Annotated in this window: 50 protein-coding genes (1 of these 50 cut by a window edge); 22 read left to right on the top strand and 28 right to left on the bottom strand. The window is 72.0% G+C overall.

Going from position 1 to position 56938, the window contains the following annotated elements; genetic code table 11:
- Positions 1–451 carry the 3' portion of a flavodoxin family protein gene (locus BMY74_RS42745; RefSeq protein WP_245786716.1) on the top strand. 161 nt of this gene lie to the left of the window's left edge, so only the last 451 of its 612 coding nucleotides appear in the window; its start codon lies beyond the left edge, outside the window; it ends in the stop codon at positions 449–451.
- Here the strand turns inward: BMY74_RS42745 and BMY74_RS42740 are convergent.
- Genes BMY74_RS42740 through BMY74_RS42695 form a run of 10 tightly spaced genes read right to left on the bottom strand, consistent with a single transcriptional unit; the run spans position 361 to position 8484 of the window.
- Positions 361–948: a phosphatase PAP2 family protein gene (locus BMY74_RS42740; RefSeq protein WP_089927822.1), complete on the bottom strand. Its 588-nt coding sequence runs from the start codon at positions 946–948 to the stop codon at positions 361–363. The two genes, BMY74_RS42745 and BMY74_RS42740, sit on opposite strands and share 91 nt — an antisense overlap.
- 34 nt (positions 949–982) lie before the next feature.
- Positions 983–1654, bottom strand: a complete 672-nt coding sequence (locus BMY74_RS42735) for an SDR family oxidoreductase (RefSeq protein ID WP_089927818.1) — start codon at positions 1652–1654, stop codon at positions 983–985.
- The gene (rfaE2, locus tag BMY74_RS42730) at positions 1655–2929 is read right to left on the bottom strand and encodes a D-glycero-beta-D-manno-heptose 1-phosphate adenylyltransferase (RefSeq protein WP_089927815.1); all 1275 of its coding nucleotides are present in this window, start codon (positions 2927–2929) and stop codon (positions 1655–1657) included.
- On the bottom strand, positions 2926–3501 hold the full coding sequence (locus BMY74_RS42725) for a D-sedoheptulose-7-phosphate isomerase (protein WP_089927812.1): 576 nt from the start codon (positions 3499–3501) through the stop codon (positions 2926–2928). Before BMY74_RS42725 ends, rfaE2 begins: the two co-directional genes overlap by 4 nt.
- Positions 3498–4697, bottom strand: coding sequence for a glycosyltransferase (locus tag BMY74_RS42720; protein ID WP_089927810.1), 1200 nt, complete (start codon positions 4695–4697; stop codon positions 3498–3500). Before BMY74_RS42720 ends, BMY74_RS42725 begins: the two co-directional genes overlap by 4 nt.
- Positions 4694–5554: a glycosyltransferase gene (locus BMY74_RS42715; protein WP_089927807.1), complete on the bottom strand. Its 861-nt coding sequence runs from the start codon at positions 5552–5554 to the stop codon at positions 4694–4696. Before BMY74_RS42715 ends, BMY74_RS42720 begins: the two co-directional genes overlap by 4 nt.
- Complete coding sequence (locus BMY74_RS42710) at positions 5551–6534, bottom strand: glycosyltransferase family 9 protein (RefSeq protein WP_089927804.1); 984 nt, start codon at positions 6532–6534, stop codon at positions 5551–5553. The genes BMY74_RS42715 and BMY74_RS42710 overlap by 4 nt, the downstream gene beginning before the upstream one ends.
- Positions 6531–7046 carry a D-glycero-alpha-D-manno-heptose-1,7-bisphosphate 7-phosphatase gene (locus BMY74_RS42705; RefSeq protein ID WP_089927801.1) on the bottom strand — a complete coding sequence of 172 codons (516 nt, stop codon included), beginning with the start codon at positions 7044–7046 and terminating at the stop codon, positions 6531–6533. The genes BMY74_RS42710 and BMY74_RS42705 overlap by 4 nt, the downstream gene beginning before the upstream one ends.
- A gap of 53 nt (positions 7047–7099) precedes the next feature.
- Positions 7100–8092 (bottom strand): NAD-dependent epimerase/dehydratase family protein, encoded by a 993-nt coding sequence (locus BMY74_RS42700; protein WP_089927798.1) that lies wholly within the window; start codon positions 8090–8092, stop codon positions 7100–7102.
- Positions 8089–8484 carry a ChaB family protein gene (locus tag BMY74_RS42695; RefSeq protein ID WP_089927795.1) on the bottom strand — a complete coding sequence of 132 codons (396 nt, stop codon included), beginning with the start codon at positions 8482–8484 and terminating at the stop codon, positions 8089–8091. The genes BMY74_RS42700 and BMY74_RS42695 overlap by 4 nt, the downstream gene beginning before the upstream one ends.
- A 47-nt stretch (positions 8485–8531) precedes the next feature.
- On the opposite strand from BMY74_RS42695, the gene BMY74_RS42690 reads away from it, so the two are divergent.
- Positions 8532–9884: an aldehyde dehydrogenase family protein gene (locus BMY74_RS42690; protein WP_089927792.1), complete on the top strand. Its 1353-nt coding sequence runs from the start codon at positions 8532–8534 to the stop codon at positions 9882–9884.
- Here BMY74_RS42690 and BMY74_RS42685 read toward each other — a convergent pair.
- The 6 genes from BMY74_RS42685 to BMY74_RS42660 are packed head-to-tail and all read right to left on the bottom strand — an operon-like array spanning position 9868 to position 16579.
- Positions 9868–11082: a UDP-glucose dehydrogenase family protein gene (locus BMY74_RS42685; protein WP_089927789.1), complete on the bottom strand. Its 1215-nt coding sequence runs from the start codon at positions 11080–11082 to the stop codon at positions 9868–9870. The genes BMY74_RS42690 and BMY74_RS42685 overlap by 17 nt on opposite strands.
- Positions 11043–12041, bottom strand: a complete 999-nt coding sequence (locus BMY74_RS42680) for a glycosyltransferase family 9 protein (protein WP_218159956.1) — start codon at positions 12039–12041, stop codon at positions 11043–11045. Before BMY74_RS42680 ends, BMY74_RS42685 begins: the two co-directional genes overlap by 40 nt.
- Complete coding sequence (locus tag BMY74_RS42675) at positions 12038–12937, bottom strand: glycosyltransferase family 2 protein (protein WP_089927786.1); 900 nt, start codon at positions 12935–12937, stop codon at positions 12038–12040. The genes BMY74_RS42680 and BMY74_RS42675 overlap by 4 nt, the downstream gene beginning before the upstream one ends.
- A complete protein-coding gene (locus BMY74_RS42670; protein ID WP_089927783.1) occupies positions 12934–14529 on the bottom strand; it encodes a carbamoyltransferase family protein in 1596 nt (531 codons plus the stop codon). Before BMY74_RS42670 ends, BMY74_RS42675 begins: the two co-directional genes overlap by 4 nt.
- A gap of 9 nt (positions 14530–14538) precedes the next feature.
- Complete coding sequence (locus BMY74_RS42665; protein ID WP_089927780.1) at positions 14539–15456, bottom strand: UDP-glucuronic acid decarboxylase family protein; 918 nt, start codon at positions 15454–15456, stop codon at positions 14539–14541.
- Positions 15446–16579: a zinc-dependent alcohol dehydrogenase gene (locus BMY74_RS42660; protein WP_089927778.1), complete on the bottom strand. Its 1134-nt coding sequence runs from the start codon at positions 16577–16579 to the stop codon at positions 15446–15448. The genes BMY74_RS42665 and BMY74_RS42660 overlap by 11 nt, the downstream gene beginning before the upstream one ends.
- Before the next feature lie 140 nt (positions 16580–16719).
- Here BMY74_RS42660 and BMY74_RS42655 point away from each other — a divergent pair, with 140 nt between their 5' ends.
- Genes BMY74_RS42655 through BMY74_RS42645 form a run of 3 tightly spaced genes read left to right on the top strand, consistent with a single transcriptional unit; the run spans position 16720 to position 20886 of the window.
- Positions 16720–18975, top strand: a complete 2256-nt coding sequence (locus BMY74_RS42655) for a molybdopterin oxidoreductase family protein (protein ID WP_089927775.1) — start codon at positions 16720–16722, stop codon at positions 18973–18975.
- Between the two features lie 2 nt (positions 18976–18977).
- Positions 18978–19391, top strand: a complete 414-nt coding sequence (locus BMY74_RS42650) for a hypothetical protein (protein WP_089927847.1) — start codon at positions 18978–18980, stop codon at positions 19389–19391.
- 1 nt (position 19392) lies between these two features.
- The gene (locus tag BMY74_RS42645) at positions 19393–20886 is read left to right on the top strand and encodes an MFS transporter (protein ID WP_089927772.1); all 1494 of its coding nucleotides are present in this window, start codon (positions 19393–19395) and stop codon (positions 20884–20886) included.
- Here the strand turns inward: BMY74_RS42645 and BMY74_RS42640 are convergent.
- A complete protein-coding gene (locus tag BMY74_RS42640; RefSeq protein ID WP_089927769.1) occupies positions 20869–23106 on the bottom strand; it encodes a GH92 family glycosyl hydrolase in 2238 nt (745 codons plus the stop codon). The genes BMY74_RS42645 and BMY74_RS42640 overlap by 18 nt on opposite strands.
- Before the next feature lie 22 nt (positions 23107–23128).
- Positions 23129–23737 carry a hypothetical protein gene (locus BMY74_RS42635; protein WP_089927766.1) on the bottom strand — a complete coding sequence of 203 codons (609 nt, stop codon included), beginning with the start codon at positions 23735–23737 and terminating at the stop codon, positions 23129–23131.
- 118 nt (positions 23738–23855) lie between these two features.
- Between BMY74_RS42635 and BMY74_RS42630 the strand changes: the two genes are divergently transcribed.
- The gene (locus BMY74_RS42630; RefSeq protein WP_143091964.1) at positions 23856–25313 is read left to right on the top strand and encodes a PA domain-containing protein; all 1458 of its coding nucleotides are present in this window, start codon (positions 23856–23858) and stop codon (positions 25311–25313) included.
- On the opposite strand, the gene BMY74_RS42625 is transcribed toward BMY74_RS42630, so the two are convergent.
- Both BMY74_RS42625 and fusA read right to left on the bottom strand, forming a co-directional pair.
- Entirely contained in the window at positions 25303–26046 is a 744-nt protein-coding gene (locus tag BMY74_RS42625; protein ID WP_245786715.1) for an endonuclease/exonuclease/phosphatase family protein, read from the bottom strand. The genes BMY74_RS42630 and BMY74_RS42625 overlap by 11 nt on opposite strands.
- Before the next feature lie 141 nt (positions 26047–26187).
- Positions 26188–28173: an elongation factor G gene (gene fusA / locus BMY74_RS42620; RefSeq protein WP_089927757.1), complete on the bottom strand. Its 1986-nt coding sequence runs from the start codon at positions 28171–28173 to the stop codon at positions 26188–26190.
- Positions 28174–28454: 281 nt separating this feature from the next.
- Between fusA and BMY74_RS42615 the strand changes: the two genes are divergently transcribed.
- The 4 genes from BMY74_RS42615 to BMY74_RS42600 all read left to right on the top strand — a co-directional run bounded on the left by BMY74_RS42615 (position 28455) and on the right by BMY74_RS42600 (position 33131).
- Positions 28455–29045 carry an SGNH/GDSL hydrolase family protein gene (locus BMY74_RS42615; RefSeq protein WP_089927755.1) on the top strand — a complete coding sequence of 197 codons (591 nt, stop codon included), beginning with the start codon at positions 28455–28457 and terminating at the stop codon, positions 29043–29045.
- A 411-nt stretch (positions 29046–29456) separates the two neighbouring features.
- Positions 29457–30611, top strand: coding sequence for a xylose isomerase (xylA, locus tag BMY74_RS42610; protein WP_089927752.1), 1155 nt, complete (start codon positions 29457–29459; stop codon positions 30609–30611).
- Position 30612: 1 nt separating this feature from the next.
- Positions 30613–31995, top strand: a complete 1383-nt coding sequence (gene xylB / locus BMY74_RS42605) for a xylulokinase (protein WP_089927747.1) — start codon at positions 30613–30615, stop codon at positions 31993–31995.
- Positions 31992–33131, top strand: a complete 1140-nt coding sequence (locus tag BMY74_RS42600) for an ROK family protein (RefSeq protein WP_089927745.1) — start codon at positions 31992–31994, stop codon at positions 33129–33131. Before xylB ends, BMY74_RS42600 begins: the two co-directional genes overlap by 4 nt.
- Here BMY74_RS42600 and BMY74_RS42595 read toward each other — a convergent pair.
- Positions 33088–33390, bottom strand: a complete 303-nt coding sequence (locus tag BMY74_RS42595) for a DUF6223 family protein (RefSeq protein WP_089927844.1) — start codon at positions 33388–33390, stop codon at positions 33088–33090. The two genes, BMY74_RS42600 and BMY74_RS42595, sit on opposite strands and share 44 nt — an antisense overlap.
- A 133-nt stretch (positions 33391–33523) precedes the next feature.
- Here BMY74_RS42595 and BMY74_RS42590 point away from each other — a divergent pair, with 133 nt between their 5' ends.
- Together BMY74_RS42590 and BMY74_RS42585 are read left to right on the top strand one after the other, a co-directional pair.
- Entirely contained in the window at positions 33524–34606 is a 1083-nt protein-coding gene (locus tag BMY74_RS42590) for a sensor histidine kinase (RefSeq protein ID WP_089927742.1), read from the top strand.
- Entirely contained in the window at positions 34603–35268 is a 666-nt protein-coding gene (locus BMY74_RS42585; RefSeq protein ID WP_089927739.1) for a response regulator, read from the top strand. The genes BMY74_RS42590 and BMY74_RS42585 overlap by 4 nt, the downstream gene beginning before the upstream one ends.
- On the opposite strand, the gene BMY74_RS42580 is transcribed toward BMY74_RS42585, so the two are convergent.
- Positions 35223–39716 carry an nSTAND1 domain-containing NTPase gene (locus tag BMY74_RS42580; protein ID WP_177230216.1) on the bottom strand — a complete coding sequence of 1498 codons (4494 nt, stop codon included), beginning with the start codon at positions 39714–39716 and terminating at the stop codon, positions 35223–35225. The genes BMY74_RS42585 and BMY74_RS42580 overlap by 46 nt on opposite strands.
- Positions 39717–39813: 97 nt before the next feature.
- Between BMY74_RS42580 and BMY74_RS44655 the strand changes: the two genes are divergently transcribed.
- Positions 39814–40338 carry a response regulator transcription factor gene (locus tag BMY74_RS44655; protein WP_143091962.1) on the top strand — a complete coding sequence of 175 codons (525 nt, stop codon included), beginning with the start codon at positions 39814–39816 and terminating at the stop codon, positions 40336–40338.
- A gap of 10 nt (positions 40339–40348) precedes the next feature.
- Positions 40349–41272 (top strand): peptidoglycan-binding protein, encoded by a 924-nt coding sequence (locus tag BMY74_RS42575; RefSeq protein WP_089927841.1) that lies wholly within the window; start codon positions 40349–40351, stop codon positions 41270–41272.
- Here the strand turns inward: BMY74_RS42575 and BMY74_RS42570 are convergent.
- The gene (locus tag BMY74_RS42570) at positions 41266–42141 is read right to left on the bottom strand and encodes a patatin-like phospholipase family protein (RefSeq protein WP_089927733.1); all 876 of its coding nucleotides are present in this window, start codon (positions 42139–42141) and stop codon (positions 41266–41268) included. The genes BMY74_RS42575 and BMY74_RS42570 overlap by 7 nt on opposite strands.
- 155 nt (positions 42142–42296) lie before the next feature.
- Here BMY74_RS42570 and BMY74_RS42565 point away from each other — a divergent pair, with 155 nt between their 5' ends.
- Together BMY74_RS42565 and BMY74_RS42560 are read left to right on the top strand one after the other, a co-directional pair.
- On the top strand, positions 42297–44843 hold the full coding sequence (locus BMY74_RS42565; RefSeq protein ID WP_245786714.1) for an MGH1-like glycoside hydrolase domain-containing protein: 2547 nt from the start codon (positions 42297–42299) through the stop codon (positions 44841–44843).
- Complete coding sequence (locus BMY74_RS42560; protein WP_089927729.1) at positions 44840–46207, top strand: alpha-amylase family protein; 1368 nt, start codon at positions 44840–44842, stop codon at positions 46205–46207. The genes BMY74_RS42565 and BMY74_RS42560 overlap by 4 nt, the downstream gene beginning before the upstream one ends.
- Here the strand turns inward: BMY74_RS42560 and BMY74_RS42555 are convergent.
- Complete coding sequence (locus BMY74_RS42555) at positions 46149–47159, bottom strand: AI-2E family transporter (protein WP_089927727.1); 1011 nt, start codon at positions 47157–47159, stop codon at positions 46149–46151. The genes BMY74_RS42560 and BMY74_RS42555 overlap by 59 nt on opposite strands.
- Positions 47159–47578 (bottom strand): DUF7144 family membrane protein, encoded by a 420-nt coding sequence (locus BMY74_RS42550; RefSeq protein ID WP_089927724.1) that lies wholly within the window; start codon positions 47576–47578, stop codon positions 47159–47161. The genes BMY74_RS42555 and BMY74_RS42550 overlap by 1 nt, the downstream gene beginning before the upstream one ends.
- 148 nt (positions 47579–47726) lie before the next feature.
- On the opposite strand from BMY74_RS42550, the gene BMY74_RS42545 reads away from it, so the two are divergent.
- Genes BMY74_RS42545 through BMY74_RS42535 form a run of 3 tightly spaced genes read left to right on the top strand, consistent with a single transcriptional unit; the run spans position 47727 to position 50557 of the window.
- On the top strand, positions 47727–49553 hold the full coding sequence (locus BMY74_RS42545; RefSeq protein ID WP_089927838.1) for a glycoside hydrolase family 15 protein: 1827 nt from the start codon (positions 47727–47729) through the stop codon (positions 49551–49553).
- Between the two features lie 36 nt (positions 49554–49589).
- A complete protein-coding gene (locus BMY74_RS42540) occupies positions 49590–50075 on the top strand; it encodes a DUF1269 domain-containing protein (protein WP_089927722.1) in 486 nt (161 codons plus the stop codon).
- A gap of 35 nt (positions 50076–50110) precedes the next feature.
- Positions 50111–50557 (top strand): potassium channel family protein, encoded by a 447-nt coding sequence (locus BMY74_RS42535; RefSeq protein WP_143091961.1) that lies wholly within the window; start codon positions 50111–50113, stop codon positions 50555–50557.
- On the opposite strand, the gene BMY74_RS42530 is transcribed toward BMY74_RS42535, so the two are convergent.
- From BMY74_RS42530 to BMY74_RS42520, 3 genes are read right to left on the bottom strand one after another with little or no spacing between them, the layout of a single operon-like run.
- Positions 50523–51812 (bottom strand): MFS transporter, encoded by a 1290-nt coding sequence (locus BMY74_RS42530; protein WP_089927717.1) that lies wholly within the window; start codon positions 51810–51812, stop codon positions 50523–50525. The two genes, BMY74_RS42535 and BMY74_RS42530, sit on opposite strands and share 35 nt — an antisense overlap.
- Positions 51813–51864: 52 nt before the next feature.
- On the bottom strand, positions 51865–52569 hold the full coding sequence (locus BMY74_RS42525) for a hypothetical protein (RefSeq protein ID WP_089927714.1): 705 nt from the start codon (positions 52567–52569) through the stop codon (positions 51865–51867).
- Positions 52566–53567 carry a hypothetical protein gene (locus BMY74_RS42520; RefSeq protein ID WP_143091960.1) on the bottom strand — a complete coding sequence of 334 codons (1002 nt, stop codon included), beginning with the start codon at positions 53565–53567 and terminating at the stop codon, positions 52566–52568. Before BMY74_RS42520 ends, BMY74_RS42525 begins: the two co-directional genes overlap by 4 nt.
- A 145-nt stretch (positions 53568–53712) precedes the next feature.
- On the opposite strand from BMY74_RS42520, the gene BMY74_RS42515 reads away from it, so the two are divergent.
- The 3 genes from BMY74_RS42515 to BMY74_RS42505 form a co-directional block, all read left to right on the top strand.
- A complete protein-coding gene (locus tag BMY74_RS42515; RefSeq protein WP_143091959.1) occupies positions 53713–53943 on the top strand; it encodes a hypothetical protein in 231 nt (76 codons plus the stop codon).
- A 175-nt stretch (positions 53944–54118) separates the two neighbouring features.
- On the top strand, positions 54119–56590 hold the full coding sequence (locus BMY74_RS42510) for a winged helix-turn-helix domain-containing protein (protein WP_089927706.1): 2472 nt from the start codon (positions 54119–54121) through the stop codon (positions 56588–56590).
- Between the two features lie 121 nt (positions 56591–56711).
- Positions 56712–56938: leucine zipper domain-containing protein (locus BMY74_RS42505; RefSeq protein ID WP_143091456.1), on the top strand; the 227-nt coding region annotated here is incomplete at its 3' end.

The raw sequence follows: 56938 nt of genomic DNA, 5'->3' as shown, positions 1-56938 counted from the left end.
CGGTGTCGCGACCGACCTGGGCGGGGGCGACGAGTGGCCGAACATCCACACGCTGCTGCTCCGGTCCGAGATCCTGGTGTTCGCGACGCCGACGTGGGTCGGCCGCCCGTCCTCGTTCGCGCAGCGGGCGCTGGAGCGGATGGACGCCATGATCTCCGAGACCGACGACCAGGAGCGGCCGGTGGCCTACAACCGGGTCGCGGGCGTCGTGGTGACCGGCAACGAGGACGGCGCGCACCACGTGATCAGCGAGATCTGCGGCGGGCTCGTCGACATCGGCTACACGATCCCCGGCCAGGCCTGGACGTACTGGAACCGCGGCCCCGGACCGGGTCCGAGCTACTCCGAGACCGACGAGGGTCACGAGTGGTCGGAGAAGACCGGCCGCACCATGGCCGCCAACCTGCACGCCGTCGCCCTGGCACTCGCGGAACGCCCGATCCCGGCCTGAGCCAGCGCCACGAGAGCGCCGATCGCCAAGCCGCCCAGGACGTCCGTGGGCCAGTGCACACGGGTCCTGAGGCGGCTGTAGGCGACCAGCAACACCAGTGGCGTCACGAAGACGGCGGCCCCGCGGTCCGCCAGCGCGGTGGCGGTGCCGAACGCGGCGGCCGTCACCGCGTGCTTGGAGGGGAACGACGACGAGTCGGGGTGCTCCGGCAAGGCCTGCCGCGCGGGGATGCCGGCGGCCTGCGGTCTCCTGCGGTGCACGACGAGGCTGATCAGGTGGCCGATGGGCATGGCGATCACCGCCGCCGTCAGGGCCTTCTTCGCCGCCTTCGGCTTGCCGGCCACCGCGAGCAGGCCGGCGACGGGTAACCAGAGCAGCCCTCCCCGCGCCGTGAGGCCGGCGGCGATGATGACCGGGTGAGGACGTCTCGTGGGCAACGCCTCGCTGTTGTGCAGCGAGTCCGCGTCGAGCTCCGCCAGTTCGTCCTCACCGGTCATGCGGGTCTACTACCCGCTGCGCCACCTGGCGAACCTACGGGTAGGACGGTTCCTCGCCGTGCGCGATCACCAGTTCGCGGATCTCGCAGCCCTCCGGCTGGCTCAGCGCGAACACGATCGCCGCCGCCACCCGGTCCGGCGGGTTGAGCTTGTCCAGGTCCTGCGGCCGGTACTGCTCGGTGCGGTCGTCGAAGAAGTTCGTGCGCATGCCGCCCGGCACCACCAGCGTGACGCCGATCCGGCCCGCCGTCTCGGCGGCGAGCGCGCGGGTGAAGCCGACGACCCCGAACTTCGAGGCGCAGTACGCCGTCGCGTCGCTGACCGCGCGCAGCCCGAGCGTGGACGCGACCGTGACGACGCGCCCGTTCCCGAGGTGCGGCAACGCGGCCCTGACCACCGCCGCGGTGCCGAGCAGGTTGACCCGCACGACCTGTTCCCACTCGTCGGGCGGCACCTCCTCGAGCGTGCCGCACCGGTCGATGCCGGCGGCGGTGACCACACCGCCGAACCCGCCGTGCCGCTCGGCGAGCGCGCGCACCGCGGCTTCGGCGGCACGTCCGTCCGCCAGGTCGACCAGTTCGAACTCGTGCCTGTCCGGCGCGGACTTGTCGAGCACCAGCGGTGTCCCGCCGGCCGCGTGCACCGCGTCGGCCACCGCCGCCCCCAGTCCGGCCGCTCCCCCGGTCACCAGCACGTTTCCCAGCATCTAAGCCCTCCTCGACAGGATCTCGGTCGTCGAACGGCCCCGGTGGTACGGGACCACGACGCTGCGGCCGCCCCAGCGCCGCACGACGGCGGCCTCCGGCAGCTGGTCCGCGGTGTAGTCGCCGCCCTTCACCCACACGTCCGGGCGCAGGCGGCCGAGCACGTTCTCCGGCGTGTCCTCACCGAACACGACCACGTCGTCCACGGACTCCAGCGCCCGCAGCACCTCGACGCGTTCGGACTCGCGGTTGACGGGCCTGTTCTCGCCCTTGAGCCGCCGCACGGACAGGTCGGAGTTGAGGCACACGACCAGGCAGTCGCCCAGCGCGCGGGCGGCGGCGAGCATCCGCACGTGGCCGGTGTGCAGGACGTCGAAGCACCCTCCGGTGGCCACCACGGTCCCGCCGCGCCGCCGCACCGAGTCCACAGTGGACGGCAGCGGCGCGCGCATGCCCGAGACACCGCCGTCGCGCAGGAACTCCGCCGCGGCCGCCACGGCGTCGGCCACCGCGTCGTCCGGCGCGGCACCGCCTGCCAGCCGCACGGCCGCCGTTACGGCGAACCGGTCCCCGGCACCGCACGGGTCGGCGATCTGCACGGCGGGCGCGGGAACGGCCACCGGTGTCCCTCCACAGTGGAGCAAAGCCCCTTGCCCGCCGAGCGTCACCACCACGGCCCTGGCACGCCAGCGCGACACCAGCTCCGCCGCGGCCGCGTCCGGGTCGGTCAGCTCGCTGAACGCCTTGGCCTCGGCCAGGTTCGGGGTCGCGAGCCGCACACCGGGAACCGGAGCGGGCCCGCGCGGATGCGGGTCCCAGACCACCGGGACGCGCGTGAGCACCGACCGCAGCCGTTCGTCGCGCAGCAGTCCCCGGCCGTAGTCCGACGCCAGCACGAAGTCGGCGGACAGCACCGCGTCGAGCATGTCGTCGGTGACCTGAGGCGTCCCGGAACCGCCGTGGTCCATGCGGGCCAACGAGGTTCCCCCGCACCGCAGCCGCGTCTTCACCGGAACGGCCTCGGTGCGCCCGTACAGGCCGGGGACCTCGACCAGCGACCGCAGCCGCTCCCCCGCCGCGTCGCAGGACAGCGCGCTGACCAGCGTCACGTCCACGCCGTCGCGCGCGGCCATCGTCGCGGCGAGCGCGGCGCCACCGGCGCGGGCGTGCTCGCCGACGACGTCGAGGACCGGCGCCGGAGCGTCCGGGCAGACGCGTTCGACGGTGCCTTCCACGTCGACGTCGAGCAGGGAGTCGCCCACCACGACGAGTTTCACGAGGCCCTCCTCATCGACAGGGGCAGCGCGGCCTCGAAGGCCTCGCACAACGCGTGCACGACCACCAGCTGCGCCTCCTGCACGTTGCAGGCGTGGCCCGGCAACGCGAGCGCGTCGTCGGCAAGCGACGCCAGCGGGTTCGGCAGCGGTCCGGTCAGCGCCCACGAGATCGCCCCGGCGACCCGGGCCGCGCGCGCCGCTTCCAGGAGGTTCGGGCTGTTCCCGCTGGTGGACAACAGGACCACGACGTCACCGGGCCGGGCGTGCGCCGTCACCTGACGGGAGAACACCTGGTCGTAGCCGTAGTCGTTGGCGATCGCGGTGACGCTGGAGGTCTCGGAGCACAGCGCCAACGCGGAGAACGGCGCGCGGTCGTCGCGGTAGCGGCCGACCAGCTCGGCGGTGAGGTGCTGGGCCTCGGCGGCCGATCCGCCGTTGCCGGCCGCGAGCACCCTGCCGCCGTCGACGAGCCGGCGTGCCAGCACGGAGCCCCAGCGGTGGATGCGGGAGGACTGGGCGCGCACACCCGCCAGGGTGTCCGCCAGGCCGTCCAGGTGGCTTTCGACCGTCACTGCGCCACCGCCATGTCGTCGTTCGCCCGCACCCGCTGGTGGACGAGTTCGGTGCGTGCGGCGATCTCGTCCCACTGGTACATGACGTCCACCCTGTCCTGGCCGGCCATGCCGTACGCCATGCCGCGGGACGGGTCCGCGAGCAGCTTGCGCAGCGCGCGGCCGAGGGCACGGGGATCGCGGGGCGGTGTCAGCACACCGGTGACGCCGTCGACGACCGTGTCGCGAAGACCGCCCACCGCCGACGCGACGACCGGGACACCGCAGGCCATGGCCTCCAGGGGAACGATGCCGAACGGCTCGTACCACGGCACGCACGCCACCACGTCCGCTGAACGCAGCAGTGCGGGCATCTTCACCCGCGCCACCTGCCCCACCAGTCGCACGCGGTCCGACACACCACAGGCTTCCGCACGGGCGAGCAACCGCTGCGCCTCGGGGTCGGACTTGAGGTCGTGCGGTCCCCCGGCGATCACGAGCTCGGTCTCCGGCACCAGGGGCAGCGCCGCGATCAGGTCGTCGAACCCCTTGCGCCGCACGAACCTGCCGACCGACACGATCCGGTGCGGTGCCCCGCGCCGCGCCACCGGCCCGGACGGGGTGAACAGGTCCGTGTCCACGCCGCACGGCACGACCGTGATCTTGGTCCGCCGCAGGCCCATGGCGAGCAGCTCGTCGACCTCGTCGTCGCAGGTGGCGGCGACGGCGTCGGCCTCGTGACCGACCAGCCGCTCCACCGCGATCCGCTCCACCGGGCTCGTGTCCTGCGCACCCTGGTGGCGGCGCTTCACCGTGCCCAGGGCGTGGTAGGTGTGCACGACGGGGACGCGGGTGCGCCGCACCGCCAGCACCGAGGCCAGCCCGGACATCCAGAAGTGGCTGTGCACGACGTCGGGCGGCCTGTCCTGCCAGTCCTGCGCGAGGAAGCGGGAGAACGCGGTCATGTGCGGCAGGAGCTCGTCCTTGGGCACGTGCTTGGCCGGTCCGGCGGGCACGTGCACGACCTCGTAGCCGTCGGGGGTGCCGACGCGCCGCGGCAGTCCACGGGCGTCGCGCCGGGTGTAGACCGCGACCTCGTGGCCCCGCCGCACGAGCGCGGCCGCCAGCGCGGCCACGTGGACGTTCTGACCTCCCGCGTCGGCACCTCCCAGAGCCGCGAGCGGACTGGCGTGCTCCGACACCATCGCGATCCTCATCCGATCACCTCCTTCAGCGTCACGTCCCAGTTGCGCAGGAACGCATCGAGTCCGTAGTGGGCCAGCGCGAACTCGCGGGCCCTCCTGCCCTTCTCCCGCGCGAGGTCCGGATCGGCGACCAGGTCCCGCGTCGCGCTCACCAGCTCCCCCACGTTCGTCGAGATCGCGCCCACCTCCGCGGTGACGGCGCGGATCGCCTCCGTGCTCGCGAGGGCGACGACCGGCATGCCGATGTGCATGGCCTCCAGCAGCGACAGCCCCAGCGACGTCCAGCGCGGGGTGTGCACGTACACGCGGCGGCGGGCGAGTTCCCGGTGCAGCGCGTCCAGTCCGTGGTCCCCCATGCCGCCGATCTGTTCAGTGCCCATGCCGAACACGTCGATCGGGTCGAACCTCGGCAGCAGGTCCGTGCCGACGATCCGGCCCCGGCGCACCGGCTCGTTGATCACGGCCGCCGCCCGCGGGAGCTCGCCCGTGTAGAGCGGTCCCGGGTCGACGACGCCGTGCTCGATCACGACGGTGCGGGTCGTCCCGCAGTCCCACATCAGGTCGTTGAAGTGCGTGACGTGGACGATGGTGCCGTCCCAGCCGGCGAGCGGGTGTTCCTGTGCGGGAGCGCTCGGGGTGTTGTGCTCCAGGTACACCTGCGGGATCCCCGCCGGCACGCGGGACAGTTCGTCCAGCCGCTGCACGACCGCGACGTCGGCGTCCACTTCGGACGGATCGACCTCGGTGGCCTCCCACGGGCGCCCGGCGAGCCCGGTGCCGTGCGGCGGGCCGGGGATCAGGTAGTCGTGCCCTCCCTGGACGAACGAATGCGTCCAGGACCCGTGCACGTGCCACAGCAGGATCCTCATGTCATCACCTCCGCTACGGCCGCCACGACGTCGGCCGGGTCGACCTGATCCAGGCACGGGTGTCCGGTGACCGGGCACTCGCGCGCTCTCGTGCCACGACAAGGAGCTTCTTGGTCGCCGAGCAGCACATGTCTGCCGTACGGCGCCCATCGGACGGCCGGGACGACCGGGGCGAACAACGACACGACGGGTGTGCCGACCGCGGCGGCGAGGTGCGCGGGGCCGGTGTTGCCGACGACGACCGCCCCGGCCCCGGCGAGCACGCCCGCCAGTTCGAGCAAGCTGGTGCGCCCGCCGAGATCGGATCCGCACGCGCCCGCGACGTGCCCGGTGAGCCCGGCCTCCGCCGGTCCTCCGGTCACGACCACGCGGTGCCCGGCGGCGGTCAGCGCGACCACCGCCTTCGCCCACCGGTCGGGCGACCAGGTGCGGGCGGGCGCCGACGCACCCGGGTGCACCACCACGTACGGATGGTCCAGTGGTGTCGCGGGCGGATCGACGACCCTCAGCCGGCCGTCGTCGCCCTCGGGGAGGTCGAAGCCCGCGGCGCGCGCGACCTCCAGCGCCCGTTCGGCCTCCGGGACGTCCGGATCACCGGTCAGGCGCACGTCCAGCAGGGATCCCGGGTAGTCGATCGACCGCGCCACGATCTTCGGGACGCCCGCGAGCCGCAGCATCAGAGCCAGTGGCAACGGGCTCTGGTGGAACGACGTGAGGATCAACGCCACGTCGGCGCGGATGCCGTGCACCAACGCCGTCACGGCCTCGATGTCGAACGGCCGCACGTCGGGAGCGGGGTTCACGATCCACGGGCACTCCCACTCGACGATCCGCGAGACGCCGGGCAGCAGTTCCGCCGCCCGGACCCCGGCCGGTCCGCAGAGCAGGACGACCTCGCCCGCCGCCGCCGCGGCGCGCACCGCCGGCCCGGCCAGCAGCACGTCACCGTCGCTGTCCAGGCGCGCGACCAGCGTCCTCACAAGATCATCCCGATCGCGGAGCGCAGGTCGGGCGCGGTGCGCGGGGCCCGGTCGACCTCATCTTGCCTGGTCACCGGGGTGGGCACGAGCACGGAGACCGCACCGGCGGCCTCGGCGGCGTCCACGTCGGCACCGATGTCGCCCACGACGACAACGCGTTCGGGCCGAACGTCCAGGACCTCGCAGGCCGCCAGCACCAGCCCCGGCGCGGGCTTGCGGCACGCGCATCCCTCGCCGGGGTGGTGCGGGCAGATCTGCCAGGTGCCGAACTCGCCGAGGAGCTCCTCGACGCGGGCGTTCACCGCCGCGACCTGCTCGGTGGTGAGGAGCCCCCGGCCGATGCCGGACTGGTTGCTCACGACACCGGTGCGCAGCCCGCGCTCGCGCAGGTCGCGCAGCACTTCGCGCGCACCTGGCATCACGGTCACGAGGTCCGGGTCGCCGTTGTAGGGGACGTCCCGGATCAGCGTGCCGTCACGGTCGAAGAGCACCGCGTCGAAAGGCTCGTCCATAGAGGAGAGTTAGCCGAGAAGAACGGCTTGAAACGCTACTCGGCGAAGCGGTTCTACAGCGCCGGGCTACCAGGAACCCCTTTGCCCTCCCCGATTCCGCGCAGGAGTGCCTGAAGCGCTTCCTGCGCGTCGAACTGGGGTTTCCAGCCGAGCTCCATCCGGGCGCGCGACGCGTCCAGCAGCGGCGACTTCAGCGCCAGGTCCACCCATCCGGGCGGCGTCGGCTGCAACCGCAGGCGCCAGCTCACGTTCGCCAGCAGGCGTACCAGCCCCGCCGGAACGGCCACCGGCCGCCCTCCGAGGACCTCCGCCAGTGCACGGGGAGTGACGACGGGATCGGCCACGAGGTTCACGCCGCCGTGCGGTCGCTGCCGCAGGATGCGGACCAGACCGTCGGCCACGTCGTCGGCGTGCACGAACTGCAGCACCAGGTCGCGCGGCAGCGGCAGGACCGGGATCCGGTTGCGGAACAGGGCCCTCGGCACGAGCTTGCCGAGGAAGTACTCGTGGATCTCGGACCCGGCGTCGGACTGCAGGATCAGACCGGGCCTCGGCCGGGAGATCAGCAGGTCGGACTCGAACTTGTTGAGCATGTGCTCCACCGCGGCCTTGTGCCTGCTGTAGAACGACGACCGCACCCCGTCGACCGGCCACGTCTCGTCCACGCGGCGGTCCTTGCTGCCCGGCGAGTACGCGCCGACCGACGACATGTGCACGAGGTGCGGCACCTTCGCGGCCACCGCGGCGCCGAACACCTGCGCGGAGCCGGCCACGTTCGTGCGGTAGGTCGCCCGTTCGTCGCGGGCGGGCTGGATGCGCCAGGCGAGGTGCACGACCGCGTCTGCGTTCTCGAAGACGCCCTTCAGCACCTCCTCCGCGCCGGGCCGGCCGAGGTCGACCGGGGTCCACGTGACGCCGCGGTAGGGCGGTGCGTCACCCGGCGGGCGGCGGGAGATCCCGTGCGGCTGGATGTCCGGTTCCTCGGCGAGCCTGCGTAACAGCGCCGTCCCCACGTTCCCGGTCGCACCGGTGATCACGACCTTCATGAGCGCGCTCGCGCGGTCGCGCGGTCGTTCGCCTTGGCGATGGCGTCGACGAGTTCGTCCTTGGTCATCCTGGAACGCCCCTCGATCTCGAGTCGTTTCGCCATGTCGTAGAGGTGTTCCTTGCTGGCGTTCGCGTCGACACCGCCGGCCGTCTCGCCTCGCGCCGGGGTGCCGCGCTCGGCCTGCGGATCGGAGGGCCCCATCTCCTCCTTGGCCTCCCAGTGGTCACCGACCTTCTCGAAGGCGTGCTTGAGAGCGGAGAAGGCGGTGCGGTGCGCGCGTTCGCCCTCTCCGTAGGACTCGACCGCCGAGTCGTGCGCCTTGATCCACGTCCGTTGCGCCTTCTCCGACGAGCGGGCCACCGTGCTGGGCAGTTCCTGCCGTCCGGGCATGGCTCTCCTCCAAGGTTTCCACCTGGGACGACGGGTACCCGAACGACATGACCACCATGCACGCCATCGACGTCCACAGCCCTCGCGACTCCCAGCTCGTCGGCTGGCTCCCCACCGCGACGCCCTCCGAAGTCTCCGCGGCACTCGCCACCGCGCGCTCCGCCCGCCTGGAGTGGGCCGCCGTCCCCGCCGCCGAACGCGGCGCGGCGGTGCGGGAGGCGGCGACGGCGTTGCGGCAGCGGGCGAGTGATCTGGCGACGGTGGTGGAGACGGAGACCGGGCGCCCGTTCGCGTCGGCGCGGGAGGGTGTGCTCGCGGGCGCGGCGACGCTGGAGCAGTACGCCGAGCTGGGTCCGGTCCACCGTGGACGGTCGCTGCTCGGCTCGGCCGTCGACTTCATGGTGCCGGAACCGCGCGGGGTCGTCGTCGCCCTGACTCCGTGGAACGACCCGATCGCGGTGGCGTGCGGACTCTTGGGAGCCGCGCTGGTGACGGGCAACGTCGTGGTGCACAAGCCGAGCGAGCGGTGCCCGCACACCGGACTGCTGCTGGCGACCGTGATGCAGCCGTGCTTCCCCGCCGGGGTGCTGCAGACGCTGGTCGGTGACGGTGGGGTCGGTGCCGCGCTGGTGGGTTCGGACGACGTCGACGTCGTCGCGCACGTCGGCAGCACCGCGACCGGGCGGGCGATCGCGCGGACGTCGTCGGCGAAGCTGTTGCTGGAGAACGGCGGCAACGACCCGCTGCTGGTCGACGACGACGTCGACCCTGTGTGGGCGGCGGAGCAGGCGGCGCTCGGCGCGTTCACGAACGCGGGTCAGCTGTGCACGTCGGTGGAGCGGATCTACCTGCACAAGGCCGTGGCGGCGCCGTTCCTGGAGGCGTTGTGCGCGAAGGCCCGCGAGTGGAACGCCGACCCGCAGCCGTTGGTGGACACGCGGCACCGCTCGTTCGTGCACGAGCAGGTCGCCGAAGCACTAGCGGCGGGTGCGTCGTGCCTGGTCGGCGGCTCGGTTCCGGACGGCATCGGCGCTTACTACCCGGCGACCGTGCTGGCGGACTGCGGCAGCGCCATGCGGGTCATGTGCGAGGAGACCTTCGGACCGGTCGCGCCCGTGCAGCTGGTGTCGTCGTTCGACGAGGGCCTCGCCGAGGCGTGTTCCGGCGAGTACGGCCTGGCCGCCACGGTGCTGACGTCGTCGATGGAGCACGCCCAGCGCGCGTGGAGGGAACTGCCGGTCGGCACGGTGAAGGTCAACGCGGTCTTCGGTGGCGCCCCCGGCGGCGCCGCGCAACCCCGCGGCGCGTCCGGCACGGGGTTCGGCTACGGCCCGGAGCTCCTCGACGAGATGACCACCACCAAGGTGGTCCACCTCGGCGTTCCTACCGGCCGGTCCTGACCAGGCGGAAGCCCGCCTCGGCGGCCTTGTCCGGCGGCACGACCCCGCGGGTGTCGAAGATCAGCGGGGTCCGCACGCCCTTCGCCAGCTCGGGCCAGTCGAGCTCGGCGAACTCCGGCCACTCGGTCAGCACGACGAGGACGTCGGCTCCGGCCGCCACCTCGGCCGCGCTGCCCACCACCGCGATGCCGTTGTTCGTCGTCGTGACGCAGGGGTCGTAGGCGACAAGTCGCGCGCCCTCCTGCTCCAGTATCTCCGCGACCGCGAGGGCCGGCGAGTCGCGCAGGTCGTTGGTACCGGCCTTGAACGCGAGCCCGAGCAACCCGATCCTCCTGCCCTGCAACGACCCGGCCTCCTCACGGATCCGGTCGACGACCCGGTGCGGCTGGTGCAGGTTCGTTGTGATCGCCGCCTCGAGGGTGGCGAAGTCGATGCCCGCCGAACGCGCCGTGGCGAGCAGCGCCAGCGTGTCCTTGGGCAGGCACGACCCGCCCCAGCCCGGCCCGGGGTGCAGGCACGAGGCCCCGATCCTGTCGTCGAGCCGCATGCCCTCGGTGACGCCGTCGATGTCGGCGTCGAGGTGCTCGCACAGCTCCGCCAGCGTGTTGACGTAGGAGAGCTTCAACGCCAGGAAGCAGTTGCTCGCGTACTTCACCAGCTCGGCGCTCGTGTTGTCGGTGAGGACCACGGGCGCACGCGTGTTCTCGTACAGCTCCGCGACCGCACGGGCCTGCCGCTCGTCCTGCGCGCCGACCACGATCCGCTGGGGCCGCAGGAAGTCCTCGACCGCGTGCCCCTCCCGCAGGAACTCGGGGTTCGACACGACACCGGGATGCCGCGCGGCCGTGCCGACCGGCACCGTCGACTTCAGCACCACCTGGGCGGACGCCCCGGCCAGCACCGCCTCGACCGCCGACAGGTCCGCCTCACCCCCCGGCCCGGACGGCGTCTGCACGCAGACGAACGTGAAGTCCACATCGGACAGAGCACTGCCCCGCACGAACCTGAGGCTGCCGTTGCCCAGCCCCTCCACCACGAGCTCCCGCAACCCGGGCTCGTGCAACGCGACCTCACCCGCGTTCAGCGAGGCGACCTTGGCCTCGTCCACGTCCGCACACGTGACCTGGTGGCCGAGGTGCGCGAAGCACGCGGCCGTGGTCAACCCGACGTAACCGGCGCCGACGACTCCGATCCGCACAGCACACCTCCCGCAGCATCGAGGACTTCCGCGACCGTGATCTCCAGCAGTCCGGGATCGGGGTCGTCGGCGAACGTGTCACCGGTCCGGCCGTGCCACAGCACCTGGTGGGGGCCGCGGCGCGGACCCCACAGGTCTGGGGGCACCGGACCGAAGAGCAGGACCGACGGGGTCCGGTAGGCGGTGGCGACGTGGGCCACTCCGGTGTCGCCGCAGATGACCAGGCGGGCGGTGGCGACCAGGTCGAGGAGTTCGGCCAGGGTGCCGGAGAAGACCGTCGGGCCGGGTTGTGCCGCATCGGGACCGGAGTCCAGTCCACCCGCACCGGCCTCGTCGGCACGGCCGGGTCCATCCTCAGCCACATCCTCCGCACCCGCCACCACCTGCTGCGCCAACTCCCCCTCCCCCGGCCCCGCGGTCACCACGACCTCGGCCCCGATCCCCCGGGCCACCGCCGCGTACCGCTCCACCGGCCACCGCCGCGCCCCCGTGCTCGCCCCGGGGTGGATCACCACCGGACCTTCCCGCTCCCCCACCGGCGCGAGCCGGAAGTCTTCGACATCGCAAGCGATCCCGTGCCGCTGCAACAACTCGCACCACCGCAGCACCTCGTGCCGCTCGGCCGGCCACTCGACCGCCGTCACGCGCTCGTCCCACGAGCCCCGCTCCGCGTACGTGATCAGCCGCCGCGGCTCGGTGGCCAGCAGGCGCTCCACGCTCTGCGGCCCGCGTCCGTGCAGGTTCACCGCCAGGTCGGGCCGGTGGAAGTCGATCGGTCCCAGCTCGGCGGTCGGCAGCAGCCGGTCCACCGCCTCGATCCGCGCCACCGCGTCCTCCAGCCACGCCGGCGCGGCCAGGGTGATCTCGGCTTCCGGGAAGGCCGCGCGCAGGCCCCTGAGCGCGGGCACCGCCGTCAGCAGGTCGCCCAGTCCGAGCGCCCGCAGCACCAGGATCCTCACGGCCGCACACTCCGGTGCCGTACCTCGCCCCGCAGCCGGTGCCAGCACGCCACGGGCGGGATCAGGGCGCTCGTCACGAGCATCCGGACCACCTCGTCCGCGTCACGGGGTCCCGGCGCGATCCGCGCCATCGCGAACCACGCGGTGCGGCCCGCCCACACCGCACCGAACGCGCCCGCGGCCCGCCGGAATCCGAGCACTCCACAAAGGACGGCCAGCAGACCGGACGCGGTCGTCACGAGGTGGGCCGGAAAGCGGCCTCGCTTCCCGCCGATGCGCGCACGCCAGCGCGGCCCGACCAGGCGCCGCATCAACGCGTCGTCGGCGTTGCCGCGCTGGTCGCGCACGCTCGTGAGGAACGTCGCGGGCTTCACCGGGTGGGTGGTGACGCGCTCGCCGCGCACGATGCGGTAGCCGAGGTCCTGCACGCGCAACGCCAGTTCGGCGTCCTCGCGGTAGGCGCGCGGGAAGCGTTCGTCGAAGCCGCCGGCGCGGGCCAGGGCCTCGCGCCGGTACGCCATGTCCGCGGTGATCCAGTGCGCCGTGGCGAGGCCCGCCGTGCCGCGTTCGGCGTCGGTCGGTTCGCGGTCCGCAGGCAGCGGCACGACGATCCGCGCCTGACTCGCGCCCACGTCGGGCGGCAGGTCGGCGAGGTCCTCGCTCAGCCTGGCCTTCCAGTCGGGAGCGAGCACGACGTCGTCGTCGAGGAACGCCACCCAGTCGCCGCGCGCCTCGCGCCAGCCGGTGTTGCGCGCGGCCGCGGGCCCGAGACCCGTCTCGCGGTCGTCCACCACGATGATCTCGCACGGCTCCGGGCCGTCGCCTCCGGCGAGGGTGTCCAGCAGGACGTCGAGGTTCGGCCGGCCGACGGTCGGGATCACGACGGAGTAGCTCATCGGCGCACCACGAACGGGCCGATGGCGAGCAGGTCGATCGGGGACGAGCCGAAGCACTCCAACGCGTCGCGCGGGGTGTCGACCATCGGGCGACCCGCGGTGTTGAGGCTCGTGTTCACCACGACCGGGACACCGCTGCGGGCCTCGAACTCGTGCAACATCCTTTCCAGCAACGGATCACCGGCGACGGTCTGGGCCCGCGCGGTGCCGTCCACGTGCACCACGGCCGGGATGCGGTCGATCCACTCGGGACGGACGTCGTGCACGAAGAGCATGTAGGGGCTGGGGATCGGCCCGCGGGTGAACACGTCCTCGGCCCGTGACGCCAGCACCATCGGTGCCACCGGGCGGAACTGCTCACGGCCCTTCACGTCGTTGAGCCGCGTCAGGTTCTCCGCGAAACAGGGGTTCGCGAGCAACGAACGGCGGCCGAGCGCACGCGGGCCGTACTCGCTGCGGCCCTGGAACCAGGCCACGATCTTGTTTGCGGCCAACGCCTCCGCGACCTCCGAAGCGACGTCGGCCGGCCTCTCGTACGACACGGCGGCGGTCCGCAGCACCGCCTCGATCTCGTCGTCCGAGAAGCCGCGGCCGAGGTCGGCACCGGGCATCGGCGCCACCACGTCCGAGGTCAACGCCAGCGCCGCGCCCAGCGCCGTGCCGGAGTCCCCGGCGGCGGGCTGGACCCAGACCTCGTCGAACGGGCCCTCCGCGAAGATCCGGGTGTTCGCGACGCAGTTCAGCGCCACTCCCCCGGCCATCGTGAGCCGCGTTTCCCCGGTGCGTTCGTGCAACCACCGCACCAGTTCCAGCAACACCTCTTCGAGCCGCACCTGCACGCTCGCCGCGAGCTCGGCGTGTTCGCGCGTCAGCTCGTCGTCCGCGGCGCGCTGCTTGGCCAGCGCGCTCCAGTCGATCGGCTGGATCTCGAAACCGCCGTCGCGCACGACGATGTGGGAACGCATCAGGTCGAGGTGCGCGGGATCGGCGTGGGAGGCCAGCGCCATCACCTTGTACTCGTCGCTGGACCGCAGGAATCCCAAGTGCTCGGTCAGGTCCTCGTACATCAGCCCGAGCGAGTGCGGCAGCCGCTGCGACGCGAACGTCGTGAGCTCCTGGTCGACGTACCGGCCGGCCAGGTGCGACCCGCACTCGCCGCGGCCGTCGGCCACGAGCACCGCGCAGTTGCCCCCGAAGGGTGCGGCGAGACCGGTCGAGGCCGCGTGGGCGACGTGGTGCGGCACGAACCGCACGATGTCGGGATCGAGACCGGGCAGCGAAGTGGAGAGGAACTGCGGCGCCTTTCGCGCGTAGGTCGTCCGCAGTTCCTCCCATGGGGCGTACTCCTGGTCGACCAGGGCGGGGTCGTAGGAGTACGCGACGGCATCCAGGTCCGCCGCGGTGAGCCCGGCCTGCTCGAGGCACCACCGCGCGGACAGCTCGGGTTGTTCCCAAGCGGAGAACGGCACGGGCCGCTTCCCGTGCTTGCGGCGGGAGAACCTTTCCTCCTCGGCCGCCGCCACGACCTCACCGTCGACCACCAGCGCCGCGGCCGGGTCGTGGAACACCGCGTTGATCCCGAGAACTCGCATGACGTGCGGCTACCCGGCGAATTCCCGGACAAACGACCGCAGTCCCTCTTCCAGCGGAACCCGCGGCTGCCAGCCCAGGACCTCCTGCGCCAGCGCGATGTCCGGGCGCCGGCGACGCGGGTCGTCCACCATCGACTCGACGTGCCGGATCTCCGACGCGCTGCCGGTCACCTCGATGCTGCGGTGCGCGACGTCGAGCACGGTGACCTCGTCCGGGTTGCCGAGGTTGATCGGTCCGGGGTGGTCGCTGCGCGCCATCGCGAGCAGCCCGCGCACGAGGTCGTCCACGTAGCAGAGAGAACGCGTCTGGAGCCCGTCACCGTGGACGGTCAACGGCTCTCCCGCCAGCGCCTGCCGCAGGAACGTGGGGATCATCCGGCCGTCGTGCGCGCGCATGCGCGGGCCGTAGGTGTTGAAGATCCGCACGATGCCCGCGTCGACACCGTGTTCGGCCCGGAACGCCACCGTCATCGCCTCGCCGAACCGCTTGGCCTCGTCGTAGACGCTGCGCGGCCCGATCGGGTTCACGTGCCCCCAGTAGGACTCCCGCTGCGGGTGCTCCTCCGGGTCGCCGTAGACCTCGCTGGTCGAAGCGACGACGACGCGCGCGCCTTTGCGGCGGGCGAGGTCCAGCGCGTGGTACGTGCCGAACCCGCCCGTCCGCAAGGTGTCGACCGGCATGCGCAGGTAGTCCGCGGGCGAGGCCGGGCACGCCAGGTGCAGGACCAGGTCGACCGGTCCGAGCAGGTCGAGCGGCCGCGTCACGTCGGCGGCCACGACGGTCACGCCGTCCGGAACGTTCTCCCGCGAGCCGGTGCGGAACGAGTCCACGCACACGACCTGCGCGCCCTCCCGCAGCAGCGCGTCGCAGACGTGCGAGCCGAGGAACCCCGCGCCCCCGGTGACGACCACCCGTTCAGGCGACATCGAGAACCGTCTTCAGCCAGCCGTCCTCACGCAGGTCGAACGTCTTGTAGGCGTCGATCGCGGCGGTGGGCTTCTCGTGCTGCGTGATGAACGCGGTCGGGTCGACCACGCCGGTCTGGACGAGGTCGAGCAGCCGCGGGATGTACCGGCGGTGGTTGCAGTTGCCCATCCGCAGCGTGAGGTTCTTGTTCATCGCGGCGCCGATCGGGAACTGCTCGAACCCCGGCGGGTAGACGCCGATGATCCCGATCGTGCCGGCCTTGGCGACGAGTTCGACGGCCCAGTCGAGCGCCTGGGACGGCGAGTCGCCGGGCTTCCACTGCTCGCCCTCGCGCACGCCGGGGCTCTCCGCGTCGACGCCGACGGCCTCGATCACGCGGTCCGGCCCGATGCCGCCGGTCAGGTCCTTCACGACCTCGATCGGGTCCTCGGAGTTGAAGTCGACGGTCTCCGCGTTCTGCTCGCGGGCCTTGTCGAGCCTGGACGCGATGCCGTCGACGACGATCACGCGACCGGCGCCCTGCCGCTTCGCCGAGGCGATGGCGAACTGGCCGACCACACCCGCGCCGAGCACCAGCACGGTGTCACCGGAACCGACCTCGGCCAGTCGGGAACCGAACCACGAGGTCGGGAAGATGTCGGAGACCAGGATCGCCTGGTCGTCGCTCACCCCGTCCGGGAGCCGCACCATCGTCGTGGCGGCGTGGGGGATGCGCGCGTACTCGGCCTGCAGGCCGTTGACCGGCCCGGTCGCCTTCGGCCCGCCGAAGAAGCTGGTGCCCGCCGACGGTCCGTTCGGGTTCGCGGTGTCGCACTGCGCGTAGTAGCCGGCCCGGCAGTAGGAACACGTGCCGCACCCGATCGTGGACGGGATCACCACCCGGTCACCGGGCGAGAACCCGCGCACCGACGAGCCCACCTCCTCGACGACACCGACCGCCTCGTGCCCGAGCACGGTGCCCTCGACCATGTCCGGCAGCGTGCCGCGCACCATGTGCAGGTCGGTGCCGCAGATGGCGCTGCGGGTGATCCGCACGACCGCGTCGGTCGGTTCCTGGATCTTCGGGTCGTCCACGTCGTCGAGCCTGATGTCGCCCACGCCGTGCCACACGACAGCCTTCATCGTTCGTCCGCCTCCCTGGGTCCGTGTCGCTGGTCTTCCCGTGATCAGGGGCGGCAAACACCAGGTCACCGGACAATTCGGGCCTTTCGGAACAAAAACATTTTCGGTTTCGGGCAGGGCGTGCCGGGTATGGCTCCCCAGTGGATCGCATCGCCGACGTATGGGGAGCACGCACACCGCACGGACGCGGGACGGACTGGCCGGTACGCGTCGACCAGCGGCTCGCGGACGGCGTCGGGGAGTCCGATGTGGACCGCTGGGTTCAGTCGGCGTGCGTGCTGTGCAGCAACGGGTGCGGCTGCGACATCGCGGTCAAGGACGGCCGGATCGTGGGTGTGCGCGGGCGTGCGGAGGACATCGTCAACCGCGGCAGGCTCGGCCCCAAAGGCCTTCACGGATCCTGGCAGGCCCACGGCGAGGAGCGCCTCACCCGGCCGTTGATCCGGCGCGGCGGCGAGCTGGTCGAGACCGACTGGGACACCGCCATGAGCGAGATCGTGCGGCGCTCGCAACAACTCCTGGCCGAGTCCGGACCGCTCACCCACGGCTTCTACACCAGCGGGCAACTGTTCCTCGAGGAGTACTACACCCTCGGCGTGATCGGCAAGGCCGGTCTCGGCACCCCGCACATGGACGGCAACACCCGGCTCTGCACCGCGACGGCCGCGGCCGCGCTCAAGGAGTCGTTCGGCGCGGACGGCCAGCCCGCCTGCCACGCCGACATCGACCTCTGCGACGCGCTGTTCCTGTTCGGGCACAACATGGCCGCCACGCAGACCGTGATGTGGTCCCGCGTTCTCGACCGGATCGAGGGACCGGACAGGCCTCGGCTGGTCGTCGTCGACCCCCGGACGACGCCGACCGCCGAGGCCGCCGACGTGCACCTGGCGCCGTTGCCCGGCACGAACCAGGCGTTGCTGAACGGCCTGCTGCGCGAGCTGATCAAGCGCGACCGGATCGACCACGACTACGTCTCCGCGCACACGCTCGGCTTCGACGAACTCAAGGCGACCGTCGAGTCGTACACGCCCGAGCGCGTCGCGGAGATCTGCCGCATCGCGCCCGGTGACCTGCGCCGCGCCGCCGAGATCTTCGGTACCTCTCAGCGGGTGCTGTCGACCGTCTTGCAGGGCTTCTACCAGTCGCACCAGGCGACCGCGGCGGCGTGCCAGGTCAACAACCTGCACCTGCTGCGCGGTCAGATCGGCCGCCCCGGCAGCGGCGTGCTGCAGATGAACGGCCAGCCCACCGCGCAGAACACGCGGGAAGCCGGGGCCAACGGCGACCTCCCCGGCTTCCGCAACTGGGACAACCCGGCACACGTCGAGGAGCTGGCTGAGCTGTGGAACGTCGACCCGCTCGTCATCCCGCACTGGGCACCGCCGACGCACGCGATGCAGATCTGGCGATACGCCGAGCAGGGGTCGATCAAGTTCCTGTGGATCTCCGCGACCAACCCGGTCGTGTCGTTGCCCGATCTCGGCCGCATCAGGAACATCCTGCGCCAGGAGGGCCTGTTCGTGATCGTCCAGGACGCGTTCCGCACCGAGACCACCGAACTCGCGGACGTCGTGCTGCCCGCCGCGATGTGGGGAGAGAAGCAGGGCACGTTCACGAACCTCTCGCGCGTCGTGCACCTGTCCGACCAGGCTGTCGAACCGCCCGGCGAGGCCCGCAGCGACCTCGACATCTTCCTGGACTACGCCTCCCGCATGGGTTTCCGCGACCGCGACGGTGAACCGCTGGTCAAGTGGAAGGACGCGGAGGGCGCGTTCGACGCGTGGCGCGAGTGCAGCCGCGGCCGTCCTTGCGACTACAGCGACCTCTCCTACGAGAAGCTGCGCGGCGGCAGCGGAATCCCCTGGGGCGGCGAACGCCTGTACGCCGACGGCGTCTTCCCCACGGCCGCCGACCACTGCGAGGACTACGGCCACGACCTGCTCACCGGGGCGACGACGACCCCGACCGACTACCGGGCCCGGCGGCCGGACGGGCGGGCGTTCCTCAAGGCGGCCGAGCACACGCCCCCGCCGGAGGTGCCGAGCGACGAGTACCCGTTCCTGGGCACCACCGGGCGCTCGGTCTACCACTTCCACACCCGCACCAAGACCAAGCGCGCCCCAGAACTGCAGAAGGCGGCGCCGGACCCGTGGGTGGAGATGTCCGCCTCCGACGCCGAAACCCTGGGGCTGTCCGAAGGAGACGTGGTCCGGGTCGAGTCCGAACGCGGTGGCGTGGAGGTCCCGGTCCGCATCGGACGGTGCCGTGACGGCGTGGTGTTCCTGCCGTTCCACTACGGCTTCCAGGCCGCGAACGAGCTGACGCTCACCGAGTGGGACCCCGTCTCCAAACAACCGCTGTTCAAGATCAGCGCCGTGCGGATCAGGAAGGTGTGACCGTGCTCCTCGCCAACCACCTGGGTGTGCTGCACTCGACCTTGGGAACGCTGGCCGAGACGTTCCGCGAAGTCGCCGCGCGGCACGGCGACGAGCCCGACGTCCGGCACATCTGCGAACTACTGGCCCAGCGCATCGATCGGCAGGCAGAGCAGCTCAAGCCGGTCGTCGACCGGTACGGCGAAAGCGGCGAGCCCGAGCCGAGCCTGCTGCGCGACCTGCAGGACCTCTACGCGCTCGCGTCGTTCACCGACATCACCTGGACCGTCGTCGGCCAGGCCGCGCAGGGACTGCGCGACCAGGAGCTCATGGACGTCGTGAGCGCCTGCGAGCAGGACACCGCACGGCAGCTGGCCTGGTTGAAGACCCGCATCAAGCAGAGCGCGCCGCAGGCGCTGATCGTGGCAGGGAGCTGAGATGGCAGAAGCCGGTGTGCGCACGCTGATCCCCGCGAGGATCGACAGGCTCCCCTGGTCGCCGTTCCACACGCGCATGGTGATCGCACTGGGTGTCGCGTGGATCCTGGACGGCCTGGAGATCACCGTCGCCAGCGCGATCGCCGACACGCTGACCAAACCGGAGACGCTCGGGCTCTCCTCCACCGCGGTCGGCCTGCTGGCCACGGTCTACCTGCTCGGCGAGGTCGTCGGCGCGCTGTTCTTCGGCCACCTCTCCGACAAGCTCGGCCGCCGCAACCTGTTCATGATCACGCTCGCCGTGTACCTGGTCGGCTCGGGCCTCACCGCGTTCACCCTGGGCAACGGCGCGGGGTGGCTGGTCTTCCTGTACCTCACCAGGTTCATCGCCGGCATGGGCATCGGCGGCGAGTACGCGGCGATCAACTCCGCGATCGACGAGCTCATCCCCGCCCGCTACCGGGGCCGCGTCGACATCGCCGTCAACGGCACGTACTGGGCGGGCGCGGTGCTCGGCACGCTGAGCTCGTACATCCTGCTCAACCACGTCGAGCTGTCGCTGGGCTGGCGGCTCGGGTTCCTCGTCGGGCCGGTGCTGGGCCTCGTGATCCTGGTGGTGCGCAGGCACCTGCCGGAGAGCCCGCGCTGGCAGATCATGCACGGTCGCACCGACGCCGCCGAGAAGACGATCAAGGGCATCGAGGAGGAGGTCGAGAAGGAGTCCGGCTCGGCGCTGCCCGCGGTGGACGAGAAGAAGGCCATCGAGGTCAAGCCGGCCGAGCAGATCGGCTACCTCGCGCTGGCCCGCGTGCTGTTCAAGGAGTACCCGAGCCGCGCGGTCCTCGGCGCCACGCTGATGATCACCCAGTCGTTCCTCTACAACGCCATCTTCTTCACGTACACCCTGGTGCTGGGCAAGTTCTACGGCGTCCCGTCCGAGGTGACACCGCTGTACCTGATCGCGTTCGCGGTCGGCAACCTCGTCGGCCCGTTCACCATCGGGCACCTCTTCGACACCATCGGCCGCCGCCGGATGCTGTTCCTGACCTACGCGGTCTCCGGTGCGCTCCTGGCCGTCACGGCTGTGCTGTTCTACGCCGGGGTGCTGAACGCGATCACCCAGACCATCGCGTGGTGCGTGATCTTCTTCTTCGCCTCGGCCGGTGCCAGCGCCGCGTACCTGACGGTCAGCGAGATCTTCCCGCTGGAGGTGCGGGCGAAGGCGATCGGCGTCTTCTTCGCCATCGCCCAGTGCTTCGGCGCACTGGGCCCGGTGATCTACGGCGCGTTGATCGGCACCGGCGACCAGCCCGTGCGGCTGTTCATCGGCTACCTGGTCGGCGCCGTCATCATGATCGCGGGCGGGCTGGTCGCGCGGTTCCTCGCCGTGGACGCGGAGAACAAGTCGCTGGAGGACGTCGCGATGCCGTTGTCGGCGACCGCGCGACGCAGCCACACCCGTGCGGAGGGCGCCGGGTCACCCTTCAAGACGTGAGACCAGCACTCCCCCGCGCTCGACGAACGACTCCGGCAGCCACGGCTGCCCGATCTTCCTGCCGTTCCACCGCGTCTCCTCGACGTAGATCCCGGGGGTCCCGGTCGCGAGGACCGTGATGTTCTTCGCGGTGATCCGGGCCTTCGGGAACATCGGGCTGGAGACGTGCAGTTCGGCGCTGCTCGGCGTGCGCGGGTAGAGGCCCAGGGCGGCGAAGACGTACCAGGCGGACATCGTGCCGAGGTCGTCGTTGCCGGGCAGACCGAACGGGCCCGTCCTGTAGACGAGGCGGGCCATCGCGCGCACGGTCTCCTGGGTCTTCCGCGGCTGGCCGAGCTCGTTGTAGATCCACGGCGTGTGGATGCCGGGCTCGTTGGTCGGGTCGTACCGCAGGGCGTCGCCGCCGGTCGCCCACGAGCCGTCCGCGCGCTTGAAGAACCCGTCGAGCCTCTTCGCTGCCGTCTCGGGCCCGCCCATCACCTCCGCGAGGCCCTGGACGTCGTGCGGGACCATCCACGTGTAGGTGGCGCTGCTGCCCTGCGCGAAGCCCTGGTCCGAGGCCGGGTTGAACGGCGTGACCCAGGTTCCGTCGGCCTTGCGGGCCTGCTGGTGGCCGGTCTCCGGGTTGAACGTGTTGCGCCACCAGCCCGCGCGCCGCTCCATCTCCGCGTTCGGACGGCCGAGCCTGCGGCCCAGGTCCGCGAGCGCCTGGTCGGCGACGGAGTCCTCCAGGGTCTCGGCGGCGCCGCCCCAGCAGTGGCACGTGTCGTGCGGGGCGTATCCGAGCCTCATGTACTCGGCGAGGTTCGGGCGCTGGCCCTCGCACTGGCCGGGACAGCCCTTGTCGGACAGGCCGTCCGGGTGCGGGACGGTGGCCTGGCGCAGCAACGAGTCGTAGGCGGCGTTGACGTCGAAGTCCCTGGCGCCCATGGCGTACATGCCCGCGACGGCCGGGGCGGACGGGTCGCCGGTCATGACGTGCGTCGGGCCGGTGATGTGGACCCAGCGGTCCCAGACTCCGCCGTTCTTCCGCGAGATCTCCAGCAACGACTGGGCGTAGTCGCTCGCGACGTCCGGGGCCAGCAGGGCGAGGAGCTGGGTGTGGGCGCGGTACTGGTCCCAGCCGGAGAAGTTGCCGTACCGCACGTCCTGGCCGGCGTCGGTGATCACGTTGGGCTGCAGGAAGGTGTGGTAGAGCGCGGTGTAGAAGATCGTGCGCTCGTCCGCGGTGCCGCCGTCGACCTCGACCGCCCTGAGCTGCTTCGCCCAGGCCTTCCTCGCCTCCTTCGCGATGTCGTCCACGGTCGCGCGCTTCGGGATCTCGGCGGCGAGGTTGCGCTTGGCCGCGTCGAGGCTCGTGTAGGAGATGCCGACGCGCATGCGCACCGAACTGTCCGCGAAGGACACGTACCCGCCGGAACCCCTGCCCGCGCGGGCACTTCCGGTCAGGTAGCCCTCGCCACCGCTCGCGGTCGTGCTCCCCGGCCGCAGCTCGCTGTCGACCCACGTGCCGTAGTTCGTGATCGGACGGTCGAACGACGCCGTGAAGTGCAGGCGATAGTAGGTCTTCTGGTTGTTCGTGCCGCCGTTCGCCCTGCGTCCGCAGAACGCGCCGGTCAGCACCGAACCCGAGACGGAATTCGTCGCCGGGTCGATCGTGATGTCGGCGTCCTCGCTGCCGTTGAGCGAGTTCGACGTGCGGAAGAGCAGCGAACCGTTGACCGGGAACGTGAACTCACCGATGCCGGCGCGGGTCGTCACCGAGAGGTCGGCCGTGGCACCGGACTTCAGGCCCACCCGGTACCGCCCGGCCTCGGCCTTCTCGTCGGCGTGGGAGAAGTCGCTCGCGAAGACCTGGTCCTTGGTGTCCGCCGTCGGCGACGAGGTGATCTCCCCGACGTGCGGCATGATCGGGACGTCCCCCGCGGCGCCGGGGTGGCAGCCCGCGCCGTTGACGTGCGTGAGGCTGAAGCCCCGCACGCGCGTCGCGTCGTAGGCGTACCCGTTGGCGGCGCCCGTGTTCGTCTGGTCGCCGCGGGTGGACGTGGGGCTCCACGAGATCATCCCGAACGGCCGCACGGCGCCCGGATACGTGTTGCCGCCGCCCGCCGAGCCGATCAGCGGGTCGACGTACCGGGTGTCGTCTCTCACCGCCGCGCTCGCGGGCGTCGCCAGCGCGGCGGTGAGGACAGTGACCAGGAAGACCGGAAGCGCTCTCACGCCCCGGGACCCTAACCGGTTTCTAGTAAACGCAGGGTGGCCGGTAACCGTCGACTTTCAGCCCCTGGAACTCCAGGTCGTTCTTCGTGTTGCCGACGAACACCAGGCCACGGGCGTCGTCGAGCGCGTCGGCGAGCGGGTAGGACGGCTTGCCGAGCGCGGGCAGATATGTCCAGTTCTCCGTCTTGAAGCTGAAGAACTTCTTGGTGAGCCGGCCACCGGTGGACGGGATCTTCGTGACCCACTTGTCGCCGCCGCTCCAGAACTCCGCCGGTCGCAGCTGGACGTACAGGTCGTTCGTGGCGCGGTAGGTGAGCCAGAACCCGCGCGAGTCCGACAGGTCGGCCTGGGCCTCGAACTTGTTGCCCAGCCACACGACCATGACGGCCCAGTCGTCGGCGAGGAACTTGATCTTCGCCGTGTGGTCGTGCCGCCCCTTGGGGACGAGGATGCTGCCGGTCGCGGGTTCCGTGGCACCTTCACCACTGGCGATCCACTGCTGGTACCGGTCGATGGACGGGGTGGCGCACTCGCGGCCGTGCGAGGCGTTGGCGACCGCTGTCGAGCCGAGGGTGAACAGCAGCGCGTACGCGACTACCGCGACGCGGCCGAACGTCGATTTCAGGCGCATCCAGCGGACCGTAGCGGAAATTGGTATAAACCATTTCCGTTGACGGTTGACAACGGTCTCAATTGGTTACCTGGACAGCGGATTGTGAGGCGTTGCCGCGAGGGCCACAGTGAGCGCCGTGCAGCCCGCCAGATGCATCGCATTCATAGGTGTCGTAACGGTTTTCGCCCTCCAGCTGACGACTCCGGCGCGCGCGTCGGACGACTGCTCCCCCACCGTCGACGAGCGGACGTTCGCCTCCGCCCGCGAACTCCGGTCCCTCAACGCCACCGTCGCCGGGTTCGGCGTCCGCGCCACCGGCAGCCCGGCCCACGACCGCCTGATCTCGTGGCTCGAACGCCGCGCGGACCGGTTGCCGGGCGTGTCCGTGCGGTCCGAGCGCTTCGCGATCGAGCGGTGGCGACCGGGTCCCGGCTTCCTGCTCTCGAACGGCGCCGTGCCGGTCGCGTCCGCGATCCCCTACTCCGACCCCGGCGTGCGCTCCGGCGTCCTGGTCCGCCTGCCCGCCGGCACGCCGATCACCGCGGACAACGCCCGTGGCAAGGTCGTCCTGCGCGACTTCCCCGCCCTCGACCGCGGCTACCTCGCCGAACCGCTGCTCAACGCCGACATGGTCGACGCGGGCAGGGCGGGTGCCGCCGGCGTGGTCGTCGCCTTCCCGTTCCCCCACGAGCAGGTCAAGGGCTACTGGGACCCGCACGTCGGCACCCACTACCGCGTGCCGGGCGTGTTCGTCGGTTCCGAAGCGGCCTCGAGGCTCGTTCCAGGCACGCACACGACGATCGGCGTGGTGGCCGGACGCGCACCGGCCACCACCCGGTCCCTGATCGCGACCCTGCCGGGCCTGAGCAGCGAACGGATCGTGCTCGACACCAACACCGACGGCGTCGGCTGGGTCCAGGAGAACGGCGCGGTCGCGCTGCTGGCACTGGCCGAGCACTTCGCGCGGCTGCCGTTGCGCTGCCGGCCGCGCACGATCGAGTTCGTCTTCGCGACCGGCCACCTGCACCGCCCCGCCGAGGGCAGCGAGTTCCGCGCCCGCGCGCTCGACGCCGAGTACGACTCGGGCTCCGTCGCGTTCGCGTTCGTGCTGGAACACCTCGGCACGCGCGAGTACCTGCCTCAGGACGGATCGCTGCGACCAACGGGCCTGGCGGAGTTCTCCGGCTGGTTCACGGGCAGTCCCGTGCTCTCGCAGACCGCGGCTTCGGCGCTGGCCGGGCGTGCGGTCGACCGCACGTTCGTCCTGCCCGGCAGCGACCTGCCGGTACCAGGACGCGTGCCGCCGCAGTGCTCGTTCGGCGGCATCGGCACGCACTTCCACTCGCACCTGGTGCCGACGATGGCGATGATCTCCGGGCCGTGGACGCTCTGGGCGCCCTCGTTCGGCGCGCAGGCCGTCGACCACGAACGCATGCGCCGGCAGGTGCTGGCCGCGGGTGACGCGATCACGGCGCTGGCGCCGGTGCCGCGTGAGCAGATCGCCGGTCCGTACCTGGAGCAGCGGCGTGCCCGCGCGGCCGGCGCGCCGACGTGCTCGCACGACCTGCCGCCCGAATGGGCGCCTAGAAGCTGATCAGCGCCTGGATCGGGAGGTGGTCGGTCGGGAACTGGCCGTCGCGCTGGAACGTGTTGATCGCGGCGGTCTCGACGGTGGCCCCGCGCGTCAGGATCCAGTCGATGCGCGGCCCGTCGGGGATCAGCGGGCCGAAGCCGTGGAACGTCCCGTACGCCGGCGTGGTCTGCTCGCCCGTGAGCCACGTGTCGGCGAGGTCCTCGGTGAGCACGGCGTAGGCCGGCGAGCCGGGGACGTCGTTGAAGTCACCGGTGACGACGACCGGGAGCTGCTGGGCCCGGAGGCGGTCGTGGATGACCTGGGCGCTGCACAGGCGCGCGTTCGCGGACTCGTGGTCGAAGTGCGTGTTGACGGCGACGAACTGCTTGCCCGTCAGGCGATCGGCGAACCGGACCCAGGTGACCATGCGGATCACGTTGTTGCCCCACGACCTGGAGGCCACGACCTTCGGCGTGTCCGAGAGCCACTCGTGGTCGAACTCCAGCGGTTGCAGCCGGTTCGTGTCGAAGAAGATCGCCATGAACTCGTCGTGGCTGCCACCGTGCCGGCCGAGGCCGATCCAGTCGTAGTGGTCGGGCAGGTCGTGCGCCACGTCGCTGATCTGTCCGTAGAGGCCTTCTTGCGTGCCGATCAAGGCCGGCAGCTCCTGCCTGAGGAACTCGGCCATCACGGGACGCCTGGTGGGCCACGAGTTCGGCTCGGCGGTCGAGGCGAACCTCAGGTTCAGGGACATGACGTTCAAGGTCGACACCTGGCCCAGCATGGCACAGGCCCGACCTGTTCTCAGGTCGGGCCTGCGTCCCTGTGTTGAACCGAACGAACGAGAAGCGAGTGCTGGGTGAGTCGACGAAGAGCGTGTCGGCTCACCCAGCACTCACGCCGGCGCGTAACCGGTGGGCGTGCTCGTGAACGAGCCGCGCCCCTGCGTCCGGCTCCGCAACCGCGTCACGTAGCCGAACATCTCCGCCAGCGGCACGCTCGCCGTCACCACCGCGGCACCCGCCCTGGCCTCCGAACCGAGGATCCTTCCCCGGCGCGTCGCCAGATCACCGAGCACACCGCCGAGGTACTCCTCCGGCACGGTCACCGCGACCTCGGCGATCGGTTCGAGCAGCGTCGTGGCGCCGGCCTTCAGCGCCTCGCGCAGCCCGTTGCGCCCTGCCGTGCGGAACGCCATCTCCGAGGAGTCCTTGACGTGCGTGGACCCGTCGGTGAGCGTTACCCGCACACCGGTCACCGGGTGGCCGAGAGGTCCCTCGGCCAGCGCGTCCCGGCAGCCCTGTTCGACCGCGCGGACGAACTCCTGCGGCACGCGCCCGCCGGTGACGGCCGAGCGGAACTCGAAACCGGTCTCCAGCGGCTCGGTGCTGATCACGATGTGCGCGAACTGTCCTTGCCCTCCGTCCTGCTTGACGTGCCTGTGGACGAATCCGGTGACGCCCGAGGCCACGGTCTCGCGGTACGAGACGCGCGGCCGTCCCATGGTGATCTCGACGCGGTGCAGCGTGCGCGCCTTCTCCACCGAGACCTCCAGGTGCAGCTCGCCCTGGCCGGACAGCACGGTCTGCCCGGTCTCCGGGTCCGTCCCGAACCGCAGGGACGGGTCCTCGTCGACCAGGTGCGCCAGTGCGTCGGCCAGCCGGGCGTTGTCCGCGCTGCTGCGCGCTTCCACCGCCACGGACACGACCGGGTCGGCCGAGACCGGGGGCTCGAGCAGCAGCGGGGCGTCCGGCGCGCACAGCGTCGTGCCGGTGCGGGCCGACTTCAGCCCGACCAGCGCGACGATGTCGCCCGCGACGGCCTGGTCGACCGGCGTGTGCCGGTCGGCCTGGACGCGCAGGATCCGCCCGATGCGTTCGGTGCGGCCGGCCACGAGCACCGAGTCCCCCTTGTGGAGGGTGCCCGAGTACACGCGGACGTACGCGAGCCGTCCCGTGGCGGCGGCGTTCACCTTGAACACCAACGCCGAGAACGGCGCGTCCGGGTCAGGACGCCGCTCCTGGCCGTCGACGCCGCGCACCGCCGGAACGTCCACGGGGGACGGCAGGTACGCGATCACCGCGTCCAGCAACGGTTCCACGCCCCGGTTGCGGTACGCCGAGCCGCACAGCACGACGGTCGCCCGGCCCTGCCGGGTCAGGTCGCGCAGCGCCGTGCGCAGCGTCTGTTCGGACAGACCTCCCGCGAAGAACTCCTCCACCGCCTCCGGGTGCAGCTCCGCCACCGCCTCCTCCAGGACGCGGCGCCGCCGTTGCGCCTCTGCCAGCAGCGTTTCCGGCACAGGCCCTTCGGTCATGCCGTCGTCCCACACCAGCGCGCGCATGCGCACCAGGTCGACGACACCGACGAAACCGTCCTCCACGCCGATCGGCGACTGCACGACGAGCGGCACGGTGTGCAGCCGCGTGCGGATGGACTCGACGACGCGGCCGAGGTCCGCGCCCGCCCGGTCGAGCTTGTTGACGAACGCGATCCGCGGCACGCCGTGCCGATCCGCCTGCCGCCACACGGATTCGCTCTGCGGTTCCACCCCGGCGACGCCGTCGAACACCGCGACGGCCCCGTCCAGCACGCGCAGGGACCGTTCGACCTCGTCGGCGAAGTCGACGTGCCCCGGCGTGTCGATGAGGTTGATGCGATGCCCGTCCCACGTGCAGGTCACGGCCGCGGCGAAGATGGTGATGCCGCGGTCGCGCTCCTGCGGGTCGAAGTCGGTGACGGTGGTGCCGTCGTGGACCTCGCCGCGCTTGTGGGTGCTGCCCGTCGCGAACAGGACGCGTTCGGTCAGGGTGGTCTTGCCCGCGTCGACGTGGGCGAGGATGCCGAGGTTGCGGACAGCGTTCAACGTGGTCGTGCGCATGGTTCTGCCTTTTCCTTCAAGGACTTACGGGGTCAGCGCGATGACCCGACGAACACCTTCGGGGGTTCGTCAGACACTCCGGCGCCCGGCGCGCAGCGGGCGACCGGGGTGCGGGGACACGAGGATCACGTCGAAACGGGACGGGAGGACGACAACGGCGGTACGCACGGCCGGTCCCCTCTCGCCTCGGTGATGATGATCGTGGAATGTAGACACCTGAGCGGTGCCTCACAACGCCTTTTGAGGCGGAACACCTCCACCATGCTCAACGTTCACCGAGTATGCGCTTGTGTTTGCTCGGCGACTCGATCGCCGCCGGAGTGGGCAGCACGCGCCGGGAGGACACGCTCGGCCCGTTGCTCGCCGACCGCCTTCGTCAGGCGGGCCACGAGGTCGACCTCGACGTGCGCGCCGTCCCCGGCGCCCGTTCCGCGGACCTGCGCGCCCAGGTGCGGGCCACGGGCGCGGTGGACGTCGCGGTGATCGTGATCGGCGCGAACGACCTGACCCGCTTCGTCCCGGCCCAGGTGGGCGCCCAGCAGTTGCACGACGCCGTCGCGGACCTGAGGGCGAAGGGCGCCGAGGTCGTCGTCGCCACCGCGCCGGACCTCAGCATCGTCTCGCACGTGCCGCCCGCCCTGCGCGACGTCGTGTCCGCCGCGAGCCGCCAGTACGCGCAGGCCCAGCAGCAGGCCGTCATCCGCGCAGGAGGCGTGGTGGCCCACGTCGAACGCGCCGTCACCCCGCGCTTCGCGACCGACCCGTCGCTCTTCGCCGCCGACCGCTTCCACCCCTCCGCGGCCGGCTACCGGGAGATCGCCACCGCCCTCGCACCCGCCGTCGAGGCCGTGGCGGACCGCCGCCGCGTCTGACCACCGGCGCGATCCCGCCGCCGCGATCACACCTGCGGTGGGCGCTGCCGCTTCCGCCTCCCACACGGCGATCGCAGCCGTGGCGGACCGCCACCGCGCCTGATCACCGGCGCCATCCCCGCCCCCGCGACCACGCCTGCGGTGGACCGCCGCCGCCTCTGCCTCACCAGCACCGCGCTCACCGGCGACGGTCCGCCGCCGCCTCTGCCCCACCCGCACCGTGCTCACTCGCCAAACGGGCCGCCGCCGCATCCCACCGCCCCCATCCCCACCCACTCCGCGATCACCGCCGTCGCCGACCACCACGTCCGACTGTCCGCGTCCGACCACCCGCACCACACCCGCCGTTGCGATCAAGGCCGTGGCGTCGTACTGTCCAGACTAAGTTCAAGCATTGAACGAATGAGGTGGATGATGAGCACGCCCACTCCGGCGGACAAGTTCTCCTTCGGTCTGTGGACCGTGGGCTGGCAGGGTCGCGACCCGTTCGGCGACGCCACGCGGCCCGAACTCGACGTGGTCGAGGCCGTGCACCGGCTCGCCGAGCTCGGCGCGTACGGGCTGACGTTCCACGACGACGACCTGTTCGGCTTCGAGGCCACGCACCGCGACCAGCAGATCAGCCGGCTGCAGGGCGCGCTCGCCGAAACCGGTCTCGTCATCCCGATGGTGACGACGAACCTGTTCGCCCACCCGGTGTTCAAGGACGGCGGCTTCACCAGCAACGACCGCGGTGTGCGGCGGTTCGCGCTGCGGAAGGTGCTGCGCAACATCGAGCTGGCGGCCGAGCTCGGCGCCCAGACGTTCGTGCTGTGGGGCGGCCGTGAAGGCTCCGAGTACGACACCGCGAAGGACGTGCGGGCGGCGCTCGACCGGTACCGCGAGTCGATGAACCTGCTCACGCAGTTCGTCACGGACCGCGGCTACGACATCCGGTTCGCGCTCGAACCCAAGCCGAACGAGCCGCGCGGCGACATCCTGCTGCCCACGGTCGGGCACGCGATCGCGTTCATCTCCGAGCTGGACCAGCCCGAGCTGGTCGGTCTCAACCCCGAGGTCGGGCACGAGCAGATGGCCGGGCTCAACTTCGTGCACGGCATCGCGCAGGCGCTGTGGCACAAGAAGCTCTTCCACATCGACCTCAACGGTCAGCGCAGCATCAAGTACGACCAGGACCTGGTGTTCGGCCACGGCGACCTGATGAACGCGTTCGCGCTGGTCGACCTGCTGGAGACGGCCGGGTACGAGGGTCCGCGGCACTTCGACTACAAGCCGTCGCGCACCGAGGACATCACGGGCGTGTGGGACTCGGCCAAGGCGAACATGGCCACCTACCTGCTGCTCCGCGACCGGGCCGCGGCATTCCGCGCCGACCCGGAGGTGCAGGAGGCGCTGGAGACGGCGGGGGTGGCCGAGCTGGGCCAGCCGACGCTGAACGCCGGCGAGTCCTACGACGACCTGCTCAAGGACGACGACGGGTTCGACCCCGGCCAGGCGGCCGAGCGCGGCTTCGGCTTCGTGCGGCTCAACCAGCTGGCCCTCGAGCACCTCACGGGAGCCCGCTGACATGACGCTCGTCGCCGGCGTCGACTCCTCGACGCAGTCGTGCAAGGTCGTGGTCCGCGACGCCGAGACGGGCCGGCTCGTCCGGGAGGGGCGCGCGTCCCACCCGGACGGCACCGAGGTGCACCCCTCGCACTGGTGGAGCGCGCTGCAGTCGGCGTTGTCCGACGCGGGCGGGCTCGACGACGTCGCGGCGCTCAGCGTCGCGGGTCAGCAGCACGGGATGGTCTGCCTCGACGACGCCGGCGAGGTCGTGCGGGAGGCGCTGCTGTGGAACGACACCCGTTCCGCGGCGGCGGCCGCCGACCTCACGGCCGAACTGGGCGCGCAGGAGTGGGCGACGCGGATCGGGCTGGTCCCGGTCGCGTCGTTCACGGTCACCAAGCTGCGCTGGCTCGCCCAGCACGAGCCGGACAACGCCAAGCGCACCGCCGCCGTCTGCCTGCCGCACGACTGGCTGACGTGGAAGCTGCGCGGCACGGGTGCGCTCGAGGACCTGGTCACCGACCGGTCGGACGCGTCCGGCACCGGGTACTTCGACTCGGTGGCGAACGCCTACGTCCCGGACCTGCTGTCGCTCGGTCTCGGCCGCTCCGACGTGGCGCTGCCGCGGGTGCTGGGCCCGTCCGAGTTCGTCGACGGACCGGTCCGGCTCGGCGCGGGTGCCGGTGACAACGCCGGCGCCATGCTGGGCGTGGGCGGCGGCAAGGACGTCGTGGTGTCGCTCGGCACCTCCGGTGTCGTCACCGCGACCGCCGAGGTCAGGGCGGCGGACGCCTCCGGCATCGTGGCGGGGTTCGCCGACGCCACGGGCCGCTACCTGCCGCTGGCGTGCACGCTCAACGCCGCCCGCGTGCTGGACGCGACCGCCCGGATGCTGGGTGTGGACCTCGCGACGCTCAGCGACCTCGCCCTGTCCGCCAAGCCGGGTGCCGAGGGCGTCGTGATGGTGCCGTACCTCGAAGGCGAACGGACGCCGAACCTGCCCGACGCCACGGGGGCGCTGCACGGCCTGACGCTCACCAACGCCACGCCCGCGAACATCGCGCGTGCGGCGGTGGAGGGCATGCTGTGCGGTCTCGCGGTCGGTCTCGACGCGTTGGCCGAGCAGGGTGCGGACGTCAGCGGTGTGCGGCTCGTGGGTGGAGCGGCGGCGTCCAGGGCCGTGCGGGAGATCGCGCCGATCGTCTTCGGTGTGCCCGTGACGGTGCCGGCGCCGGGTGAGTACGTGGCGGACGGCGCGGCGCGGCAGGCGGCGTGGACGCTCACGGGTGCGGCGACGCCCCCGGAGTGGACGCTGGCGGAGAGCACGCGGTTCGAGGCGGACGCGGTGCCGGAGGTCCGGGCGCGGTACGGGGACGCGGCGCAGCGATACTTGAGTCGATGACCACCGTCGACCACCTCCGCCAGGTCCGCCTCGGCAACCTGCGGACGGTGCTGCTCGCCCTCGTCGACCGCCCCGGTTCGCGGGCCGACCTCGCGGCCCGCACCGGCCTCACCAAGGCCACGCTCGGCAACCTCACCGAGCCGCTGCTCGCGAGCGGGATCCTCGTCGAGGAACCCGCCACGCTCGCGGGCATGGGCAGGCCGTCCAAGCCGTTGCGGTTCCACCCGGACGGCCCGGTCGCGGTCGGGGCGGAGATCAACGTCAGCCACCTCGCCGTCGAGACCCTCGGGCTCGACGGCGAGACGCTGGAACGCCGTCTCGTGCCCGCCGACATGCGCGGGGCGACCGAGAGCGAGGTGCTGGACCGGGTCGCCGAGCTGATCCGCGAGGTCACGGGACCCCGCAAGCTGCTCGGCGCGGGCCTCGCGATCCCCGGTGTCGTGCACGACGGCATCGTCATCAGGACCCCCAACCTGCCGGGGCTCGTCGGGTCACCGCTCGCGGAGGGCCTCGGCCGGCGCCTCGACCTCGACGTCGAACTGGACAACGAGGCGAACCTGGCCGCGCTCGCCCACCTGTGGCCGCACCACCTCGCGGGCGAGGACTTCGTGCACGTCACGGCGGACGTCGGCATCGGCGCGGGCGTCGTGCTGAACGGCGAGGTCTACCGCGGCGTCAGCGGGTTCGCCGGCGAGCTCGGGCACGTCGTCATCGAACGCAACGGTGTCCCCTGCACGTGCGGCAGCCGCGGTTGTGTGGAGCGGTACGCGGGCCTCGACGTCATCCTGCGCGAGGCCGGGCGGCGCACGCTGAACTCGCTGCGCAAGGCCCTCGACTCCGGCGACCCCAAGGCGGCGCGGGCGGTCCGCGACGCGGGCGAGGCACTGGGAGTCGGCCTGGCGACGCTGATGAACCTCTTCGACGTGCCGACGGTCGTGCTCGGCGGCAGCTACGCCCTGCTGCACGACCACCTCAGCGCCGCCGTCCAGTCCGAAATGGACGGCCGGGTCCTCGCGGGCGGCGAACGGCACACCCGCCTGCTCGCCTCACCGCTCGGCGAGTTCGCCGTGGCACGAGGAGCGGCAGGGCTGGTCACGAGGCGCGCGGTGCAGCAGCCCGAGCGGCTTTTCGCCTGACCAGCCGCCCCAGCACCACGGCGACGAGACCTACCACCAGCGAGACGTACCCGCCGACGATCCCGTAGCCGGTGCCGGGACCACCCTGCGCCATCAGCACGACCACGAGCCCGATCGCCGCGCCGGCCGCGCCCAGCACGACGGTCCAGAGGCTCCACCGGCGCCGCGTGAGCGCCAACAACCCCACCGCGCCGACGAAAACACCCACCAGCGACCACAGACGGCCGGACGTCATCTCATAAGCAGCTGAAAGCACCATGGGCACCAGCCTGGCCCGCTCGAGGCGACTGGTCGTCGTGCGGCCGCAGACTCCCGACTACTGCGCCCGCGGTAGTCGGAACATCCTCCGCACGCACGATCTACCAGCGCCAACGGGGGTTTAAGGTGCACGCGTGGACAAGCGCTGGCTGGACTGGGCGATCGCCGTGGGCGTGGCGGCGAGCCTCGTCGTGGCAGGGCACCCGGCGACCGCGCCGGGATACGCGCTGCTGGCGTTGAGCGGGCTGGCGCTCGTGGCCCGCCGGACGGCGCCCGTCGCCGTGCTCGCCGCGACCGGACTCCTCGCGTTCGGCTACCAGGCGACCGGGGCGGACGTGCCGGTGATCGCGTTCCTGTTCGCCGTGTACTCGACGATGCGGGCGGGCCACCGCGTCGTCACGCTCGCCGGTTCCGTGCTGATGCTCGCCACGCTCCCCCTCGCGGCGCTGCTGTCCCCGCGCGACCTCACGACGTACGAGGCGTTCGCGCAGACCCGGGACGTCCTGCAGATCGCGTGGCTGATCGCCGCCGCGGCCGCGGGTGAGGCCCTCCGGCAGGCCGAACGACGGGCCGACGAGGCCGAACGCACCCGCGAGGAGACCGCACTCAGGCGCGCCGGCGAGGAACGCCTGCACATCGCCCGCGAGCTGCACGACTCGCTCACGCACCAGATCTCGGTGATCAAGCTGCAGGCCGAGGTCGCCGTCCACCTCGCCCGCAAGCGCGGCGAGGACGTGCCCGAGCCGTTGCTGGTGATCCGCGACGCCGGCCGCGAGGCCTCCAGGGAGCTCCGCGCGACCCTGGAAGCGTTGCGGGACGACGACAAGAACCCGCCGCACGGCATCGACGACGTCCCCGAACTCGTCGAACGCGCGCGGTCGACCGGCCTGGACGCCCGGCTCACGATCGACGGCAGCCACGACGACATCCCGGCCGCCGTCGGGCGCACGGCGTACCGGATCGTCCAGGAGTCGCTCACGAACATCGCCCGCCACGCCGCGGCCGAATCCGCGCTCGTTCACCTCGACTGCCGCCCGGATGCGCTCGTCATCCGCGTGGACGACGACGGCGGGGCGGTGCCGCCGAACCCGCGGCCCGGCGTCGGGCTGCTCGGCATGCGCGAACGCGTGACGGCGCTAGGCGGCCACCTCCAGGCGGCTCCCCGCAGCGAAGGCGGTTTCCGCGTGCAGGCCGAACTCCCCGTGGCACAGCCGTGATCCGCGTCCTGCTGGTGGACGACCAGCCGTTGATCCGCAGCGGGTTCCGCGCACTCCTGGACGCGGAGGACGACATCGAGGTCGTCGCCGAGGCCGCGACCGGCACCGAGGGCATCTCCCTCGCGCGCCGCCACCTCCCGGACATCGCCCTCGTCGACGTCCAGATGCCCGAGATGGACGGCATCGAGGCCACCCGCCAGATCGCCGCGGATCCGGCGCTGAGCGGCACGCACGTCGTCATCCTCACCAACTACGGCCTCGACGAGCACGTCTTCCACGCGCTCAAGGCGGGCGCGGCCGGGTTCCTCGTGAAGGACGTGCTGCCGGAGGACTTCCTGCACGCCGTCCGGGTCGCGGCCCGCGGCGACGCGCTGCTCGCCCCGTCGATCACCCGCCGGCTGATCGACCGGTGGGTGACGCAGCCTCCCACGCGGCACGGAGACCTCTCCCACCTGACGACCCGCGAACGCGAGGCCGTCGTCCTCGTCGCGCGCGGCCTGTCGAACGACGAGATCGCCGCCGCCATGGTGATCAGCCCGCTCACGGCGAAGACCCACGTCAACCGCGCGATGGCGAAGCTGCACGCCCGTGACCGGGCGCAGCTCGTCGTGGTCGCCTACGAGTCCGGCCTGGTCGTGCCGCAGTCTTCCGAACGCGGGTAGGCCTCGGCGCAGATCCGCGCCTCGGCGTCGGCGGTGGACAGCGACCAGCGGATGATCCGCGCGTCGTTCGAGCCCGACACCAGCTCGTCCTCCCGCGGGAACGCGAGCGCCTGGACGGGACCGGTGTGCCCGGTGAGCTTCGTGCCGGCACGCGTGCCGAGGTCCCACACGACGACCGCGTCGTCCTCTCCCCCGGACGCCAGCGCGGTGCCGGACGGGTTGAACGCCAGCGCCACCACCGGTGCGGAGTGCCCGGTCAGCGTCATCAGCTCGGCCCCCGTGGCCACGTCCCAGACCTTCACCGTCCGGTTGGCGCCCGCCGTCGCGAACCGCGTGCCGTCCGGGCTGACGGCGACGTCCCGCACGTCGCCCTGGCCGGTGCTGACCCGGCGTTCGAGCCGGTCGGCGGCCACGTCCCACAGCATCGCGCCGCCCGCCGGGTCGGTGGAGATCAGCAGGCGGCCGTCCGGCGTGAACTCGACGGCGCTCGCGATGTGCGGGCCACCGGAGAACCCGCGTTCCTGCAACTGCGGCACCGTCCAGCGGAACCGCCCGAGTGACGCCGCGACGATCCCGCGCCCGTCCGGCTGGTAGGCGATGTCGGTCGAGGCGCCCAAACCGTTGTAGGACAACGACGACACGCGCTCGCGCCGGGCGACGTCCCAGATCGTGGCGGTGTGGTCGCGGGTCAGCGCGGCCAGCCGGGAGCCGTCCGGGCTGAACGCCACCGACTCGACCCGGTCGGAGTGACCGTCCAAAGTGGCCAGCGCCGTGCCGCCGAGGTCCCACAGCCGCACGGTCCTGTCGTCGCCGGCCGACGCGATCAGACCGGCGTGCACGGCGATGTCGTTGATGCCGTCGGCGTGCCCGGTGAACGGCGGCACCGCCTCCTCCCGCACCGCCACGATCCGGCCGTAGCCGCCGGAGACCAGCAGCGTGCCGTCGCGGCCCAGCGCGATCGCCCTCGACTCGGTCCGGCCGCGGTCGCGGTAGGTCGTGACGGGACGGCCCGTGCGCACGTCCCAAATGGTGATCAGCCCGTCCTCGTCCGCCACGGCCATGCGGCCTCCGACCGGTGCGGAGGCCTCCCACGCGTAGGCGCCCTGTTTCGGCAACTCCGACAACAACTCGCCGCCCGCGTCCCAGAACTTCACGCCGTCGCGCAGGCCTGCGGTGACGACCGCCGGGCCGTCGAACGCGACGCTGCCGACCTCCAGGGCGGGGATCTCCCCGATCCGCGCGCCGGACGCCACGTCCCACACCAGCGGGTGTTCCCGGCCGTTCGCGGTGACCAGCCGCGATCCGTCCGGGCTGAACGCCAGCGCGGTCACCTCGTCCCGGTGTCCCTGCACCGTCCGGCTGGTCCTCGTGCCGACGTCCCACACCTCGACCGCGCCGCCGGCGACACCGACCGCGAACGACGTCCCGGACGGGTGGAACGCGAGCCCGGTGGTGATCACGTCGAACTGGCGCGAGAACACGGCGGTGCCGGTCGAGAGGTCCCACACCACGACGTCCCCGCGGCTCCCGGCCAGCGCCGGCAGGGACGCGGTCGAGGCGAGGAACCGGTCGTCCGCGCTGAACTCGGCCTGCCGCGCGTAGCCCCCGTCGGTGAACGCGTTGTGGTCGGCGAGAAGGAGCTTGCGCGAACGCGTTCCCAGGTCCCACAACGTGACGTGGCCGTCCCGGTCGGCCGTGGCGATCACGTCGCCCCCGTGCGACACGCTCACGTCGAGCACGGGCGGGCCGTCCGCGTTGAGCTCGATGCGGCGGCGCGGTGCGGAGGCGGTGCTCAGGAGCGCGCCTCGGGTGTCGTCGTCCGCGTGCAGCCGGTGGGCGGAGACCGCGAGCTGCCCGGCGAGGTCGGGGGCCGTGTCGACGAGGCCGCGGGCGGACAGCGCGAGCTGGTGCGCCTGCTCGATCCGTTGCTGCAGCTGGGCTTCCCGCGACTGCCACCACGCGACGCCACCCGTTCCGACGGCCACGAGCAGCAACACGCCCATGATCGCGACGAGCTTCGTGAGCAACCGGTTGCGGCGCTTCACGGTCACCTGCTCGGCGTCTTCTCGGTGACGGCTCGCGTCGAGGAACGCCTTCTCGACCGCGTTCAGCTCACCGGGTTGGTCCTGGGCCCACGCCGACGCGAGGACGAGCTGCGCGCCCCGGTAGAGCGCGCCCTCGTCCCGGTCGAGCTCCACCCACGTGTGCGCGGCCGCGGTCAGCCTGCGGTGCACCAGCAACGTCGAGCGGTCGTCCGAGAGCCAGCGCTGCAAGCGCGGCCACGCCCGGATCAGCGCCTCGTGGGCGATCTCCGCGGTGTCCTCGTCCAGGACGACCAGCCGTTCGGCGACCAGACGCCCGAGCACGCCGTCGACCACCTCTGGCTCGGCGATCCCGTCGAGCTCGTCGCGGCGGATAGGCCTGCGGGTGTCCTCGGTGCCGTCCCCGAACGCCGTGAGCCGCACGAGAATCCGGCGCATGGCGAGCTTCTCCGCGTCTCCCAGCTCGTCGTAGGCGCGTTCGGCGGTCTGCGCGATCGCACCGCGCACCCCGCCGCCGGCCCGGTACGCGGCCAGGGTCAGCTCCGCGCCGGACCGTTGCCACGTCTCGACGAGCGCGTGGGACAGGAGCGGAAGCGCGCCCGGTTCGCTCTGCACGTCGGCCAGAACGGTCGCGAGCAGGTCGGCGGCGACGGACAGCCCGCTCATCGCCGCCGGGCGCAGCACGATGTCGCGCAGGTCGGCGGTGGAAGGCGGTCCGACCAGCACCGTCGCTTCGTCCGCCAGGGCTTGGAGCAGGCCGGGATGCTGGGTGACGTGGGCGAGGAAGTCGGCCCGGACGCCGAGCACGACCCGTGTGCGGCGATGCGGCCCCTGGGCGGCGTCCAGCAGCACCGCGATGAACCGCAGGCGTTCGCTCTCGTTGTCGCACAGCGTGAACAGCTCTTCCACCTGGTCCACGACGAGCAGCGCGCGCACGTCGTCCGGGCCGGTCGCGAGCGCGTTGCGCACCTCGACGTCGAACGCCGACGGGTCCTCGCGCAGGTCCGGCCGTTTGCCGGTGAGGTGCGCGAGCGCGTTCGCCAGAGCTTCCATCGGGTGTGCGGTCGGCGTGATGACGACGGGGCGCCAGGTCTCGTCGAGCCGGCCGACCACGCCCGCGCGCAGGAGCGAGGACTTGCCGCTGCCGGACGCGCCGAAGACGCCGACGACCGGGTGCCGGTCGATGCGGCGGGTGATGAGGTCGACGAGGTGGTCTCGGCCGAAGAACCACGGGTGGTGCTCCGGTTGGTAGGCCATGAGGCCGCGGTAGGGGCAGGCCGCGCGGGTGGGGTTCGGCGGCGCGGGGTCATGCGGCGGCGCGGGGTCATGCGGCGGCGTGGGGTCGTGTGGCGGCGTGGGGTCGTGTGGCGGCGTGGGGTCGTGTGGCGGCGTGGGGTCATGCGACGGCATGGCACCGTGTGGCGGCATGGCGCCGTGTAGCGGCATGGCGCCGTGTAGCGGCATGGCGCCGTGTAGCGGCATGGCGCCGTGTAGCGACGCAGGGGCGTGTGCCAGCGTGGGGTCGTGCGCCGGCGAGGAGGCGTTTGGCGGCACGGGGTCGTATGGCGGCGTGGCGTCGTGTGGCGCCCCAAAGCCGTGCAGCGGCGCGGAGCCGTGCGCCGCCGCGGAGTCGTGCAGCGCCCCAGAGCCGTGCAGCGACCTAGAGCCGTGCAGCGGCCCAACCCCGTGCACCGGCACGCCCCGCAACACCATCTCGTGCAGCCCACGCAACCCCGGCCCAGGCTCCACCCCCAGGTCCCCGACAAGCCGTGCACGCGCCCTCCGGAACACCTCCAACGCCTCAGCCTGCCGAGCAGCGCCGTACAGGGCGGTCATCAGCAGGACCTGCAAGCTCTCCCGGTACGGGTTCGCCTCGGCCAGCTCGGCAAGCCCGCCGATCACCTCGGCGTGCCGCCCCAGCGCCAGTTCGGCGGAGGCCCTCACCTCACAGGCGCGCAGCCGGGCCTCGTCCAACCTCGCGGCGAACCGGTCCGGCAGGTCCGGGTAGGCCGGGCCGCGCCACAGGCCGAGGGCCTCGGCGAGCGACTCGACCGCCTCCTCGGCCTCCCCGGCCGCGAAGGCGCGTTCACCGGCGGCGGCCAGCTGGTCGAACAGGTCCGCGTCGAGCTCGCCGGGGTCGACCGCCAGCGCGTACCCGGCCGGTTCGCGGGTGATCCGGTCGCCGAGGCCGAGTGACCGCCTGAGCTGGTGGACGTACAGCCGGACGTTCTCCTGCGCGGAGGCCGGCGGCCGCTCCCAGAGCACCTCGATCAACCGCTGCGGCGAGACGGGCGTGCCGGCGTGCCGGAGCAACATCGAGAGCAGGGTGCGCTGCTTCGCCGACCGCAGCGGGACCTCGTCCCCGTCCGCCGTGACGACGACCGGACCGAGTACCCGGAACCGCACGCGCCCTCCCCCGATGATCGGCGGAAAGGTAACCACGACCTGGCGTTGTACGCAGCCGATACGCGGAAATACGGTCCTTTCCCCACTGTTCCGGGACGTGCGAACCATCCACGTCTCGCTGTCGCTGCGCAGCGCGCTGCTGACGGACAAGATCTCGTCCCGCCTCGCCGCCGCGCCCTGGGCCGTCGTCCGCCGGCCCGCCGACGTGGTCGTCGTCGACGCCGCCGAGGCCGCCGGGCCGGGGACCGTCGCCGTGCTGTCGTCGGCCGACGCCGTGCCGGGGCTGGTGCGGCTGGGCGTGACCGGGCTGGTGCTCGCGGACGACCCGCCGGAGGACGTCGTGCGGGCGGTCCACGACGTGCACCGGCACGGCGGCTGGGTCTCGCCGCGGCTGGTGCCGTCGGTGCTGCCCGGTCCCCCGCCCGCGTCGCTGACCGTCCGCGAGCGGGAGGCGCTGCGCCTTCTCGCCGAGGGGTGGGAGAACGCGGAGATCGCCGCCGCCATGTTCATCACCGTGAGCGCGGTGAAGTACCACGTGTCGAACCTGCTGCGGAAGTTCGGCTGCCGCGACCGCACACAACTGGTCTCGCGACTAGGGCGCCCGTCGGCGGTGCGTTCCTAGCGTGCTGCGCATGAGAATCCTCGTTGCCGCCCTGATCTCGTTCGGGGTTCTGATGGGTGTCGTCAGCCCCGCCCAGGCGGCGCTGCCGTCGTGGCCGAACGTCAAGGAGGGCCAGAACGGCGCGAACGTGCTGACCGCACAGCACCTGCTGCGCCACCGGGGCTACAGCATCGCCGCCGACGGAGACTTCGGCCCGGCCACGGAGGCCGCGGTGAAGCAGTTCCAGAGCGCCAACGGCCTGTCCGCCGACGGCCAGATCGGCCCGAACACCTGGCCGAAGCTCGTCGTCAGCGTGAAGCAGGGCAACAACAGCAACGCGGTGCGCGCCGCCCAGGTCCAGCTCAACCGCTACGGCTACGGCCTGGACGAGGACGGCGACTTCGGCGGCGGCACGCACAGCGCGGCCGTGGCGTTCCAGAAGTCGAAGGGCCTCACCCAGGACGGCATCGTCGGCCCCAACACGTGGCAGGCCCTCGTCGGCGGCTCGGGTTCCGGCGGCGGTGGCGGTGGCACCTACAGCCTGCCGCTCGCGAAGAGCGCCCTGCCGCGCAGCGAGTACGACGACCCGCACCACGACTACCCCGCCATCGACCTGCCGGTGAACAGCAAGCCGGCGTACGCGATGGTCACGGGCACCGCGTACCGCATCAACGAGCCGAACGGCTGTGGCAACGGCCTGCGGATCGTCAAGAGCGGCGTCGACTACATCTACTGCCACTTCTCGTCGTGGTCGGTCTCCAACGGCGCCTCCGTCCAGGCGGGTGACCGCGTCGGCACGACCGGCAACACCGGCAACTCGACGGGCCCGCACCTGCACATCGCGATCAAGATCAGCGGAACGTCCTACTGCCCGCAGAACTTCCTGCTCGCGATCTACGACGGGCGCACGCCGCCGGCGCCGTCCTCGCTGCCCCGCACGGGCTGCTTCTACTGAGCCGCAGCGCCTCCGGCCGGCTCGTCCGGCCGGAGGTCTCCGGGCGGTCCGCAGGCGTGCGCTCCTCCGGCCGGACAGCCCACGCCCAGCCAGTCCCGGGTGCTCGCGTACGCGGCGTCGATGAGTTCGCGCGCATGGCTGAAGTCAGCCGGCGACACCCACAACGGGCAGAGCGAGGGCACCACTCGCAGTTCGACGAGGTCCCGATAGCGTTCGACGTCCACGGTCAGCCGGTGGTTGACCAGCAGGGTGAGCGCCTGCAACGCGATGCCGAGCGCGCTGCGCGGCGGTGAGGTCAGCGCGCAGGCGTACCCGGTCGGCAGCACCCACACGTGGTCGGCGCCGAGCGCGACCGCGTGCGACACGGGCGCGTTGTTCACCGTGCCCCCGTCCACCAGGTAGCGGCCGTCGAGCTGCACCGGCGGGAACACGGCCGGGATCGCGGTCGAGGCCAGCACGGCGTCCACCGCGTTCCCCGACGACAGCAGGACCTCCTCACCGGACAGCACGTCCGTCGCGCCCACGTGCACGGGCACCTCGGTGCCCGTCAGGTCCACCGAGCCCAGCGAACGCTCCAGCAGACGGCGCAGACCGGACGGCGGCACCAGGTGGTCGCGCAGTCCCAGCAGACCGAGCAACCCGCGCAGCGGTCGCACCGGGAACACGTCGCGGCGGCGCAACGACAGCCACAGCGAGGCCAGCGAGTCCACTTCGGACGGATGCAGCGCGAACCACGCCGCGTTCGCCGCACCCACGGACGTGCCGACGAGGAAGTCCGGGCGGACACCGGCTTCGGTGAGGGCGGCCAGCATGCCGACCTCCGTCGCGCCCAGGCTCCCACCGCCTGCGAGCACGAACGCGGTCGCCATGGCCTCATCCTCCTCGCGGCACCCGGACCGGGGCGAGGGGCCACCTCCTCCCGCGCGGGTGGCGCCACCACGCCGAACCACCCGCGGCGGAGGAGCCGGAGATCCCGAACTCCGCACCAGCCTGGGGTTTTCCGGACGGACGAGAGGTGGAGCAGGTGACCGGTGCGGAGAAGAAGAGGTTGCAGGACGCGGGCCCGTGGCGGAGGTGGGGGCCGTACCTGAGCGAACGGCAGTGGGGCACGGTCCGGGAGGGCAACGACGCCGGGGACGCGTGGACGTCGTTCACCCACGACCAGGCGCGGTACCGGGCCTACCGGTGGGGCGAGGACGGCATCGCCGGGTTCAGCGACGACCGGCAGCAGGTCTGCCTGTCGCTCGCGTTGTGGAACGGCGCCGACCCGATCCTCAAGGAGCGGCTGTTCGGCCTGACCAACGGCGAGGGCAACCACGGCGAGGACGTCAAGGAGTGCTACTACTACCTCGACGCCACGCCGACGTCCTCGTACCTGCGCATGCTCTACAAGTACCCGCAGGCGAAGTTCCCGTACGAGGACCTGGTCGCGACGAACGCGGCGCGCACCCGCCTCGACCCCGAGTACGAGCTGCTCGACACCGGGGTGTTCGACGACGACCGCTACTTCGACGTCGAGGTCGAGTACGCCAAGGCGGGCCCGGAGGACGTCCTCCTGCGGATCACGGCTCACAACCGCGGCCCCGAGGACGCGACGCTGCACCTGCTGCCCACGCTGTGGTTCCGGCACATGTGGTCGTGGGCGGGGGACGTCCGCATGCCGACGTTGCACGTCTGCGAGCCCGGCACGGTCCGGGCGGAACACCCGGACCTCGGTGTGCGGTGGTGGTACGTCGCCCCGCCCGCGCCGATCCTCGTGACCGAGAACGAGACCGACAACGAGCGCGTGTTCGGTTCTCCCAACGTCACCCCGCACGTCAAGGACGGCATCGAACGCGCTGTGGTGCACGGCGATCTGACCGCCGTCACACCGGACGGCGTCGGCACGAAGGCCGCCGCCCACCACGAGCTCCGCATCCCGGCGGGACGCGCGGCCACGGTCCGCGCCCGGCTCACCGACAGGACCCTCGACGAGCCGTTCCTCGACTTCGACGCGGTCGTGGTCACCCGGCGCGAAGAGGCCGACGACTTCTACGCCGAGGTGCTCGGCGGCGACCCGCGCGGCGACGAGAGGCTGGTGTGCCTCCAGGCGCTGGCGGGACTGCTGTGGTCGCGGCAGTACTACGCGTTCGACGTCGAGCGCTGGCTGGCCGAACGCGGCACCGACCCGCTGGGCGCCGACCAGAACTGGCGGCACCTGGTCGCCGAGGACGTCATCGTGATGCCGGACAAGTGGGAGTACCCGTGGTTCGCCGCGTGGGACCTCGCCTTCCACGCGGTACCGCTGGTCGTCGTCGACCCCGAGCTCGCGAAGCAGCAGGTCGAACTGCTGCTGGGCAGGCGCTACCAGCACCCGAACGGCCAGATCCCCGCCTACGAGTGGAACTTCGGCGACGTCAACCCGCCGGTGCACGCGTGGGCGGCGTGGTTCGTCTACCAGCACGACGGCGACAAGGAGTTCCTCGCCCGCGTCTTCCCGCCGCTGCTCAAGGCGTTCACCTGGTGGCTCAACCGCAAGGACGCCGAGGGCCGCAACCTCTTCCAGGGCGGTTTCCTCGGGCTCGACAACATCGGGGTGTTCGACCGCAGCGCACCGCTGCCGACCGGCGGGCGGATCGACCAGGCCGACGGCACCGCGTGGATGGCCCTGTACTGCCAGAACCTGGTCCAGATGGCGATCGAACTGGGCGAGACCGGGCACGCCGCGGCGCTGCTCGAGAACCTGGCGTGGATCGCGGCGGCCACCGGTCACGCGGACAGCGGCCTGTGGGACGAGGAGGACGGCTTCTTCTACGACGTGCTGCGCAACCCGGACGGCACCTCCACGCCGTTGAGGGTCCGCTCGGCCGTGGGACTGCTCCCCCTGGCCGCCGCGACCGTGATCAGCGCGGACGTGCGCCGCGAGCACCCCGAACTCATCGACGGCATGCGCGAGTTCCTCGACCGGCACCCGGCGGTGCGGGCCGCGCTGTGGGGCCACGGCGCGCAGGCCGACGCGTCCGGGCCCGTGCTGTTCTCGTTGTTCGACGAGACGCGGCTGCGCCGGATCCTCGCGCGGATGCTCGACCCGGAGGAGTTCCTGTCGCCGCACGGCATCCGCTCGCTGTCGCGCCGGCACGCCGACCACCCGTACGTCCTCGCCGTCGACGGGGTGGAGCACCGCGTCGGCTACCTGCCGGCCGAGTCCGACAACGGGATGTTCGGCGGCAACTCGAACTGGCGGGGACCGGTGTGGCTGCCGATCAACGCGCTGGTGATCAGGGCGTTGCAGCACCTGCACGAGTACTTCGGCGACGGCTTCACCGTGGAGTGCCCGACCGGGTCCGGCCGGCACCTGAACCTCCGCCAGGTGGCGGGCGAGATCTCCCAGAGCCTGCTCGACACCTTCCTGTCCGGGGTGGACGGACGTCCTGTCCACGGTGGACAGACGCGGTACCGGGACCCCCACTGGCGGGACCTGCCGTTGTTCTACGAGTACCTCCACGGCGACAACGGCGCCGGCATCGGCGCGAGCCACCAGACCGGCTGGACCGCGCTGGTCGCACTCCTGCCCCGGGAGGTGGCGCGATGAGCTGGCCGGAGCAGCCGGTGCTCTACGAGGTCAACACCGCGGTGTGGCTGGGTGAGCTGTCCCGGGCGGCGGATCGGACCGTGACGCTCGGGGACGTGCCCCCGTCCGCGTGGCGCGAGGTCACCCCCGCCGGAGTCGACGCGGTGTGGCTGATGGGCGTGTGGGAGCGCAGCCCGCTGGGGCTCGAGATGGCGAACGCGGATCCCGGTCTGCGGGCGTCGTTCCACGAGGCGTTGCCGGACCTGCGCACGGAGGACGTCCTCGGGTCGCCGTACTGCGTGCGGCGCTACGTCGTGGCCGAGGAGTTCGGCGGGGACGAGGGTCTCGCGAAGGCCCGTGCGGAACTCGCCGTGCGCGGGGTGCGGCTGGTCCTCGACCACGTGCCGAACCACGTGGCCCCGGACCACCCGTGGGTCGCCGGGCACCCGGAGTTCTTCGTGCGCGGGGAGGACGGGGAGATCGAGCTCGGCCGGGACCCGTACTTCCCGGCGTGGCCGGACGTCCTGCAGCTCGACGCGTTCGCCCCCGCGTACCGGGCGGCCGCCACGGCGACGCTCGGCTCGGTCGCGGCCCGCTGCGACGGCATCCGCTGCGACATGGCGATGCTCGTCACCAACGAGGTGTTCGCCCGGACCTGGGGTCGGACCCCGCCGGAGCGGGACTTCTGGCCGGAGGTCGTCGGCGGGCTGCGGGAGCGGCACCCGGAGACCGTGCTGATCGCCGAGGCGTACTGGGACATGGAGTGGTCGTTGCAGCAGCAGGGTTTCGACTTCTGCTACGACAAGCGCCTGTACGACCGGCTCGTCGGCGGCGGCGACGTGCGCGGCCACCTGCGTGCCGATCCCGAGTACCAGGCGGAGTTGCTGCGGTTCCTGGAGAACCAGGACGAGCCGCGCATCGCCGGTGAACTGGGCCAGGAGGCGGCGAAGGCGGCCGCCGTGGTGATCGCGACGCTGCCCGGCGCCACGCTGTGGCACAAGGGGCAGTTCGAGGGCGGGCGCGTCCGGCCGCCCGTGTTCCTGGCCCGGCGGCCGGACGAACCGCCCGACCACGACCTGGCGGCCTGGTACCGCCGGTTGCTCGCGCTGGCAGCGGAGGTGCGCCGGGGTGAGTGGCGGCTGCTGGACGCGCAGGGGTGGCCGGACAACCAGTCGTGCCGGCGGCTGCTCACGTGGTCGTGGACAGCCGCCGGCACCACGCACGTCGTCGTGGTGAACTACTCCGACCGGCCCGCGCAGGGACTGCTGCCCGTGCGGGTGCGGCGGTACACCGACCTGCTCGACGGCACCGTCCGCGAGCAGGACCTCAGTCCCCTGTACGTGGCTCTGGAGCCGTGGGGGTGCCACCTGTTCGCGGTGGCCTGAGCAGGGCCGCCGCCCAGCCCGCCGCCGGGTCCAGGTCGACCAGCAGCACCTTCACCAGCACGGTGAGCGGCACCGCCAGCAACGCGCCGAGCGGTCCGAGCACCCAGGCCCAGAAGACCAGGGCGAGGAAGGTGACCGTGGTCGACAACCCGGCGGCGTCGCCGGTGAAGCGCGGCTGGATCAGCGACTGCACCACGAAGTTCAGCACCCCGTAGAACAGCAGCACGGCCAGCGCCCTGCGCGGGCCGTGCTGCAGCAGTGCCAGCACGGCGGGCGGCGTGACGCCGAGCAGGAACCCGATGTTGGGGATGTAGTTGGTGACGAAGGACAACACACCCCACAGCACCGCCAGTGGAACGCCGAGCCACGCCAGCGCGACCGCGTCCAGCACGGCGACGACGAACCCGAAGACCGTCGTGACGAGGACGTAGCGGCGGGTCCGGTGGGCGAACTCCACCAGCGCCTCGCGCAACCGCGGCCGGTCCACCGCGATCTCGGCCAGCCGCGAGTGCGCCCAGCCCACCTCGACGCCGAGGAAGAGCAGCAGCGCCAGCAGGAAGACCAGGCTCGTGGTGAGGCTCGTCAGCTCCGTGAGCAGCCCGCCGAGGAATCCGGCCAGCTGCCCGCGGTCGATGCCGCCGATCGCCCGTTCCGCCCGCAGCACGATCTCGTCGCGGGCGAACTCGGGCAGCATCGACACCAGCCGCGCGCCGGACACCAGGACCGTCACCGCGACGACGGCCAGCACGCCGTAGACGAGCACGACCACCGTCAGCGTCGCGAGCCACGGCGGCGCGCCGCGGCCGCGCAGCCACCGGTGCGCGGGACTGATCGCGATCACGACCAGCAGCGCCAGCATCGCCGGCGCCACCAGCCACGCGACCGCCCGCACACCGGCGACCACGACGACCGCGGCCGCGCCACCGAGCAGGATCGTGAGCGCGCGGGGCATCAGTGGTGGTGTGTCGCTTCGTACTTCGGCGGCGCCACGGCCTCCGCCTCCGGGCCGTGCACCACCACGGCCCAGATCACCGTGACGCACAGGGCGATGACGATCGTGGACCACAGCGGGTGCACCGACACGAACGCCAGTTGCGCCACCGCGTTCACGACCGCGAGCACCACGGCAACCACCCTGGCCCACGCGGCGCCCGTCAGCAGCGCCCCACCCGCGAGCGCCACCAGAACCCCGATCAGAAGGGTGATCCAGCCCCACGAGCCGAGGTCGAAGACGAGCACGTTCTGCTCGGTCACGACGTAGTACTCGCTGTTGAACAACGCCACGAGTCCCTCGATGGCGTTGAAGGACCCCATGACGATCATCATGATGCCCGCGAACCAGATCCAGCCCAGCCAGCCTGTCTCCCGCATCGTGCCTCCGTTGTCTCGGACGGGATTGCCCGACCAACGTCGCACCGGCGGGTGCGGCGGATCTTCACCCGTTCCGCGCGAGAGGCAGGGCGGTGCTCGGTCCGTGCGGGTGAAGACCAGGCCCGCACCGCAGCGCACCGTCGGTCGCATGACCACACCACCCCCGTATCCCCCGATCGCCGACCACGGCCTGATCGGCGACCTCCAGACCGCCGCGCTGGTGTCGTCCGACGGCACCGTGGACTGGTTCTGCAGCCCCCGGTTCGACTCGCCCTCGGTGTTCGCCTCGCTGCTCGACCGGCAGCGCGGCGGGTTCTGCCGCATCAGGCCGGCAGGCCACACCGAGCCGGGAAGACAGCTCTACTTCCCCGACTCCGCCGTGCTCATCACCCGGTTCATGACCGGCGAGGGCACCGGTGAGGTCGTCGACTTCATGCCACCACTTCCGGATGAGGCCGCCACCGAACGGCATCGGATCGTGCGGATCGTTCGGTGCGTGCGCGGGCGCATGACGTTCGAACTCGATGTCGCGCCCAGGTTCGATTACGGCAGGCGGACCCACCGCGCGCTGATCACCGACGACGGGGCCGTCTTCGAGTGCGGCGGGTTCGGGCTGGCCGTGCACGCGGTGCGCGAACCGGGTGATCCCCGGCTGGTGTCCGGGCACGTCACCGGCGCGCAGGACCTGCACGCCACGCTGTCGCTCGTCGAAGGCCAGACCCGCGGTGTCGTGCTGGAGACCGGTGTTCCCGGGCCACCTCGTGCCGTTCCCGCGGCCCGGGCAAGGGAGCTGTTCGAGGCCACCGTGCGGTTCTGGCACGGCTGGCTCGCCCAGTCGACCTACCGGGGACGCTGGCGCGAGGCCGTCGACAGGTCGGCGATCACGCTGAAGTTGTTGACGCACGAGCCTTCCGGTGCGTTGGTCGCGGCCCCGACGGCCGGGCTGCCCGAACAGCTCGGAGGCGAGCGCAACTGGGACTACCGCTACACCTGGGTGCGTGACGCCTCGTTCGCGGTGTCGTCGTTGCTGCGCCTGGGATTCACGTCGGAGGCCGTGGCGTTCGGCAGGTGGCTCACGGACCGGTGTGAGGAGGGTGGGCCGCTGCGGGTGATGTACGCAGTGGACGGGTCCGCCGACCTCACCGAGGAGGTGCTCGATCACCTCGAGGGGTACCGCGGGTCGTCGCCGGTGCGCGCGGGCAACGGTGCCGCGGGCCAGCTCCAGCTCGACATCCACGGCGAGTTCCTCGACAGCGTGCACGCGGCGCACCTGGCGGGGGTGCGGATCTCGCACCGCGGCTGGTACGCGGTCGTCGAGCAGCTGGAGTGGCTGATGCAGAACTGGGACCAGCCCGAGGAGGGCATCTGGGAGACGAGGTCGGGGCGGGCCGACTTCACCTACGGCCGGGTGATGAGCTGGGTGGCGTTCGACCGCGCGATCCGCGTCGCCACGGCGGAAGGGCGTCCGGGACCGGTGGAGCGCTGGCGTTCGGCGCGCGACCGGATCTACGGCCAGGTGTGGGAACGCGGCTGGGACCGCAAGACCGGGGCGTTCGTGCAGCGGTACGGCTCGTCGGCGCTGGACGCGTCGTTGTTGCGGCTGCCCCAGGTCGGGTTCGTCTCGCCCCGCGACCCGGTGTGGCTCGACGCGCTGGACGCCATGGAGCCGCTCGTGCGCGACAGCCTCGTGCTGCGCTACGACACCGAGGCCGCACCGGACGGGCTGCGCGGGTCGGAGGGCACGTTCTCCCTGTGCACCTTCAACCACGTGACGGCGCTGGCGTTGTCGGGACGGGCCGCCGAGGCGCGGCTGGTGTTCGAGAAGATGCTGACCTACGGCAACCACCTCGGGCTCTTCGCCGAGGAGATCGCGCTCACCGGCGAGCAGCTCGGCAACTTCCCGCAGGCGTTCACCCACCTGGCCCTGGTCGACGCCGCCCTCACCCTCGACGCCGAGCTCACCCGCCGCGGGTGAGGACTCGTGCCCCTCCGCTCTCGCACAGTTGCCGCCATGGCCACTTTGACCGTGTGGAAGTTCGACTCCTCCGAAGGGGCGCGGGAAGCGCTCGACCTCCTGCGCAAGCTCCAGGACCAGCAACTGATCACGATCCGCGACACCGCCTACGTCTACTGGGAGGCCGATGCGAAACGCCCGAAGACCAAGGAACTCGGCAAGCTCACCGGGGCCGGCGCGCTCGGCGGGGCGTTCTGGGGCCTGCTGTTCGGGCTGATCTTCTTCATCCCGGTGCTGGGCGCGGCGATCGGCGCCGGCGTCGGCGCGCTGGCCGGATCGCTGTCCAGGGCGGGCATCGACGACGACTTCGTCCGCGACGTGCGCGAGCAGGTCACGCCGGGCACGTCGGCGTTGTTCGTGATGTCCGAGCACGCGGTCGTCGACCGGGTCGCCGACCAGTTCAAGCAGACCGGGGCCACGCTGATCACGACGAACCTGTCGGCGGAGCAGGAGAGGCTGCTCAAGGAGACGTTCACCTCTTGAACCGCGAGGTGACATGGGCGGTGGTGCGGCCGGCGGTGACTGTCGGGGTGCTGCTGCTGGTCTACTACCGCCTGCCGGAGGACCAGCCGGAGAACGGGTACACCGTTCTCCGGCTGGTCGCCGCGTTCCTGGTGGTGGCGCTGGTCCTCTGGTGGCAGCTGCGGGCCATCGGGCGGTCCTCCCGGCCCGGCTGGCAGGGCGTGCAGGCCCTCGCCGTCGTGTTCCCGTTGTTCCTGCTGATGTGCGCCCAGGCCTGCTTCCTGCTGGCCCGGCACCAGCCCGGCAGCTTCACCGCACCGCTGACCCGCACGGACGCGCTCTACTTCGCCGTCACGGTGTTCTCGACGGTCGGGTTCGGGGACATCACACCGGTCTCCACCACAGCACGGGTCCTGGTGATGGTGCAGATGATCGGCAACCTGCTCGTCGCGGGCGTGGCGCTGAACGTCATCCTCGCCGCGGTTCGCCGTCGCTCCGGATGAACAGCGCGAACACCAGTCCCAGCACCGAGAACAGCACCAGGAGCGTCAGCGCCGCGCGGTACGGGTGGCCCGCCCCGGTCAGGACCGAGCCGACCAGGGCGGTGCCGAGCGAGGACCCGAGGTTCGACACCGCGCGCGACACCCCGGACACGTCGGCCTGGTCCTCGTCGGGCCAGCGGGACTGCACGACGTTCACCGACGCCGTGAGCATGATCCCGATGCCGGCACCGAGCAGGACCAGTCCGACCGGCTGCTGGAGCGTGCCGGCGATGGTCAGCAGGAAGCCGACGCGGATCAGCGTGCGCTGCGAGTGCCTCTTCGCGAACCGGCCCGCCAGCGCGGACGTGACGAGCATGCCGGCCGTGGCGGGCAACAACGCGAGGCCGGTCTCGATCGCACTGAGGTGCTGCTCCTGTTGCAGGTGCACGGACAGCACGAAGAAGGTGCCCTGCAGCACGAGCCACTGCACCAGCTGGGTGCCGAGCCCGAGGTTCGACGTGCGGTCCCGGAACAGCTTCGGCGCGCACAGCGGGTTCCGCGCCCGGTGGATGTGCCACCCGAAGAGCGCGAGCACCACCGCCCCGGCGCCGATGAGCACCCACGTGCCGCCCTGCCAGCCGTTGACGTTGGTGCGCAACACACCCAGCACGACCAGGACCAGCCCGGCACCCGACAGGAAGGCGCCGAGGAGGTCGAACGCGCCGCCCTCCGGCTCGGTCCTGGGCAGGTTCCGGGCCAGCACGATGATCACCGCGACCACCAGCACCTGCAGCAGGAACGACGCGCGCCAGCTGAAGGTGCTGGTGACGAGGCCGCCCAGCAGCGGTCCCGCCGCCGCTCCGAGACCTCCCGCACCGGAGACCGCGCCGAAGCCCTTCGCGCGGGCGGCCGGATCGGTGGCGAGCGCGGTGACGAGGATGTAGATCGGCGGGATCATCAGCGCCGAACCGGTGCCCTCCAGCAGGGCGTAGCCGACCAGCAGCAGGCCGGGGCCGGGGGCCAGTGCCGCGAGCAGCGCGCCCGTGCCGTAGATCGCGAGGCCCAGCACGAAGCACCGGCGGCGGCCCCACAGGTCGGTGAGCTTGCTGCCCGGCACCATCAGCGCGGCCATCACGAGCGTGAATAGGGTGATCGTGGTCTGGACGCCGGTGATCGTGGTGCCGAGGTCGTCGGCGATCGTGCTGATGGCGACGTTCATGTTGGTGGCCGCGTAGCTCGCGATGAACTGCGCCAGTGCCAGGGGGAGGATCTTCACGTCGGCCTGCTTCCCGTTGCGCGCATCGCGTTCGCGAGCAGGATTCGCGCGGTCACCCGCTCTCCCCCGCCCGCAGGTTGTCTGCCGCCTTGCCCAGCAGCGAATGCACCACCCGGAGCACGTCCGCGACCCGGTCGCGGTGCTCCCGCAGCAGCTCGACCTTCCGTTCCGCGTCCCGCACGAGCTTCTCGGCCCGTTGCCGCGCGGTGTCCTCCATCCGCCGCACCTCGTTCAGGGTCTCCTTGCGGCGCAACGCGAGCGCCATCTCGAAGTCCTCGGCCACCTGGGCACGGTGCCGGGCCGCCGCCTCGTCCAGCGCACGCCTGCGGGCCTCGCCCTCCTGGACCAGGCGGGCCATCCGCTCGCGCGTGGTGGCCAGCAGGTCGAGGTGCTCCGCGTGGGTCTGCTGCGCGCACGCGAGGACGTGCCTCTCGACGGCACTCGCCCGTTCGGTGATGGCAGTGGCCTCCGCGAGCGCGGTGTCGACGGCGTGGCGCAGGCGTTCCCCGACCGACTCCGGCGACAGCGGGTGCCGGCAGAGCCGGTCGACGCGGTCGCGCAGCGCGCGGTTCTCCTCGCGCACCGCCTCCAGCGTGCGGGCGAGCGACATCGCCCTCGCCTCGGCCGCGTCGCGATCGGCGCAGACCAGGTCGAGGTCGCGTTCGGACACGTCCACGAAGTGCCGGACCTGGTCCCGGCGGTACCCCAGCCAGGCGACGTCGAAGCTGGTGCGCAGCGGCACCAGTTCGGCGGTCATGAGCGCACCAGGGCCAGCGGCACGCGGCACAGGCCGCCGATGCCCTCGAAGGGGGCGGACGGGCTGGCGGCGTGCACCACGTGCACCCGCGTGCCGCTGAGCAGCGCGGCGCGCACCGCCACGTCCGCGAGCAGACCGCAACGACGCGACGGCGACCACCCGCGCGAGACGTCCGTGGGGGCGGGGCCGTACCAGGCGGTGGCCTTGATGTCCTCGGGGCTCGCGACGAGGAGGTCGTCCAGGCGGCCGGCGGCGATCGCGTCGAGGGTCTCGCCGTTGCCCTCCACGGCCAGGCGGTGGGCGCGGCCGCGGTCGTTGAAGTCCTCCAGCACGCCTTCGGTCCAGGAGCGCGCGGCCGCGCGGATCTCGGCGGCGACGCGGTTCGGGGTCAGGTCGCGGCCGGTCCAGCGCACGACGACGTCGCGGCGGACGGGGGCGGGCAGCGCCTCCCACAACGCGCCCACCACCTCGTCCTCCCCCGCGACCACCAGGAGCCTTGCCTCCTGACGGACAAGCATCTCCGCGCACGCCGCCGCGGCGGACCGCACCCCCGCGAGCCATTCGCCCGCCGGGTAGTTGAGCGACACGCGGTCGTCGCCGGACACCAGTTCCGCGCAACAGCGACCGGCGGTCACGGCGACGCGGGGCGGCCGTTCCTGCAGCCACGCGAGCAGCGGCAGCACGTGCGCCGGTGAGCTGAACCAGGCCAGGTCCAGATGGCGCAGACCGGGCGTGTGGAAGACGCGCGGCGGGAGTTCCCGTCCGGCGAACGCGACCAGCGTGTCGGCCGCCAGATACGTGGACCTGGCGCGCCGCAGCACCTCGCCGATCACCTCGACGACCTCGGGGTCCGCGCCGTCGCTGTTCAACTGGTCCGCCAGGCGGTGCCAGCGCGCCCGCCACGCCCGCAGCGGGCTCGATCCCAGGTACACCGACGCGACGGGGCGTGCGGGCCGGACGACGTCGACGAGGTCGCGCAAAGCGAGTCGATGGCTCATGGGGCAAAGGTTCTGCGGGCGGCACCACCCGCTGCTTCACCCGCCACAGGTGAACCCCCTCCCCGGCCCGGTGGCGTTACCGCCCCTCGCGGGGGAGGCCGCGTGCGGGTGTGACGAGCAGCGTCAGCGGTGGAGGTGACCGATCTTGAGCCGTCGACCCGACCGTTCCCGTTCCCGGCGCATCGTGCTCGTCGTGGCCGTGTTCCTCGCCGTGGTCGTCACCGGCGACCGTGACGATTGCGCACCACCCAGCACCGCCGAGGCACTGGCCTCGCTGTCCTTCGCCACGCGGCTGCTGGGCCTGCTCGGCCGGGGTCTGGTGCTGCTTTCCCTTCCCGGCAAGCAGATCGAGCCCGGATGCCCGTCCCCGCGCTGATGCGGTTCGATCTCTCGATCAAGAAGCACCGAAGACCATTGGGAGACAAAGCAGAATGTCCGACAGTTCGGAGTGTGAGCGTTCCTGCCCCGAGACCAACCAGGCGAAGTTGCGCGTGCCTACGGCAGCTACACCGCTCGTGTCCCGCGCACGTCTTCTATCCACACTGGATGAAATGGTGGCGGCCGCACCGGTCACGGTCGTCACCGGACCGGCCGGATGCGGCAAGACCTCCCTGCTCGCCGAATGGGCGCGCCGCCGTGACGACAGGGTCACCTGGCTGTCCCTCGACGAGCACGACAACACCCCGGCGCGGCTGCGCGCCGCCGTCCGGGACGCCCTCGCCCTGGGCGACGCGGTCCCGTTGACGGAACCGGGTTTCTCGTCGGCCGTCATCGCCGCGCTGGACCGGGCCCCCGCCTCGGTGCGCCTGGTGCTCGACAACGTGCACGAGATCCGCGATCCCGATGCGCTCGCGAGCATCGACCTGCTCACGCGCCAGCCACCGGACCGGCTGCGGCTCGTGATGCTGGGCCGCTTCCTGCCGCCCCTGCACCTCGCCCGCCTGCACCTCGAGGGCCGGTTGCACGAGCTGCCCCCGCAGGAGTTCGCGTTCACCAGGGACGAGACCGAGGCGCTGCTCGCCGTGCACGGGCTCGACCTCTCCCCCGAGGAGGTCGACCTGCTGCTGAGACGGACGGTGGGGTGGATCGGCGGCCTGCGCTTCGCGGTGATGCGGCTCGCGACCACCGCGGGCAGGCCGGGCGACCTGCTGATGTTCGCCGGTCTGGACCAGGTCGTGAGCCGCTACCTCGGTGAGGAGGTGCTCGCGCGTCACCCCCAGAGGGTGCGGGACCTGCTGGTGGCGACCAGCCTGTGCGAGACCGTCAGCGCGGACCTGGCCGGGGCGCTCACCCGGCACACCAGCCCCGGTGTGGTGCTCGACGCGCTGGAGCGCACCAACTCGTTCGTCAGCAGGCTCGACGCGGCGCCGGAGTGGTACCGCTTCCACCCCGTGCTGAGGGCGCACCTGTCGGCCGAACTGCGCCGGTCGCGGCCGGCGGACGAGACGGCGCTGCACCAGACGGCGGCGCAGTGGTACCACCGCAACAACGATCCCGCGGACGCGTTGCGGCACGCCCTGCACGCCGGGGACGACCAGCTCACCGCCGAGATCGTCGAGCACTCCGTGCTGCCCGAGGTGCTGCGGGAGGGCAGCGGGCGGTTGCGGGCCGTGGTCGAGGCGGTACCGGGGCACGTGCTGGCCAGGCCCCAGGTGGGCGTCGTCGCGGCCCTGGTCGCGATGGACGCGGGCGACGTCGCGGTCGCGGACCGCGTGCTCACCGGCATCGACGGCCGGCCGCTCGGTCTGCGGCAGGACCGCGTGCGGGTGCTGCACGCGACCGCGTTGCTGCGCCGCGGCCGGTTCGACGCGCGACTCCGCGAGGCTTCCCAGGTGATGGCACGCACGGCGGCGGAGCGTGGCGGCACCGACGCGGAGGTGGCCGCGCTGCTGAACAGCGGCGTGGCGGCGATGCTCTCCGGCGACCACCCGGCGGCGGAACAGGACCTCGTCCGGGCGGCCGCGATGGCGCGGCAGGAGCGGTTCGACCACGCGATGCTGGACTGCCAGGTCCACCTGGCGGCACTCACCAGCGCGTCCGGTGACATCCTCGCCGCGGCCAGGCAGGCGGGCGAGGCACTGGCGTTCGCCGAGGAGAAGGGCTGGCAGTCGCACTCCGTCTGCGCGCTCGCCTACACCGTCCTGGGCGTGCAGGCGTACCTGCGCCTCGACGACGCGCGCGCCGCGGAACTGGCGGCGCTGGCGGTGCAGGCCCTCGGAGACCGCAGGGACCCGGCCACCGGCCTGGCCGTGTCCACTTTGGACGCCGCGGTCTCGTTCCCGACGGCCCCCGACCCCCGCGCGGTGGTGGGCCGCGTCCGCGCGCAGTGGCAGGACGTGGCCGTCCGCCAGGTGACACCGCCCGTGATCGCCCACATAGCCCCCGCCGTGCAACGGATAGCGCTGCGTTCGGGCGACGAGCAATGGGCCTCCACGATGCCCGAACAGCTGGAGGCGATGTTCGGCCCGTGCGGCGAACAGGCGGTGCTGCGCGCAGTGGTGCACACCCACCACGCCCGCACCTCCCAGGCGCGCAAGGTCGTGGAACCGGTCCTGTCCGGCGAACTACCGGCCATGGCCGCCCCCACGGTCGTGGACGGCTGGCTGCTCGAGGCCGTCCTGGTCGACCGGGCAGGCGACCAGCGCCGCGCTCACGAGGCGGTCACCAGAGCCCTGGCCGCGGCCGAACCCGCCGGCGCCCTGCGCCCGTTCCTGCACGCCGGCAAACCCGTCCGCGACCTCCTGGCCCGCGGCGCAGGCCGCTTCGGCAAGCTCGAACCCTTCGCCACGACGACGATGACCGCCCTCCCGGCGGCCTCGACGGCGTCCACCGACGTCCTCACCAGCCGCGAGCGGGACCTGCTGCTCGAACTGCCGTCCATGCGGACGGCCGAGGAGATCGCCGAGTCGCTGTTCGTGTCGGTCAACACGGTGAAGACACACCTGCGCGGCATCTACCGCAAGCTGGGGGTGAACCAGCGCCGTGACGCGGTGCAGGCGGCCCGGCGGCTGGGCCTGATCTAGGTGTGATGTCCGGGGACGTTGTTCCGGTTTGGGCGGGTGACGGCCTGTCGTGAAGACAGGTGAAGGCCTCTGGATGTGAAGTGGAGCTGTCTAGGAACCGCTTCACCACCCGGAGGCCTTCGTGTCCCACCCTAACGCGGCGCTGACGCCGCGTGCCCGGCTGCGCCTGGCGCGTCTGGTCGTCGAGCAGAACTGGCGTCCCGCCGAGGCCGCGAGAATGTTCATGACCTCGGTCAGAACAGCACGTAAATGGGCTGAGCGCTACCGGCTCGAGGGCGAAGCCGGGATGGCCGACCGCAGCTCGCGGCCGCACCACAGCCCGGCCAAGACGCCCGATCCCCTGGTGCG

The organism is Lentzea albida (genome assembly GCF_900111005.1).
GTDB lineage: Bacteria > Actinomycetota > Actinomycetes > Mycobacteriales > Pseudonocardiaceae > Lentzea > Lentzea albida.
This window is presented reverse-complemented; position numbering and strand designations above follow the sequence as displayed.

What these genes read in the sequence shown, in the direction of transcription:
- BMY74_RS42740 (WP_089927822.1), bottom strand. Translation starts at nt 948, where the DNA reads ATGACCGGTGAGGACGAACTGGCGGAGCTCGACGCGGACTCGCTGCAC.
- BMY74_RS42735 (WP_089927818.1), bottom strand. Translation starts at nt 1,654, where the DNA reads ATGCTGGGAAACGTGCTGGTGACCGGGGGAGCGGCCGGACTGGGGGCG.
- BMY74_RS42720 (WP_089927810.1), bottom strand. Translation starts at nt 4,697, where the DNA reads ATGAGGATCGCGATGGTGTCGGAGCACGCCAGTCCGCTCGCGGCTCTG.
- BMY74_RS42715 (WP_089927807.1), bottom strand. Translation starts at nt 5,554, where the DNA reads ATGAGGATCCTGCTGTGGCACGTGCACGGGTCCTGGACGCATTCGTTC.
- BMY74_RS42705 (WP_089927801.1), bottom strand. Translation starts at nt 7,046, where the DNA reads ATGGACGAGCCTTTCGACGCGGTGCTCTTCGACCGTGACGGCACGCTG.
- BMY74_RS42700 (WP_089927798.1), bottom strand. Translation starts at nt 8,092, where the DNA reads ATGAAGGTCGTGATCACCGGTGCGACCGGGAACGTGGGGACGGCGCTG.
- BMY74_RS42695 (WP_089927795.1), bottom strand. Translation starts at nt 8,484, where the DNA reads ATGCCCGGACGGCAGGAACTGCCCAGCACGGTGGCCCGCTCGTCGGAG.
- BMY74_RS42690 (WP_089927792.1), top strand. Translation starts at nt 8,532, where the DNA reads ATGACCACCATGCACGCCATCGACGTCCACAGCCCTCGCGACTCCCAG.
- BMY74_RS42675 (WP_089927786.1), bottom strand. Translation starts at nt 12,937, where the DNA reads ATGAGCTACTCCGTCGTGATCCCGACCGTCGGCCGGCCGAACCTCGAC.
- BMY74_RS42670 (WP_089927783.1), bottom strand. Translation starts at nt 14,529, where the DNA reads ATGCGAGTTCTCGGGATCAACGCGGTGTTCCACGACCCGGCCGCGGCG.
- BMY74_RS42665 (WP_089927780.1), bottom strand. Translation starts at nt 15,456, where the DNA reads ATGTCGCCTGAACGGGTGGTCGTCACCGGGGGCGCGGGGTTCCTCGGC.
- BMY74_RS42660 (WP_089927778.1), bottom strand. Translation starts at nt 16,579, where the DNA reads ATGAAGGCTGTCGTGTGGCACGGCGTGGGCGACATCAGGCTCGACGAC.
- BMY74_RS42645 (WP_089927772.1), top strand. Translation starts at nt 19,393, where the DNA reads ATGGCAGAAGCCGGTGTGCGCACGCTGATCCCCGCGAGGATCGACAGG.
- BMY74_RS42635 (WP_089927766.1), bottom strand. Translation starts at nt 23,737, where the DNA reads ATGCGCCTGAAATCGACGTTCGGCCGCGTCGCGGTAGTCGCGTACGCG.
- BMY74_RS42625 (WP_245786715.1), bottom strand. Translation starts at nt 26,046, where the DNA reads ATGTCCCTGAACCTGAGGTTCGCCTCGACCGCCGAGCCGAACTCGTGG.
- fusA (WP_089927757.1), bottom strand. Translation starts at nt 28,173, where the DNA reads ATGCGCACGACCACGTTGAACGCTGTCCGCAACCTCGGCATCCTCGCC.
- BMY74_RS42615 (WP_089927755.1), top strand. Translation starts at nt 28,455, where the DNA reads ATGCGCTTGTGTTTGCTCGGCGACTCGATCGCCGCCGGAGTGGGCAGC.
- xylA (WP_089927752.1), top strand. Translation starts at nt 29,457, where the DNA reads ATGATGAGCACGCCCACTCCGGCGGACAAGTTCTCCTTCGGTCTGTGG.
- xylB (WP_089927747.1), top strand. Translation starts at nt 30,613, where the DNA reads ATGACGCTCGTCGCCGGCGTCGACTCCTCGACGCAGTCGTGCAAGGTC.
- BMY74_RS42600 (WP_089927745.1), top strand. Translation starts at nt 31,992, where the DNA reads ATGACCACCGTCGACCACCTCCGCCAGGTCCGCCTCGGCAACCTGCGG.
- BMY74_RS42595 (WP_089927844.1), bottom strand. Translation starts at nt 33,390, where the DNA reads ATGGTGCTTTCAGCTGCTTATGAGATGACGTCCGGCCGTCTGTGGTCG.
- BMY74_RS42575 (WP_089927841.1), top strand. Translation starts at nt 40,349, where the DNA reads ATGAGAATCCTCGTTGCCGCCCTGATCTCGTTCGGGGTTCTGATGGGT.
- BMY74_RS42570 (WP_089927733.1), bottom strand. Translation starts at nt 42,141, where the DNA reads ATGGCGACCGCGTTCGTGCTCGCAGGCGGTGGGAGCCTGGGCGCGACG.
- BMY74_RS42560 (WP_089927729.1), top strand. Translation starts at nt 44,840, where the DNA reads ATGAGCTGGCCGGAGCAGCCGGTGCTCTACGAGGTCAACACCGCGGTG.
- BMY74_RS42555 (WP_089927727.1), bottom strand. Translation starts at nt 47,159, where the DNA reads ATGCCCCGCGCGCTCACGATCCTGCTCGGTGGCGCGGCCGCGGTCGTC.
- BMY74_RS42550 (WP_089927724.1), bottom strand. Translation starts at nt 47,578, where the DNA reads ATGCGGGAGACAGGCTGGCTGGGCTGGATCTGGTTCGCGGGCATCATG.
- BMY74_RS42545 (WP_089927838.1), top strand. Translation starts at nt 47,727, where the DNA reads ATGACCACACCACCCCCGTATCCCCCGATCGCCGACCACGGCCTGATC.
- BMY74_RS42540 (WP_089927722.1), top strand. Translation starts at nt 49,590, where the DNA reads ATGGCCACTTTGACCGTGTGGAAGTTCGACTCCTCCGAAGGGGCGCGG.
- BMY74_RS42525 (WP_089927714.1), bottom strand. Translation starts at nt 52,569, where the DNA reads ATGACCGCCGAACTGGTGCCGCTGCGCACCAGCTTCGACGTCGCCTGG.
- BMY74_RS42520 (WP_143091960.1), bottom strand. Translation starts at nt 53,567, where the DNA reads ATGAGCCATCGACTCGCTTTGCGCGACCTCGTCGACGTCGTCCGGCCC.
- BMY74_RS42510 (WP_089927706.1), top strand. Translation starts at nt 54,119, where the DNA reads ATGGTGGCGGCCGCACCGGTCACGGTCGTCACCGGACCGGCCGGATGC.